The sequence below is a fragment of the Nocardia callitridis genome, from assembly GCF_039543305.1.
GTDB classification, from domain to species: domain Bacteria; phylum Actinomycetota; class Actinomycetes; order Mycobacteriales; family Mycobacteriaceae; genus Nocardia; species Nocardia callitridis.
Window position 1 is genome coordinate 460,525 of the sequence record NZ_BAABJM010000002.1, and the last position, 55,552, is coordinate 516,076.

54 protein-coding genes, 1 pseudogene and 1 riboswitch (2 of these 56 running past the window's edge) are annotated in these 55,552 nt (G+C 66.9%); of the genes and pseudogenes, 29 read left to right on the forward strand and 26 right to left on the reverse strand.

The window, feature by feature from the left end; translation table 11 throughout:
- Positions 1 to 129, forward strand: partial view of a Na+/H+ antiporter gene (locus ABEA50_RS10870; RefSeq protein ID WP_345495141.1) — the end only. It extends 1,779 nt beyond the left edge of the window; 129 of the gene's 1,908 nt are visible here — the last part of the coding sequence; the start codon falls outside the window, past its left edge; it ends in the stop codon at positions 127 to 129.
- Between the two features lie 62 nt (positions 130 to 191).
- Here the strand turns inward: ABEA50_RS10870 and ABEA50_RS10875 are convergent, their stop codons facing one another.
- Entirely contained in the window at positions 192 to 743 is a 552-nt protein-coding gene (locus tag ABEA50_RS10875; RefSeq protein WP_345495142.1) for a TetR/AcrR family transcriptional regulator, read from the reverse strand.
- A 207-nt stretch (positions 744 to 950) separates the two neighbouring features.
- Here ABEA50_RS10875 and ABEA50_RS10880 point away from each other — a divergent pair, with 207 nt between their 5' ends.
- On the forward strand, positions 951 to 1,571 hold the full coding sequence (locus ABEA50_RS10880) for a TetR/AcrR family transcriptional regulator (RefSeq protein WP_345495143.1): 621 nt from the start codon (positions 951 to 953) through the stop codon (positions 1,569 to 1,571).
- 28 nt (positions 1,572 to 1,599) lie between these two features.
- Positions 1,600 to 2,253 (forward strand): enoyl-CoA hydratase-related protein, encoded by a 654-nt coding sequence (locus ABEA50_RS10885; protein WP_345495144.1) that lies wholly within the window; start codon positions 1,600 to 1,602, stop codon positions 2,251 to 2,253.
- A gap of 129 nt (positions 2,254 to 2,382) precedes the next feature.
- Here the strand turns inward: ABEA50_RS10885 and ABEA50_RS10890 are convergent, their stop codons facing one another.
- A complete protein-coding gene (locus ABEA50_RS10890) occupies positions 2,383 to 3,084 on the reverse strand; it encodes a dienelactone hydrolase family protein (RefSeq protein ID WP_345495145.1) in 702 nt (233 codons plus the stop codon).
- A gap of 177 nt (positions 3,085 to 3,261) precedes the next feature.
- On the opposite strand from ABEA50_RS10890, the gene ABEA50_RS10895 reads away from it, so the two are divergent.
- Positions 3,262 to 4,437, forward strand: coding sequence for a lipase family protein (locus ABEA50_RS10895; protein WP_345495146.1), 1,176 nt, complete (start codon positions 3,262 to 3,264; stop codon positions 4,435 to 4,437).
- 238 nt (positions 4,438 to 4,675) lie between these two features.
- Here ABEA50_RS10895 and ABEA50_RS10900 read toward each other — a convergent pair whose 3' ends face one another.
- Positions 4,676 to 5,737: an MBL fold metallo-hydrolase gene (locus tag ABEA50_RS10900; RefSeq protein ID WP_345495147.1), complete on the reverse strand. Its 1,062-nt coding sequence runs from the start codon at positions 5,735 to 5,737 to the stop codon at positions 4,676 to 4,678.
- 212 nt (positions 5,738 to 5,949) lie between these two features.
- Here ABEA50_RS10900 and ABEA50_RS10905 point away from each other — a divergent pair, with 212 nt between their 5' ends.
- Entirely contained in the window at positions 5,950 to 6,714 is a 765-nt protein-coding gene (locus ABEA50_RS10905) for a dienelactone hydrolase family protein (protein WP_345495148.1), read from the forward strand.
- Between the two features lie 329 nt (positions 6,715 to 7,043).
- Here ABEA50_RS10905 and ABEA50_RS10910 read toward each other — a convergent pair whose 3' ends face one another.
- Positions 7,044 to 7,499: a MarR family winged helix-turn-helix transcriptional regulator gene (locus ABEA50_RS10910; RefSeq protein ID WP_345495150.1), complete on the reverse strand. Its 456-nt coding sequence runs from the start codon at positions 7,497 to 7,499 to the stop codon at positions 7,044 to 7,046.
- A gap of 181 nt (positions 7,500 to 7,680) precedes the next feature.
- On the opposite strand from ABEA50_RS10910, the gene ABEA50_RS10915 reads away from it, so the two are divergent.
- On the forward strand, positions 7,681 to 8,895 hold the full coding sequence (locus tag ABEA50_RS10915) for a cytochrome P450 family protein (RefSeq protein WP_345495151.1): 1,215 nt from the start codon (positions 7,681 to 7,683) through the stop codon (positions 8,893 to 8,895).
- 349 nt (positions 8,896 to 9,244) lie between these two features.
- Here the strand turns inward: ABEA50_RS10915 and mshC are convergent, their stop codons facing one another.
- The 5 genes from mshC to ABEA50_RS10940 form a co-directional block, all read right to left on the reverse strand.
- Positions 9,245 to 10,483: a cysteine--1-D-myo-inosityl 2-amino-2-deoxy-alpha-D-glucopyranoside ligase gene (gene mshC, locus ABEA50_RS10920; protein ID WP_345495152.1), complete on the reverse strand. Its 1,239-nt coding sequence runs from the start codon at positions 10,481 to 10,483 to the stop codon at positions 9,245 to 9,247.
- A 349-nt stretch (positions 10,484 to 10,832) separates the two neighbouring features.
- The gene (locus ABEA50_RS10925; protein WP_345495153.1) at positions 10,833 to 11,639 is read right to left on the reverse strand and encodes an SCO1664 family protein; all 807 of its coding nucleotides are present in this window, start codon (positions 11,637 to 11,639) and stop codon (positions 10,833 to 10,835) included.
- 3 nt (positions 11,640 to 11,642) lie between these two features.
- On the reverse strand, positions 11,643 to 12,227 hold the full coding sequence (locus ABEA50_RS10930) for a DUF3090 domain-containing protein (protein WP_345495154.1): 585 nt from the start codon (positions 12,225 to 12,227) through the stop codon (positions 11,643 to 11,645).
- 82 nt (positions 12,228 to 12,309) lie between these two features.
- Positions 12,310 to 13,089: a histidine phosphatase family protein gene (locus tag ABEA50_RS10935; protein WP_345495156.1), complete on the reverse strand. Its 780-nt coding sequence runs from the start codon at positions 13,087 to 13,089 to the stop codon at positions 12,310 to 12,312.
- A 16-nt stretch (positions 13,090 to 13,105) separates the two neighbouring features.
- Entirely contained in the window at positions 13,106 to 13,936 is an 831-nt protein-coding gene (locus tag ABEA50_RS10940) for an undecaprenyl-diphosphate phosphatase (RefSeq protein ID WP_345496517.1), read from the reverse strand.
- Positions 13,937 to 14,787: 851 nt separating this feature from the next.
- On the opposite strand from ABEA50_RS10940, the gene ABEA50_RS10945 reads away from it, so the two are divergent.
- The 4 genes from ABEA50_RS10945 to ABEA50_RS10960 are packed head-to-tail and all read left to right on the forward strand — an operon-like array spanning position 14,788 to position 18,838.
- On the forward strand, positions 14,788 to 15,771 hold the full coding sequence (locus tag ABEA50_RS10945; RefSeq protein ID WP_345496518.1) for an aldo/keto reductase: 984 nt from the start codon (positions 14,788 to 14,790) through the stop codon (positions 15,769 to 15,771).
- A 45-nt stretch (positions 15,772 to 15,816) separates the two neighbouring features.
- The gene (locus ABEA50_RS10950) at positions 15,817 to 16,863 is read left to right on the forward strand and encodes a heme/hemin ABC transporter substrate-binding protein (protein ID WP_345495157.1); all 1,047 of its coding nucleotides are present in this window, start codon (positions 15,817 to 15,819) and stop codon (positions 16,861 to 16,863) included.
- On the forward strand, positions 16,860 to 18,002 hold the full coding sequence (locus tag ABEA50_RS10955; protein ID WP_345495158.1) for a FecCD family ABC transporter permease: 1,143 nt from the start codon (positions 16,860 to 16,862) through the stop codon (positions 18,000 to 18,002). Before ABEA50_RS10950 ends, ABEA50_RS10955 begins: the two co-directional genes overlap by 4 nt.
- Positions 17,999 to 18,838 carry a heme ABC transporter ATP-binding protein gene (locus tag ABEA50_RS10960; RefSeq protein WP_345495159.1) on the forward strand — a complete coding sequence of 280 codons (840 nt, stop codon included), beginning with the start codon at positions 17,999 to 18,001 and terminating at the stop codon, positions 18,836 to 18,838. Before ABEA50_RS10955 ends, ABEA50_RS10960 begins: the two co-directional genes overlap by 4 nt.
- Here ABEA50_RS10960 and ABEA50_RS10965 read toward each other — a convergent pair.
- From ABEA50_RS10965 to ABEA50_RS10980, 4 genes are read right to left on the reverse strand one after another with little or no spacing between them, the layout of a single operon-like run.
- Positions 18,801 to 19,283, reverse strand: a complete 483-nt coding sequence (locus ABEA50_RS10965) for a YrdB family protein (RefSeq protein WP_345495160.1) — start codon at positions 19,281 to 19,283, stop codon at positions 18,801 to 18,803. The genes ABEA50_RS10960 and ABEA50_RS10965 overlap by 38 nt on opposite strands.
- Positions 19,284 to 19,311: 28 nt before the next feature.
- On the reverse strand, positions 19,312 to 21,405 hold the full coding sequence (locus tag ABEA50_RS10970; protein WP_345495161.1) for an MMPL family transporter: 2,094 nt from the start codon (positions 21,403 to 21,405) through the stop codon (positions 19,312 to 19,314).
- Between the two features lie 17 nt (positions 21,406 to 21,422).
- Positions 21,423 to 21,956 carry a hypothetical protein gene (locus ABEA50_RS10975; protein ID WP_345495162.1) on the reverse strand — a complete coding sequence of 178 codons (534 nt, stop codon included), beginning with the start codon at positions 21,954 to 21,956 and terminating at the stop codon, positions 21,423 to 21,425.
- The gene (locus ABEA50_RS10980) at positions 21,957 to 22,355 is read right to left on the reverse strand and encodes a hypothetical protein (protein ID WP_345495163.1); all 399 of its coding nucleotides are present in this window, start codon (positions 22,353 to 22,355) and stop codon (positions 21,957 to 21,959) included.
- A 219-nt stretch (positions 22,356 to 22,574) separates the two neighbouring features.
- Between ABEA50_RS10980 and ABEA50_RS10985 the strand changes: the two genes are divergently transcribed.
- From ABEA50_RS10985 to ABEA50_RS10995, 3 genes are all read left to right on the forward strand, one after another.
- A complete protein-coding gene (locus ABEA50_RS10985) occupies positions 22,575 to 23,600 on the forward strand; it encodes a YncE family protein (protein ID WP_345496519.1) in 1,026 nt (341 codons plus the stop codon).
- A gap of 62 nt (positions 23,601 to 23,662) precedes the next feature.
- Positions 23,663 to 23,905 carry a DUF5703 family protein gene (locus tag ABEA50_RS10990; RefSeq protein ID WP_345496520.1) on the forward strand — a complete coding sequence of 81 codons (243 nt, stop codon included), beginning with the start codon at positions 23,663 to 23,665 and terminating at the stop codon, positions 23,903 to 23,905.
- Positions 23,906 to 23,909: 4 nt separating this feature from the next.
- Entirely contained in the window at positions 23,910 to 24,989 is a 1,080-nt protein-coding gene (locus ABEA50_RS10995; protein ID WP_345496521.1) for a quinone-dependent dihydroorotate dehydrogenase, read from the forward strand.
- Between the two features lie 55 nt (positions 24,990 to 25,044).
- Here ABEA50_RS10995 and ABEA50_RS11000 read toward each other — a convergent pair whose 3' ends face one another.
- The gene (locus tag ABEA50_RS11000; RefSeq protein ID WP_345495164.1) at positions 25,045 to 25,920 is read right to left on the reverse strand and encodes a LysR family transcriptional regulator; all 876 of its coding nucleotides are present in this window, start codon (positions 25,918 to 25,920) and stop codon (positions 25,045 to 25,047) included.
- A gap of 122 nt (positions 25,921 to 26,042) precedes the next feature.
- On the opposite strand from ABEA50_RS11000, the gene ABEA50_RS11005 reads away from it, so the two are divergent.
- The 5 genes and pseudogenes from ABEA50_RS11005 (at position 26,043) to ABEA50_RS11025 (ending at position 31,428) form a co-directional block, all read left to right on the forward strand.
- Positions 26,043 to 27,230, forward strand: a complete 1,188-nt coding sequence (locus tag ABEA50_RS11005; RefSeq protein ID WP_345495165.1) for a CaiB/BaiF CoA transferase family protein — start codon at positions 26,043 to 26,045, stop codon at positions 27,228 to 27,230.
- 34 nt (positions 27,231 to 27,264) lie between these two features.
- Positions 27,265 to 28,449, forward strand: a complete 1,185-nt coding sequence (locus ABEA50_RS11010; protein WP_345495166.1) for an acyl-CoA dehydrogenase family protein — start codon at positions 27,265 to 27,267, stop codon at positions 28,447 to 28,449.
- A 23-nt stretch (positions 28,450 to 28,472) separates the two neighbouring features.
- Positions 28,473 to 29,612: an acyl-CoA dehydrogenase family protein gene (locus ABEA50_RS11015; RefSeq protein WP_345495167.1), complete on the forward strand. Its 1,140-nt coding sequence runs from the start codon at positions 28,473 to 28,475 to the stop codon at positions 29,610 to 29,612.
- A gap of 10 nt (positions 29,613 to 29,622) precedes the next feature.
- A pseudogene (locus ABEA50_RS11020) lies at positions 29,623 to 30,516 on the forward strand (3-hydroxyacyl-CoA dehydrogenase NAD-binding domain-containing protein); the annotation flags it as partial.
- A 12-nt stretch (positions 30,517 to 30,528) separates the two neighbouring features.
- Positions 30,529 to 31,428 (forward strand): hypothetical protein, encoded by a 900-nt coding sequence (locus tag ABEA50_RS11025; protein WP_345495168.1) that lies wholly within the window; start codon positions 30,529 to 30,531, stop codon positions 31,426 to 31,428.
- Positions 31,429 to 31,673: 245 nt separating this feature from the next.
- On the opposite strand, the gene ABEA50_RS11030 is transcribed toward ABEA50_RS11025, so the two are convergent.
- Positions 31,674 to 32,111 (reverse strand): hypothetical protein, encoded by a 438-nt coding sequence (locus ABEA50_RS11030; protein WP_345495169.1) that lies wholly within the window; start codon positions 32,109 to 32,111, stop codon positions 31,674 to 31,676.
- A gap of 573 nt (positions 32,112 to 32,684) precedes the next feature.
- Here ABEA50_RS11030 and ABEA50_RS11035 point away from each other — a divergent pair.
- Together ABEA50_RS11035 and ABEA50_RS11040 are read left to right on the forward strand one after the other, a co-directional pair.
- Positions 32,685 to 34,244: a PfkB family carbohydrate kinase gene (locus tag ABEA50_RS11035; RefSeq protein ID WP_345495170.1), complete on the forward strand. Its 1,560-nt coding sequence runs from the start codon at positions 32,685 to 32,687 to the stop codon at positions 34,242 to 34,244.
- Positions 34,241 to 34,987 carry a GTP cyclohydrolase II gene (locus ABEA50_RS11040; protein WP_345495171.1) on the forward strand — a complete coding sequence of 249 codons (747 nt, stop codon included), beginning with the start codon at positions 34,241 to 34,243 and terminating at the stop codon, positions 34,985 to 34,987. Before ABEA50_RS11035 ends, ABEA50_RS11040 begins: the two co-directional genes overlap by 4 nt.
- A gap of 232 nt (positions 34,988 to 35,219) precedes the next feature.
- On the opposite strand, the gene ABEA50_RS11045 is transcribed toward ABEA50_RS11040, so the two are convergent.
- Complete coding sequence (locus ABEA50_RS11045) at positions 35,220 to 36,107, reverse strand: class I SAM-dependent methyltransferase (RefSeq protein WP_345496522.1); 888 nt, start codon at positions 36,105 to 36,107, stop codon at positions 35,220 to 35,222.
- Positions 36,108 to 36,212: 105 nt separating this feature from the next.
- Between ABEA50_RS11045 and ABEA50_RS11050 the strand changes: the two genes are divergently transcribed.
- Together ABEA50_RS11050 and ABEA50_RS11055 are read left to right on the forward strand one after the other, a co-directional pair.
- Positions 36,213 to 36,596, forward strand: coding sequence for a nuclear transport factor 2 family protein (locus ABEA50_RS11050; protein WP_345495172.1), 384 nt, complete (start codon positions 36,213 to 36,215; stop codon positions 36,594 to 36,596).
- A 2-nt stretch (positions 36,597 to 36,598) separates the two neighbouring features.
- Positions 36,599 to 36,925, forward strand: a complete 327-nt coding sequence (locus ABEA50_RS11055) for a winged helix-turn-helix transcriptional regulator (RefSeq protein WP_345495173.1) — start codon at positions 36,599 to 36,601, stop codon at positions 36,923 to 36,925.
- A 99-nt stretch (positions 36,926 to 37,024) separates the two neighbouring features.
- Here ABEA50_RS11055 and ABEA50_RS11060 read toward each other — a convergent pair whose 3' ends face one another.
- The 9 genes from ABEA50_RS11060 to ABEA50_RS11100 form a co-directional block, all read right to left on the reverse strand.
- The gene (locus ABEA50_RS11060) at positions 37,025 to 37,222 is read right to left on the reverse strand and encodes a DUF397 domain-containing protein (RefSeq protein ID WP_345495174.1); all 198 of its coding nucleotides are present in this window, start codon (positions 37,220 to 37,222) and stop codon (positions 37,025 to 37,027) included.
- Positions 37,223 to 37,414: 192 nt separating this feature from the next.
- Positions 37,415 to 38,338: an NADP-dependent oxidoreductase gene (locus ABEA50_RS11065; protein ID WP_345495175.1), complete on the reverse strand. Its 924-nt coding sequence runs from the start codon at positions 38,336 to 38,338 to the stop codon at positions 37,415 to 37,417.
- A 107-nt stretch (positions 38,339 to 38,445) separates the two neighbouring features.
- The gene (locus ABEA50_RS11070; protein WP_345495176.1) at positions 38,446 to 38,835 is read right to left on the reverse strand and encodes a MerR family transcriptional regulator; all 390 of its coding nucleotides are present in this window, start codon (positions 38,833 to 38,835) and stop codon (positions 38,446 to 38,448) included.
- A gap of 189 nt (positions 38,836 to 39,024) precedes the next feature.
- Positions 39,025 to 39,222: a hypothetical protein gene (locus ABEA50_RS11075; protein ID WP_345495177.1), complete on the reverse strand. Its 198-nt coding sequence runs from the start codon at positions 39,220 to 39,222 to the stop codon at positions 39,025 to 39,027.
- Between the two features lie 460 nt (positions 39,223 to 39,682).
- The gene (locus ABEA50_RS11080; RefSeq protein WP_345495179.1) at positions 39,683 to 41,152 is read right to left on the reverse strand and encodes an HNH endonuclease signature motif containing protein; all 1,470 of its coding nucleotides are present in this window, start codon (positions 41,150 to 41,152) and stop codon (positions 39,683 to 39,685) included.
- 530 nt (positions 41,153 to 41,682) lie between these two features.
- Positions 41,683 to 42,210 (reverse strand): YbhB/YbcL family Raf kinase inhibitor-like protein, encoded by a 528-nt coding sequence (locus tag ABEA50_RS11085; protein ID WP_345495180.1) that lies wholly within the window; start codon positions 42,208 to 42,210, stop codon positions 41,683 to 41,685.
- A 20-nt stretch (positions 42,211 to 42,230) separates the two neighbouring features.
- Positions 42,231 to 43,592, reverse strand: coding sequence for a M20/M25/M40 family metallo-hydrolase (locus ABEA50_RS11090; RefSeq protein ID WP_345495181.1), 1,362 nt, complete (start codon positions 43,590 to 43,592; stop codon positions 42,231 to 42,233).
- A 630-nt stretch (positions 43,593 to 44,222) separates the two neighbouring features.
- On the reverse strand, positions 44,223 to 44,630 hold the full coding sequence (locus ABEA50_RS11095) for a VOC family protein (RefSeq protein ID WP_425577588.1): 408 nt from the start codon (positions 44,628 to 44,630) through the stop codon (positions 44,223 to 44,225).
- Between the two features lie 213 nt (positions 44,631 to 44,843).
- Positions 44,844 to 45,377, reverse strand: coding sequence for a DinB family protein (locus tag ABEA50_RS11100; protein WP_345495183.1), 534 nt, complete (start codon positions 45,375 to 45,377; stop codon positions 44,844 to 44,846).
- 107 nt (positions 45,378 to 45,484) lie between these two features.
- Here ABEA50_RS11100 and ABEA50_RS11105 point away from each other — a divergent pair, with 107 nt between their 5' ends.
- From ABEA50_RS11105 to ABEA50_RS11130, 6 genes are all read left to right on the forward strand, one after another.
- A complete protein-coding gene (locus tag ABEA50_RS11105; protein ID WP_345495184.1) occupies positions 45,485 to 46,438 on the forward strand; it encodes a helix-turn-helix transcriptional regulator in 954 nt (317 codons plus the stop codon).
- A gap of 73 nt (positions 46,439 to 46,511) precedes the next feature.
- Positions 46,512 to 46,689, forward strand: a riboswitch (cobalamin riboswitch).
- Positions 46,690 to 46,700: 11 nt separating this feature from the next.
- A complete protein-coding gene (locus ABEA50_RS11110) occupies positions 46,701 to 48,365 on the forward strand; it encodes an ABC transporter substrate-binding protein (protein WP_345495185.1) in 1,665 nt (554 codons plus the stop codon).
- A gap of 11 nt (positions 48,366 to 48,376) precedes the next feature.
- Positions 48,377 to 49,318, forward strand: coding sequence for an ABC transporter permease (locus tag ABEA50_RS11115; RefSeq protein WP_345495186.1), 942 nt, complete (start codon positions 48,377 to 48,379; stop codon positions 49,316 to 49,318).
- A complete protein-coding gene (locus tag ABEA50_RS11120) occupies positions 49,315 to 50,169 on the forward strand; it encodes an ABC transporter permease (protein WP_345495187.1) in 855 nt (284 codons plus the stop codon). The genes ABEA50_RS11115 and ABEA50_RS11120 overlap by 4 nt, the downstream gene beginning before the upstream one ends.
- On the forward strand, positions 50,166 to 51,536 hold the full coding sequence (locus ABEA50_RS11125; RefSeq protein ID WP_345495188.1) for an ABC transporter ATP-binding protein: 1,371 nt from the start codon (positions 50,166 to 50,168) through the stop codon (positions 51,534 to 51,536). The genes ABEA50_RS11120 and ABEA50_RS11125 overlap by 4 nt, the downstream gene beginning before the upstream one ends.
- A 166-nt stretch (positions 51,537 to 51,702) precedes the next feature.
- Entirely contained in the window at positions 51,703 to 53,061 is a 1,359-nt protein-coding gene (locus ABEA50_RS11130; RefSeq protein WP_345495189.1) for a cryptochrome/photolyase family protein, read from the forward strand.
- 19 nt (positions 53,062 to 53,080) lie between these two features.
- Here the strand turns inward: ABEA50_RS11130 and ABEA50_RS11135 are convergent, their stop codons facing one another.
- The gene (locus tag ABEA50_RS11135) at positions 53,081 to 53,680 is read right to left on the reverse strand and encodes a Uma2 family endonuclease (protein ID WP_425577589.1); all 600 of its coding nucleotides are present in this window, start codon (positions 53,678 to 53,680) and stop codon (positions 53,081 to 53,083) included.
- 390 nt (positions 53,681 to 54,070) lie between these two features.
- Here ABEA50_RS11135 and ABEA50_RS11140 point away from each other — a divergent pair, with 390 nt between their 5' ends.
- On the forward strand, positions 54,071 to 55,552 hold the 5' portion of the coding sequence (locus ABEA50_RS11140) for a hypothetical protein (RefSeq protein WP_345496524.1). It continues 291 nt past the right edge of the window; 1,482 of the gene's 1,773 nt are visible here — the first part of the coding sequence; it begins with the start codon at positions 54,071 to 54,073; its stop codon lies beyond the right edge, outside the window.

A 55,552-nucleotide genomic window follows, 5' to 3' on the forward strand; every position in this document is an offset into this window, starting at 1 on the left:
GGATGCTGCGACTCCTCGCCGGGCAATCACGCGACCGCGCACTTCCGTGCCTCCGGACATCCGGTGATGCGCAGTGTCGAACCCGGCGAGGCCTGGCGCTGGTGCTTCGTCGACGAAGAACTGGGCTGAGCTGAAGTAACGCTGGACTGAGCGAACGCGGGCATGCGTTGCGCCGCAACCCCTCCGGCGATTCAGCGGCGCACGTGCGAGTAGACCAGGCGCGCGAACTCCGTGAGCAGACTGTCCAACGACGTCGCCTCGCCGCCGCCGGCCGCGATCTGTTGGTAGCCCACCAGCATCGCGATTCCCAGCGATGCCACCACCGCGGCGGTGTCGTCGTCGGCGACGATGCCGTCGATCACCTTGTGCACCGTGCGCCTGCGCGACTCGTCGACCCGCTTGAGCGCCAGGTTCACCGACTCGTCGTTGGCCGCCCATGCGCGGATCGCGGCCTCGGCCGAATGATGCAGTCCCAGCGTGAGTTCCGAGATCGCACGCAGATCGTCGTCGGGATTGCCCTGGTTGAACTTCAACGTGCGCAGGATGCGAACCTGCCGGTTCTCCCAATGTTCCAACAGGGCGTCGACGAAACCCTGCCAACTGCCGAAATGGTGGTAGAACGATCCGCTGGTGATGCCGAGGCGACCGCACAGAACCCCGATATTGAGACCTTTGAAGCCTAGTTCGGCGAGCACCTCCAGAGCGGTGTCGAAGTACTGCTCCTTGGTGACCACACGTGACATTCGGCGCGCCGTTCTGTTCGTTTCGGACAAGGTTTCGTTTCGGTCGTTTTCGGGTAGGGATCGATGTTCGAGAGACCGAAGGCTACCGCATCGTGAGATCGGCTCGTCACCGCATCAGGGTGTCGCGCACAGAACTTCGGTTGCCGTTACCTGGGGAAATAGCTAGCGCAGAAGTAACAGAGCAGATGTTCTGTTACTCTCGGTGGCATGCCACGGCCCCGCATCCACGACCCCGACGCCGTGCTCGACGCCGCCGAATCGCTCGCCGTGCGCGCCGGACCGGCCGCGGTCACCATCCGTGCCGTCGCCGCCGCCACCGGCGCCTCCAACGGGGCCATCTACCACACCTTTGGCTCGCGCGGCGAGCTGCTCGCCCGCGCCTGGTTGCGCGGCGCGCACCGGTTTCTGGCCATGCAAACCGAACTGGTCGACCCGCTACTGCGCGAATCCGACGGCCTCGCAGCCGTTCTCGCGGCCGCGACCACCCCCGCCGATTTCGCGCGACAATTTCCGGATTCCGCGCGTTTGCTACTCGCCCTCGACCGCGCCGAATTGTTCACCGAGGTCCCCGAACCCGTGGCCGCCGACCTCGCCGAGACCGACAAGACGTTGCTGGCCGTACTGATCCGGCTCGCGCACTGTCTGTGGGGTCGCCGCGACCGCCACGCCGTCGACACGATCACCCTGTGCGTGGTGGATCTGCCCACCGCGATACTGCTGCGCCGCGATCGCCTCACCCCCGCCGCCGACCCCGATTCCCTTGCCCGAGAACACCTGCGCGCCGCGGTGCGTGCCGTAGTGGCGCTCGGCCCCACACCCGGTTCATGACCCGACCCCGTGATATCCAGGAGCATCCATGCCGACCCTCACCTACCGCGACCGCATCGCCGTCCTCGATCTCGGCGACACCGAGAACCGCTTTTCCCCCGAGGCCCTCGACGAGATCGACCACCACCTCGATACCGCACTCGCCGCCGGCGCACCCGCCCTGCTCACCACCGCCAGCGGCAAGTTCTACTCCAACGGCCTCGACCTGGACTGGTTGAGCGCCAACGGTGATCGCGCGCCGTGGTACGTCGCGCGGGTGCAACAACTGCTCGGTCGCGTACTCACCCTCGCCGTCCCCACCGTAGCCGCACTACCCGGCCACGCCTTCGGGGCGGGCGCGATGCTCGCACTCGCCCACGACTACCGGGTGATGCGCGCCGACCGAGGCTACTTCTGCCTCCCCGAGGTCGACCTCGGGATCCGCTTCACCCCCGGCATGAGCGCACTCATCCAAGCCAAACTCACCCCGAAGACCGCGCTCACGGCGATGACGACGGGCCGCCGCTTCGGTGGCACCGATGCCGAAGCCGTCGGGCTCGTCGACGCCACCGCCGCACACGACGCGGTCGTCGACACCGCCGTGGGTCTGGTCGAACCACTGGGCGCCAAGGACGCCGACACCCTCGCCGACATCAAACAGACGATGTTCGCAGCGCCCTTCGCCGCGCTCACCGCCGCCTGACGACCACCGCGCGCCAACGGCGTTCGTTCCCAGTCGACACTGATCGGTGATCGGTGATCCCGTGCGCGGGATCGCCGAGAAGTCCGGTGCCGCGAACTCGTGGCGCGTACCCCGACGCGGCGGCGCTCATTACGACGCGGCGGCGCTCAGGTGCCGGTCGAAGAAGGTGAAGATACGCTGCCACGCGTCGGCGGCGGCCTCGTCGTTGTGGCCGAGGCCGGTGACACGCAGGATCGGTTCGGCGGGGGTGATATTCGCGAAACCGTGCGTCACCGTGTCGTAGGTCTTGATGTCGTGCTCGACGCCGAATTCGGTGAGCGCCCGCTCCAGCTTGGCCGGTTTGCCGATCAACATCGGGTCGCGACGGGCGAAACTCGCCACCACCGGGCAGGAACCCTCCAGAAAACGCCGGTAGTCGGCGAACAACGTCGGATAGAACGGTGCGGCGGCGTCGAAACCCTTCGGCGCCACCAACAACGCGAAACCACCACCCATGCAGAACCCGATCACCGCGATGCGACGCGTGCAGTCGGGGTCGGCGGCCAGATGGTCGCGGGCGGCGAGGATATCGCGCACCTGCGGTCCCTCCGCACTGAACACCAATGCCCGATACACCGCATTGATGCACGCGACCTTGTTGCGGGCGAACAAGTTCGGTGCGATCGCCAGATAGCCTCGCTCGGCGAGGGTGGTCAGATGCGTGCGCACGTCGGTGCCGAAACCGAACGCATCGTGCAGGACGACGACACCCGGCCATGGACCCGCTCCCGACGGTCGCGCGATCAGTGCCTCCACGCTGCCGTCCGGCGCGGCGAGCTCGATGGTCTCCATACCCCCGAATCTAGGCGCCCGCCCGGTTGAGCGCGCGGCGCGCGCGTGGCGTGTTCACGCAAATGCCGGGTGCCTCGGCGCCGGTCGTCTAACGTTGCGCGCCGGGACCTCGGCATACGGCTTTCTGCCGACCCGCTCGTGATCGTCGAGATTGTTCGAGCGAAAGGGTGTTCGGTGATGCTTCGCCTCCCGCGACGGGTTTCGGTCGTCATGACGGTATGCGCGGTGCTGGTGACCCTGTGCGGTGGGGTCGTCGCCGCGGATCCGGTGCGCGTCGCCGACTTCGACCCCGACCCCACCGGGGACACCTACCTCGACCAACGGTTCGACACCGAGGGGCTGCCGCACGGCACCATCCTGTCCAGCCGACGCGTCGACATTCTGCCGCCGCTCGCGGTGACCTCCTCGTTCGACGCCTGGCAGGTGTGGTTCAGCACGAGCGCCGCCGACGGCTCCCCGATCGCCGCGATCACGACCATCATGAAACCCCATCGGTGGAACGGGCGGGTGGTCAGCAACAACTACGCGATCGACAGCGTCGGCCTGAAATGTAACCCGTCCTACCAGCTCACCCACGAGGTGTCGATCGAAGCACCCGACACCACCCGGCAGTTGCTCTCGCGCGGGTACGCGGTCGTGATGACCGACTACCAGGGCCCGAAAATGGCCTACGCACACGGTCCGACCCAGGCACGCGAAGTCCTCGACGGTCTGCGCGCCGCGTTGGCATTGCCCGACGCGGGACTGGCCGACAGTCCGGTAGCGATGATCGGCTACAGCGGTGGCGCGATCGCCACGGTATGGGCCGCGCAAACCCAGTCCGCGTACGCGCCCGAGTTGAACATCGTCGGTGCCGCCGCCGGCGGCACACCCGCCGATCTGCGACTGCTGCGCGAAACCATGGATGGCAAACCGCCCGCCGCCGGGTTGTATCTGCTTGCCGCACTGGGCATCGCCCGGGTCACTCCCGGCGCGCTCGACCTGCTCAACGAGGCGGGCAAGGTGACCGCGAAGAAGAACAAGAACCTCTGCTTCACCGAAGGCGCCATCGCGGGACTCGCCCCGCTGCCCTTGAAACTGTTCACCTCGAAAGACGTCTACGAGACACCCGTGGTGCAACGGGTCTACCGGGAGACCACCGCGGGCGCCGTCGCACCCACCATGCCGATCTACCTGTGGCACGGGAAGTTCGACGAATGGATTCCCGCCGAAGGAGCTCGCGCGCTGGCACAGTCGTGGCGGGACAAAGGCGCCGACGTCACGCTGGACATGAAACCGTGTGAGCACCTCACCTGCGCGTTCGTTCCCGATGCGCTGGATGCTGTCGACCGGTGGATGAGCAATCCCGATTGAAGCGAAATCGACTCTGCCGCAGGCTGCCTCGTGCGCGGACGCGTCCTCGCCGCACACCTCTGTGGTTCGGTCGGACCCGATGCGGGTGTGCGCAACGACCATCAGCTCGCATGCGACTCGCGAGCAAGGCGATCAACGGCGTGGCGTGCTCGCCGCAGCCGCGGCTTCGGCGGGCGACTGTGCGGACGCTGCACAGCTGCGGCGAATGAAACCGCCGCCGTCAGACGACCGGCGGCGCTCACAGCGGGAACGTCAACCGCTCCGGATGCAGATAGTCGTCGGGATCGTGCATGGTGTGCAACCGCGGCGGCGGATCGGCGGACAGTCGTTCGAACTCGGTGCGCAACGGCCCGTCGTAGGTGGCGGCCGACGCGGTGAGGCCGGGCAACCAATTGTCGTGGTGGCTGGGCACGAACACGCCGGGGGCGATCGCCTCGATATAGCGACGAGGGTCACGCAAACCATTGCTGATCTGGTTGTAGCCCTGCACCGCACCGATCTGCACATCGGTCGGTGGTAACCGGGCCAACAGGTCGAGCACGTGCGGGGCGTGCTCGGTCAACGGACCCGACGAATCATGCCAGACCAGTGCGAAACCCGGTACCCGAAACTGGTAGAGCACGGTGCCACCCTCCGCGTCGAGCAACCGCGCCGCGCTCTGCGCGAACGCCGACGGCGTCGGCGGATGCCGCAGGATCACCCCTGGTTGCGGGCGCGGGAAGAAACGCGGTGAGCCGCCAGGATGTTCAGGGGCGGTGCGCGCGGAATGCAGGTGCCGGATCGCCGTCACCTCGAGCGGGCCCACCGAGAAATCGTGCCGGTCCCCCGGCCGCGCCGTCGCGTCACCGAGACCGACGGTGGCGAAACTCGGATGCCGCACCTGCGCGTGGATCGCCGCACCGTGTTCGGCGGTGCCATACACCACGGCGCCGGTGGCCTCCGCGATCGCGCCCGCGTCCCCGGCATGATCGAAATGGCCGTGCCCGATGAAGATCGCCTCCGGCGCCAAGTCCACCAGGTCCTGTGGCGTCGCTGGCACATACCCCACGCTCGTCAATCGGGGCACCCACGCGTCCAACAAGAACACCGAGCCGCCCATGGCCAGCGCGTACGTCGTGCACCCGACCCAGGACAGGACTACCCGATCCGGATGCGGCACACCGGTTCTCGTGTCGATGGCGCTCGCACCGAAGAATCGTCGCCTGGTCGCGGTCGTCTTCGGGGCGTGGGGCGGTTCCGAGGGGGTCAGCCGGGCGGACATCCGCGCCCGGATCGGGCCGAGTCCGGCGATCGCGCACACGAACACTACGAGATCACGGCGACCACGCCCGCGGCAAGAGGCGTCGCACCCCGCAGCGGCCCTTTCCCGGTCGCCGTCGACGAATCCGCACTCGGCGCAGGGAAACTCGACCGCCTTCCGTTGAAGTGGTAGATCTGGATCGACCCCGAACCGGGCCTGCCCCTCGTCGTGAAGCCGGTTCGCGGTCCTACTCGCGAGGAGACTTTCCGCTTATGACTGTTGCCGTAGAAGGCCGATCAGTAGACATCACCACACCCGACGGCACCACCGACGCCTACGTGGTCCACCCCGACGACGACGCGAAACACCCGGGAGTCCTGTTCTACATGGACGGCTTCGGCCTGCGACCCAGCCTGCTGGCGATGGCCGATCGCCTTGCGGCACACGGCTACACGGTGTTGCTGGCGAATGTGTTCTACCGGCACGGCCGCACACCCGTCGTGGATCTGCCCGCCCACATCGACACCGCGCAACGGCCCGACATCTTCGAACGGGTCCTGCCGATGATCATCGAACTCACCGCCGAACCCGTCATCCGGGACGCGGGCGCCTACCTCGACTGGCTGGCCCAGCACCCCCACACGGCCGAAGGCCCGGTAGGAACCACCGGCTACTGCATGGGCGGTGTGCTCGCCCTGCGCGCGGCCGCCGCCTTCCCGGACCGGATCGCGGCCGTCGCCGGGTTCCACGGCGGTCCCCTCGTCACCGAAGCACCCGACAGCCCGCATCGCTTGGTCGAATCGATGACCGCCGAGCTGTACTACGGCCACGCCGGAGGGGATGTCGAGAAGAGCCCGGAACAGTTCGCACGCTTCGACGAAGCACTCGATGACGCGGACCTGCGCTACACCACCGAGGTCTACGAGGGCGCACAGCACGGTTACACCCAAGCCGACACCGCCGCCTACGACGCCGATGCCGCCGAACGCCACTGGGTTGCGCTGGTCGACCTGTTCGGCCGTACGCTCAACGCCTGAGCGTGCAGGTGTCCGGGCGAAGCTCGCGACGAGGTCGACCCGCTGTCGCAGCCGGTGGGCCTGGTCGCGTGGGCGACGGAGTGCGACAGGCAGTCGCCGCGACATGCCACCCGGCAGACGGTCGGCCACGGCGGCGATTCTTCGTTGCGACGGGCCCCGGTGTTCCGCATGCTGATCGCGTGGTGCTCTCGCAGGTTGAACACCGACCTGCCGTGGTCAGCGCGTAGATGGCCGATTCCAGGGGCTCGGGCCCGCTTTGGCGCGACCATACCCACGGGCCCGGCGGGAGGGCTGCTGGATCGCACACCACGTCGGCGCCGCCACGGTTGTCAGGAGTCGGCGATGCTGAGGAACAGCTCTGCGGTGCGGGCGATGACCGAGCGGTCCTCGGGACTGAGGGCACTCAGCTGTTCGTCGAGCCAGGCGTTGCGCTGATCTCGGACAGCGCAGGCGAATTCGTCGCCTTCCTCGGTGGTCCTGAGGAGTACTTTGCGACCGTCGTCCGGGTCCGGGGTGCGCACGGCGTAACCGGCGGAGGTGAGGCGGTTCACCGTCTGGCTCATCGAAGCGGGAGAGACCCGATCGTGCTCGCTGAGCTCGGTCAGGGTCCGTGGTCCGCATTTGTGCAGGTGAGTGAGTACGGCCAAAGCCGTGTCACCGAGGCCACCTGCGGGGCGCTCGCTGCGGAAACGACGGTAGAGGCGCCCTACCGCGAGGCGTACCTGCGCGCCGAGTTCGTCCGCGCGAGTCTCGGCTGGCTGTTGTTCGGGCGTCCCCGTTTCCATGACTCGTTAATATACCTAATGTTATCCTTCGTATACCTAATGACCCGACATGTCGCCCCGGCTTCACCACCCTCGATCAACTGACTTCCACACCGCCACACCACGACCGGGTTCCCCGCGTACTTCGCGTTGTCCCCACGGTCGCCGCATCAGACGGTTGTCGCCACGCCAGGAGTAGGAAATGACACAGTCAACGACCATCGATCTACTCGGTCCGTTCTTCGACGATCCGGACGAGCTGTACCAACGATTGCGCCGGGAGTCCCCTGTCGTGCGCGTGACCTTGCCGACGGGCCTGAATGCGTGGATGGTGACCCGGTTCGCGGACGTCCGGCCCGCGCTGCGCGACCCACGGCTGGCCAAGAACGCCGCCCACGTCGCCGACATCATTGAGCGGCAACCGATTCCACACGGACAGTATCGATTCGAAGATGTCCTGTCGCCGAGCATGCTCAACTCCGACCCACCGGACCACACCCGGCTACGCAAGCTGGTCACTCGCGCCTTCACGGGACGGGCGATCGCGCAGATGCGGCCCCGCATCGAAGAGATCGCCGACCGGCTTGCCGACACGATGCGGGCCAAGGCAGCCGGTGGGGAGACCGTCGATGTGATCGACGAGTTCGCCTTCCCCTTACCCATGACCGTCATCTGCGAACTTCTCGGCGTCCCCGACGGCGAACGAGACGACTTCCGGGCCTGGTCGAACACCGTGCTCTCGGTCTCCGCGTCGCACGAACGCATCGCCGCCGCGACCGCGATGCACGACTACCTCGCCCGGCTCGTCAGCGACAAGGCCGCGCACCCGGGCGAGGACATCCTCTCGGCGATCGTGCAAGCCGCCGAGGAAGGTGACTCACTGTCCACCGGCGAGGCCATCTCCATGGCTCAGCTGCTGATCGTGGCCGGGCATGAGACGACGGTCAATCTCATCGGCAATGGTGTGCTGGCGCTGCTGCGCCACCCCGACCAGCTCGCCGCGCTGCGCACCGACCCGTCCCTGATCCCCAACGCCGTCGAGGAGTTCCTGCGCGTCGAGGGCCCGGTCAACCTCGCGACGTTGCGTTACACCACCGAGCCGGTGGAGCTGGCGGGGACCACGATCCCGGAAGGGGAGATCGTGCTCCTGTCGCTGATTTCGGCCAACCGCGACCCCGACCGATACCCCGAGCCGACCGAACTGGACGTCCACCGCGACGCCTCCGGTCACGTCGCGTTCGGCTACGGAATACACCACTGCCTCGGTGCGCCGCTGGCCCGACTCGAGGGTGAGATCGCCTTCCGCACGCTCCTGCGACGCTTCCCGGACCTGACTCTCGCCGAAGAACCGGAGCGTCTCGCCTGGCGCCAAAGCACGCTCATCCACGGCGTGACGAGGCTCCCGGTCCACCTCTGAGCACGAGCAGGATCGACGAGTTCCGATCGGCACGACCACGATGTGCCGGGAAGACAAATCGACCCCGACCCCGACCTTGCCGTCACAGAATGCCCCTCGTGGTGGCCACGCTGTGTCCGACAGCGTTGTCCGGTGCCGTTGTTGCGGACTCCGATCTGCTGCGGAAGCCACCAAAGGAATCAGCAGGCCGCCTAGGGATCTGCGCGGGTGTCCGGTTCGGATCGGGTGTCGGTGCGGCTTTCAGCCCGAGGCGGCGATCCGTAGCTCATCGTGAGGCACGGATCGCCGTGCTCGCACACGCACGCGAGAGCCCTCCCCGACGGTCCCGCTGTGTGGGTGTAGCGGTTGCCTACAGGCGCACGCCGAGCAAGGCGGTGACAGCCGCGGCGATCGCGGCGGGAGCGTCGGTGTCCTCGCCGCCGTAGTCGAGCGCCTGGCGGGCCCAATTGTCCACCGCGTCCAAGGCTTTCGGGGTGTCGAGATCGTCGGCCAGATGCTGACGAATGCGGGCGATCGTATCCTCGGCGCTGGGACCCGACGACAACGTGGTGGCGCGCCGCCACAGCTCGAGGCGGGCCTTGGCGTGGTCGAGCACGTCGTCGGTCCACATCCGGTCGCTGCGGTAGTGCCCCGCCAGCAACCCGAGCCGGATCGCCGCGGGGTCGACGCCCGCGCGGCGCAGCGCCGAAACCAGCACCAGATTGCCCTTGGATTTCGACATCTTCTCGCCGTCGAGGCCGATCAAGCCGGCGTGCACATAGTGACGGGCGAAACGACGACCCGCGTTCAGCGCCTCCGCGTGCGCGGCCGAATACTCGTGGTGCGGGTAGATGAGATCGCTGCCGCCGCCCTGGATGTCGAATTCGGCGCCCAAGCGATTCAATGCGATCGCCGAACACTCGATATGCCAACCGGGGCGACCCGCGCCCAGCGGTGACGGCCACGACGGTTCGTCGGGACGCGCCGCCCGCCACACCAAGGCGTCGATGGCGTCGCGCTTACCTGGCCGCTGCGGATCGCCGCCACGCTCGGCGAACAAGCGCTCCATGGTGGCGCGGTCGTAGCCGGATTCGTAGCCGAACTGGTCGGTGGCGTCGGCGCGGAAGTACACGTCCGGGTATTCGGCGTCGTCCACGATGTAGGCCGCGCCCGCCGCCAACAGCTTCTCGACGAACGCGACGACCTCGTCGACGGATTCGATCGCACCCACGTACTCGCGCGGTGGGAGCACGTCGAGTGCGGCCATGTCCGCACGGAACAACGCGATCTCCGAGGCGCCGAGCTCACGCCAGTCGACATTGTCGCGGGCGGCGCGCTCGAACAGCGGATCGTCGACATCGGTGACGTTCTGCACGTAGTGCACGTCCAAGCCCGCGTCGCGCCACACCCGGTTCACCAGGTCGAAGGTGAGGTAGGTGGCGGCGTGACCGAGGTGAGTGGCGTCGTACGGGGTGATACCGCAGACGTACATGCCTGCCGTCGCGCCGGGGGTCACCGGCCGCACCACCCCATCGGCGGTGTCGTAGAGGCGCAACGGCGGGCCTGCTCCGGGGACGGTCGGTAACGCGGGATCGGACCAGGACTGCATGATTCGAGGGTAGAGGTGCGGTCGAGGGCGCTGTGTTCCGCCCCGCCCCAGTACGCGGATCCTCATGCGCTAGTCGTCAGCGCGACCTGCGACGATCCCGCGAACATGGGATGTCAACACTTTTGGTCTCACTGAACCACGTGCGGCGCACACAGCGACCTCGCGCCAGCCGAAGTCGGTGTGGCCACCGTCGTACCGCTCCGGCGAGCACGCGCAGACAGTCACGAACGCGCGTTACCACCGTCGAGGTGGCCGCGAGACACCCGCTCGAAGCTGGATCGGGGTAGCCGAAGCACACCCACCCACACAGCAACCGTGGCTGGCTGGTCTCACCGCACGCGGATCATGCTCAGAACGCGGGCCAGGGAATGGGGCGCATCGTATTCGGCGCGGGCAGCACCGGATCGTCCGACAACCGCTGCGTTCTGGCGGCCAGTGCTTCGATTTCGGCGTCGGTGAGGTGCGCGGCCATGGTGTCACCGAGGTCGGCGCGCAACTCCTTGCCGAGCGTGGTGATGTCGGCCAGCAACGTGTCCTCGATCCGCTCATCGACCCATCCCCACAGCACCGTGCGCAACTTCGGCTCAGTGTGCAAGCAGATGCCGTGATCGACGCCGTATACGCCGCCGTCGGCGGCCTCGAGGATGTGTCCGCCCTTGCGGTCGGCATTGTTGAGCAACACGTCGAGCACCGCCATCCGCCGCAGTCGCGGATCGTCGGCGTGCACCAACGCGACCTCCTCGCCCTCCGGGTCGAGTGCGCGCAACACTTCACGGAACCCGTCGGGTACCGCATCGGGCCGACACAGGTCCACCAGATCCAGGCGCTCGAGGTCGTCGGGGCGGTCGACGCTGTCGATCCAGCGTTGCACCATCCCCGACCCGTAGGGGCCCTCGCGCAACACCGTCTCCGGGATCACCTCCCAGCCCAGCGCGTGCGAGACCAGATACGAAGCCACCTCACGGTCGGCCAGGGTCCCGTCGGGGAAGTCCCACAGTGGACGTTCACCTCGGATCGGTTTGTACACCACCCGCAACGGTTCGACCTCGGCGTCCTGGGCGATCTCACACACCAGGGTCACGTTGCTCGCGGTGGTGATCCGTCCGATCACCGTCAGCTCGCCCTCGCGTAATCGTGTCCCGGTCTCGGCCGCCACGACCTACTCCTCCAGTTCGGCCACGCCGAAGATATCGCCACGCTTGTAGCCGTTGGTGCGCACACACATGTGCCCGCGCGGGGACAACGGCTCCCCGCACAACGGGCACGGCGGCCGACCGGCGGCGATCACCCTGGTGGAACGCAACGCGAACTCGCGCGCCTGGATCGGGGTGAGGAATACGCGCACCGCGTCGGGGCCCTCCTCGGTGTCGTCGAGGACCACCGATTCGTCCACCTCGGTCTCGGTGATGGCCAACAGCTCCACCACCACCGACTCCGCGTCGGCATCCCAACCCAGACCCATCGTGCCGACCCTGAACTCCGCGTCCACCGGGGTGACCAGCGGATCGCTGTCGTTGATGTCGTCGGCCTGCGGCGGCACCTCGGCACCGAAGCGGCGTGCGACCTCGTCCAACAGCAGACCCATCCGGTCGGCGAGCACCTTCACCTGTTGCTTCTCCAACAGCACGCTGACGACTCTTGGGTCCTCGACCGCCTGGAGATAGAACGCGCGATCGCCTGGCTCACCGACTGTCCCGGCGACGAAACGATCGGGGGTGCGAAATACATGGATTGCTCGTGACACATGCACCTCCTGATACGTGACCCTGATCGACTACCCGCAACACAGGGATTCATACAACGTCGTGGGACGTCGGCAAGAAATCTCAGCGCTCCGCACTTCCATTATCCGCACCACCGCCACCACCGATCTCCCCACCGGGGACCGGACCCGAGGTATCGACCACCTCCGACGCCTCAGTGGAGGTCGAAGAACTCGAATTCGCCTGCGCCGGTTGTGGTTCCGCTGTTTTCGGGGTCGCGGCCAAGGCCGAGAGATCCGTGCCGGTGTCATTGAGACGCCACACATAGGGCGCGGTCGGGGTGTAGCGGATGACGCTGATCGACGCGGGTTCGACCACGATGCGTTGAAATCCGTCCAAATGGATACCGAGCGCGTCGGCGAGCACGGACTTGATCACGTCGCCGTGCGTACACGCCACCCACAGGGTGTCGTGGCCATGCTCCTCGGCCAGCGCCCTGTCGTGTTCGCGCAGCGCGTGCACCGCCCGTGCCTGCACCTGCGCCAACCCCTCCCCACCGGGGAAAACCGCGCCGGAAGCGTGCTGTTGCACCACTTTCCAGAGCGGCTCGCTCAACAGTTCCGCGATCGGCCGCCCGGTCCACTCGCCGTAATCGACCTCGATCAGCCGGTCGTCGAAGACCGGTTCCAGGCCGAGCTTGTCCGCCAACGGCGCGATCGTGCGCTGACACCGCAGCAAGGGTGAGTGCACGATGCGTCGGATCGGGAGCCCGAGGAGTCGTTCGGCCACCGCGGTGGCCTGCTGACTGCCTCGATCGGTCAGTTCGACGCCGGTACTGCGACCGGCGAGAGTGCGGGCGGTGTTCGAGGTGGACACACCGTGCCGCAGCAGGATCACCGTCATGCGGCCAGCCTAGCGATCATGTCGCCGACACCACCCCGCCCGCCAGCAAACCCATCACCACGAGGCCGAGCACGATGCGGTAGCCGACGAACCAGTTGAGGGAATGCTTGGACACGAACTGCAACAACCACGCCACCGACGCATAACCGACGACGAAGGCCACGATGGTCGCGACCAGCAGCTGTGGGCCGCTCGCATTGAGACCCTCACCTGCGGGTTCGAAGGCATCCGGCAGGCTGAACAAGCCCGACGCCGTCACCGCGGGGATGGCGAGCAGGAACGAGAATCGCACGGCCGCCGCGCGTTCGAGGCCGACGAACAGTCCGGCGCTGGAGGTGGCGCCCGAGCGCGAGACACCGGGAATCAGCGAAAGACATTGCGCGAAGCCCATGATCAGGCCGTCGCGGGTGGTGAGCTGTTCGATCGGGCGCGCCTTGCGGCCGTAGTACTCGGCGGCGGCGATCACCAGTGCGAACACGATGAGCATGGTGGAGACCAGCCACAGATTGCGTGCGCCGGTACGGATCTGATCTTTGAACGCGAAGCCGAGCACACCGACCGGGATGGTGGCGATGATCACATACCAGCCGATGCGGTAGTCGAGGCCGCGCTTGGCCTTGTCGGCGATGCCGCGAAACCACGCGGCGATGATGCGCACGATGTCTTTGGCGAAATACACCAGGACGGCGGCCTCGGTGCCCAACTGGGTGACCGCGGTGAAGGAGGCACCGGCGTCGTCGCCGAAGAACACCGCCGACACGATGCGCAGGTGCCCTGAGGACGACACGGGCAAGAACTCCGTCAGCCCCTGCACCAGTCCGAGTACCAGGGCTTGTACCCAGGTCATCGCCTCGCCTGTCACGCACACTCCTGTTTGTTCGCTCGTTGTTCCGCTGCCCGAAAGGTCCGTTCCGCGTGGGCAATTGGCTCGTTTTTCGGGTCGCTGCCCGCGGTGGCGCCGCGCGATCCCGCAGCGACAGTACAGCCTTGCCGCGCACACGGCGTGTCGGGCTGTATTCGTTGGGCGGTGCACGGGCGCGCCCGAAGAGTGTTCGCGGACTTTCGGCCTCGGCGCCCGCGAGTGTGCGTGCCGCACAGGAGCAACCTCGGTTTCCGCAACCGTGGTGGTCATCGGAACGCGTGCGGTCGCGAACCCGAGCAACCATCGCCTCGGAGTCGAGCAGACCGCGCGGCGGCGAGCCGCGTCGAATGTCCGATTGCGCCGGTAGCGAATCCGCTTCTTCCCGCTGGGAGGATTGTCGAAGAAGCGATGCGTCCCACCCGGGGTCGCCCCGTGGCGAGATGTGCGATGCGCACAGTGATCGATACTCCGGTGCGTGGTCGAGGCGTGCGATGCGGACGGTGATCGAGACGCGCGACGCAGACAGTGACCGAGACGCGCGGCGTTGCCGCAGGTCGGGTCGCGGCTGCGCACCCGTTCGCCCCTCGTCGATGCGCGCACCCTGCCAGGTTCCGGTGCGCAGCTCGTTCGCGAACAAAGCGCCGTTGTCCGCTGGTACGTCCACCTCGCCGGTGCACGACGTGCACGATGCCCAAGACGCACGGCCCGCAACGCGGATGTGCTGGCGCGCACGGTGGTCGATGGTGGCGACGCGCGCATGGTCGGTGTGCGGGTACCGACGGTCTTGTCACCGCACGCTCTAGGCTGACGCCCGTGACGATTGCGTGGGCACGGTGATGGAACAGCGGACGGTCGGCCGTAGCGGTCTGCGGGTATCGCGGATCGGCCTGGCGACCCACACCTGGGGGGCGCACACGGACACCGACGAGGCGGCGGGGCAACTGGTGGCGTTCGTCGACGCGGGCGGCACCCTCGTCGACTGCTCCCCTGCCTACGCCGGTGGCGCGGCGCAACGGATATTGGCCGACGTGCTCGGTGACATCGTTTCGCGCGACGATCTGGTGCTCAGTGGGTGCGCGGGCATCGCACCGAGGGTGCTGGCGGTGGCCGATCCCGCCACGGGTGCGGCGCTGCCGGAATCGGAGACCCCGCAACTGACGGTGGACGCTTCGCGGCGCGCACTGCTGCGGCAACTGGATCGCACGTTACTGGAGCTGGGCACCGATCATCTCGACGTCTGGAGCGTCGCGGTGTGGGATCACCGGACACCGCTCGACGAGATCGCCGAAACGTTGGAGTCGGTGGTGCGCTCGGGCAAGGTCCGCTACGCGGGCGTGCGCGGCTTCAACGCCTGGCAGTTGGCGAGCCTGGCGGCGCGCACCCCGGTCACGGTCGCGCAGGCACCGTATTCGTTGTTGGCGCGCGGGGCCGAAGCCGATCTGGTTCCCTCGGCGCAGCACCACGGTGTGGGGCTGCTCGCGGCTTCGCCGTTGGCCGGCGGCATCCTCACCGGGAAGTACCGCAACGGTGTGCCCGCGGACTCGCGCGGTGCCGACGAGTCGACCGCCGCGGAGATCGCCGGCACGCTCGACGAACGGGCGAGCATGGTGGTCGAGGCCGTGGTGACCGCGGCCGACGGGCTCGGCACCTCGCCGTTGGCGGTGGCGTTGGCGTGGATTCGCGACCGGCCGGGGGTGTCGAGCCTGATCGTGGGCGCTCGCGATATCGGTCAGCTCACGGGCGTGTTGGCGGCGGAGGCGTTGGAGTTGCCGCGCGCGATCGCCGCGGCATTGGACGATGTGAGCGACCGCACCGAGTGAGGGTGCGCGCATTGTGCACGACCGGCACGTCTTAGGCTTACCTGCATGAGGTGTCTCGACCGTGTCCGATCCGGTACGACCCGTAGCGTGCTCGCCCTTCTCGCACTCACCTTGCTGGTGGGGTCCTCGGCGGCGTGTGGCACGCAGACAGCGGGTTCGGGTGATCCGAATCAGCGTGGTCCGGTGACAGCGACGTTGCGCGATCTGGATCCCGAGCCGATCGGCCCCGCACCGACACCGAACCTGCCCGCGAAGGTGCGCTCGTTCGACGGGACCGACGTCACCGTTACCAGCGCGGACCGCATCATCGCCGTCGACAGGTACGGCACGCTCGCGCAGGTGGTGTGGGCGTTGGGTCTCGGTCCGAAGATCGTGGGGCGCAGCACGTCCGCCGCGTTCCCCGCGGTGGCGCAGGTGCCGAACGTCGCCGGTGGCAACGGTTCGCTGAACGTGGAATCGGTGCTGGATCTGCGCCCCACCGTCTTTCTGACCGACACCACCACGGTGACTCCTGCCCTGCGCCAGCAGTTGGCGGCGGCCGGTGTAACGGTCGTGTACTTCGATCCACAACGCACGATGGACGGCACCGCCCCGCAGATCGAGGCCGTGGCCGCCGCGCTCGGGGTGCCGGATGCGGGAAAGGCATTGGCGCAGCGCACCCGTGACGAGATCGCCGCAGCCACCGCGGCCGTCCCGCAGCAGGACCCGCCGTTGACGATCGGTTTCCTCTACCTGCGCAGCACCGCCATCACCATGTTGGCAGGGCCGGGTTCGGGCGCCGATTCCTTGATCGCCGCCTTGCACGGACGCGATGCGGGCGAGGTCGCGGGTGTGACCGAGCCGTTCACCGCGATCACCAGTGAGGCGATGATCGCCGCCGCCCCGGATGTGCTGGTGGTGATGTCGGACGGTTTGAAGTCGGTGGGTGGCGTCGACGGTTTGTTGAAGGTGCCCGGTGTGGCGCAGACACCCGCGGGACGCAACCGTCGGGTGGTCGACATGTCCGACGCCGTGGTGTTGAGTTTCGGGCCGAACACCGGGCGGGTGATCGAGGCGCTGGACCAGGCGGTGTACGGGCAACGGCCCGCATGACGCGCAAGAACCGGTCGGCCACGCCTGCCGCGCCAGCATCCAGCGAGCCGAAGAAGGACGCCGCACCGCACACCGAGGTCACCGCGAATACGCCGTCCTCGCACGGCCGTTCGCGCACCACCCTGGTGTTCGTGCTCGCCGTGACGGCATTGGTTCTGTTCGCGTTGGTTTCCGCGGCGATCGGCCAGGTGCCGACCACGCCGTTGGAGGTGGCGGGCAGTGTGCTGCACCGGATCGGCTTGGACTGGGGGCCTTTGCCCGCGCATCCCTCGGGCGAGGCCGCGTTGTGGCAGGTGCGCTTTCCTCGGGTGGTGCTGGCCTTGCTGGTGGGTGCCGCGTTGGCGACAGCGGGTGCGTTGTTGCAGGGAGTGTTCGCGAATCCGTTGGCCGAGCCGGGTGTGATCGGTGTGTCGGCGGGTGCCGCGGTGGGTGCGGGCACGGTCATCGTGTTCGGTGGGGCGTTCGTCGCCGCGTGGTCGGTGGCGGGTGCGGCGTTCGTCGCGGGACTGGTGACGACGTTGCTGGTGTATCTGCTCGCCAGGTCCAATGGCCGTACCGAGGTGGTGACGTTGGTGCTCACGGGCGTCGCGATCAACGCGTTCGCCGGGGGGCTGATCGCGTTCTTGTTGTTCGTCGCCTCGCCGTCGGCGCGTGATCAGATCGTGTTCTGGCAGTTGGGTTCGCTCAACGGCGCGGTATGGGATTCGGTGGGTGTGGTCGCGGTGCTCACCGCCGTCGGGATCGCCGCTGCGGTGATCATCGCGCCGCGCCTGGACCTGTTGGCGCTCGGCGAATCCGCGGCCAGGCACCTCGGTGTCGACGTGGAACGGTTGCGCCGCAATGTGATCGTGGTGGTGGCGATCCTGGCGACGGCGGGTGTGGCGTTCACCGGGATCATCCTGTTCGTCGGGTTGATCGTGCCGCACCTGGTCCGGATGCTCGTCGGGCCCGGTCATCGGGTGTTGATTCCGTTGAGCGCGATCGTCGGCGCGGTGGTGCTTTTGGCGGCCGACGTGGGTGCGCGCTCGCTGGTGCACAATGCCGACCTGCCACTGGGCATGCTCACCTCGCTGGTCGGCGGTCCGTTCTTCTTCTGGATGTTGCGCCGTACCAGGGCGCGCGCGGGCGGTTGGGGATGACGGGCGCGCTGCGGGACCTGTTCACCCGCACCCACGCGGTCCCCGCGACACCGGAGCCGGGTGCGGTGACGTTGCGTGCGCGCGGGGTGAGCGTGGACCGGCCGGGGGCGCGCCGTGTGCTCGAGGACGTGGATTTCGCGGTCGAGGCCGGTGCGGTGGTCGCGCTGGTCGGTCCGAACGGTGCGGGCAAGTCCACATTGTTGGCGGCGTTGGCCGGTGAGCTGTCCCTCGATGAAGGTGTCGTCGAGTTGGACGGGCTCCCCTTGTCGCACTGGTCGACGGTCGATATGGCGCGTCGGCGGGCGGTGTTGCCGCAGAGTCATACCGTCGGATTCCCGTTCACCGCGCGGGAAGTGGTGGCGATGGGGCGTTCGCCGTGGCAGCGCACCGTGCTGCGCGAGCACGATGACGAACGGATCGCCTCGGCCATGGCCACGGTGGACGCGACGCATCTCGCGGCACGGGCATTTCCGATGTTGTCGGGTGGTGAGCGGGCGCGGGTGGCGTTGGCGCGCGTGTTGGCGCAGGACACCGGGACGCTGCTGTTGGACGAGCCGACGGCGGCGTTGGATCTCGGCCATCAGGAGGCGGTGTTGCGTGCGGCGACGGCGCGTGCCGCCGACGGTGCGGCCGTGGTGGTGGTGCTGCACGATCTGGGGATCGCGGCGGCCTACGCGGATCGGGTGGCGGTGTTGGCCTCGGGTCGGATCGTCGCCGACGGCCCGCCGAGGCGCGTGTTGACCACGGACTTATTGAGCGAGGTGTACGAGCATCCGGTGGAGGTGCTCGATCATCCCGTCACGGGTGCGCAGTTGATTCTTCCGGTCCGTCGATAACGAGATAGTCTTCGGGCGAAGGGGTTTCGGGTTCGAGGACGTCCACGACGTCGGGAACGTCGGGGTCGTGGACGAGGTCGTTCGCACCGGCGTGGACGATGAGGTCGCCGTGGGACAGATACCGGCCGATCGCGTTGAGCACCCACACCGCGAAGAACACGAATCCGACGACGGGCGTACTGCCGATCCCCCACGCCAGTGCGCCACCACCGAACCACAGCAGTTCCAATCCCACCCGCCAGCCTCCGGTGAGCGGGAATCGCGCCCCGTTGGGGGCGCCGAACTGCGCCCACATGATGACGAACAGTGCGGGCGCGCCGATTCCGGCGGCCAGGCGCACCCAGAGTTCGGCGGGCACGGTCGCGCCCCACACGGCGGTGCCCGCGAGCACCCCGAGTTCGAGCAGGAACATCACCCCCAGATTGATGATCTTGATCGCGTGCATGATCGAGCCCCTCCGCGCTGGGTCGTGCTCAGCGCCAAATCAGTTTCAGTACGGCCGGTGTCAGCAGCATCCTGATGACGGTGGCGTCCAGGATCAGCGCCGCGATCATGCCGTAGGCGATGTATTTCATCAGTACCAGATCGGAGAATCCGAACGCGCCGGTGACCACGATGAGGATCGCTGCGGCGGAGGTGATCACCCCGCCGGTGTGTGCGATGCCGTAGCGGATGGATTCGCGCACATCGGCGCCTTCGCCGCGCGCCTCGGCGACCCGCGACAGCAGGAACACCTCGTAGTCGGTGGACAGCCCGAACACCACGGTGACGATGAGTGCGAGCACCGCGAACATCAGCGGGCCGGGGGTGAAGTCGAAGATCCCCGACCCGTGTCCGTCGACGAAGATCCAGGTCAGGATGCCGAGGGTGGCCACGAGGCTCAGCGCGCTCATTACTACGGCCTTGATCGCGAGCACCACCGAGCGGAACGCCGCGTACATCAGCGCCAGTGCCGCGGCGATGAGAATCGCGACGAGCAGCGGGAGGCGTTCGAGCATGCCGTTGATGCTGTCGCGTTCCAACGCGGGCACACCGGTCACCATGACCCGCACGCCGGGTGGCTGTTCGATGGCCCGTAATTCACGCATGACTCGGTTGTCGTCGTTCTTGTTCTCCAGCCCCGCGCTGAGCACGTTGATGCCGTTCACGGTCGGCGCTACGGGGTCGAAGGGGCCGGTGAGTCCGGGAATCTGGTTGGCGGCGTAGCGAATATCGCCGAGTTGTTGCGAATCCGCCCCCACCACCACGAGTTTCATCGGGTCGGTGCGGAAGGTGGGAAACAGTTCGTCGAAGCGTTCCTGCGCGACGCGGGCGGGACTGTCGTCGGCCAGATATTTCTCGCTGATCCCGCCGAAGGCGATGCCGCGCAACGGTATCGCCAACGCGAGCAGGGCCAGCACAATCGGGATCACGACCCGCCATGGTCGCCGCATGGCCCATTGCGCGAGGCGGGAGAAGAATCCCGCGTCGATCTGTTTCTCGGTGCGGCTGCGGGAGAAGCGTTTCCAGCCGAGGAAGTCGATGCGGTGGCCCGCGATGGCGAGGGCGGCGGGCAGCGCGGTCACCGAGAGCAGCGCGGCCAACAGCACCGAGCTGATGCCGCCGTAGGGCACCGAACGCAGCACGCCGATGGGGAAGATGAACAGCGCGCCGAGGCTGATGGCGATGATCCCGGCAGAGAAGACGACGGTGCGACCGGCGGTGGCGACGGTGCGCGCGGTGGCTTCCTCGACGCTGCGACCCGCGCTGAGTTCTTCGCGGAATCGGGTGACGGTGAACAGTCCGTAATCGATGGCGAGGCCGAGGCTGACCAGGGTCATGACGGCACTGGCGAAGACGTTGACGTCCATGTAATCGGTGAGCAGCCGCATGCTGCCCTGGGTGCCGAGGATCGTCATTCCGCCGATCAGTACGGGCAGCAGTGCGCCGATGACGCCACCGAACACGAAGTACAGCAGGATCGCCACCAGGGGCAGCGCGATCATTTCGGCGCGCTTGATGTCGTGCTGCATGCCGTTGTTGATGCCTTCGACGATCGGCTGCATCCCGGCCAGTTGGACGGTCGTGCCGCCAGGTCCGTCGCCGTCGCCGTCGGCGCCGAGTTCGGACTTGATCGCGAGGTAGTTGTCGACCGTTGCGGTGCCTTCGCCCTGCAAGCCGATGCTGGCGAAGGCGTGCGTGTGGGTGGCGTCGGTGGCCTGCGCGGCGAACGGGCTGTCCCAGTAGCTGTCGATCTTCAGGATGTGTTCGGGGTGTGCGGCCGCGAGGTCGGCGAGCGCGCGGGTAACCGGCCCGCGTACTTCGGGATCGTCGACGGTGGTGCCGTCGGGGGCGGTGTAGAGCAGGACGATGTCGCTGTCGGTGTCGCGACCGAAGGTGCCGTCGGCGAGTTCCGCGGCGGCGACCGATTCGCTGCTTTCGTCGAACCAGCCGTCCTGGGTGAGGTGGTCGGCCAGGTCGCGACCGAACCACCCCGATACGAGGACGAACAGGATGAACCCACCCAGCACCAGGAAACGGTGGCGGTAGACGAAGCTGCCCCAGCGCAGCGAGCCTGCTCTCAACATCGACGAGCCGCTGCGCTTCAGCCGCAGGCCGCGGTGCGGTAGTCGGCCGAGCGCAGGATGCCGCAGAGGTCGGTGCGTGAGATCTTCCAGGTTCCGTCCAGCAGCACGAAATGCACGACGGTGGTGCGCACGGCCGCGCCGGTGCCGTCCTTGTCCAGGCGCATGGTGGCGGTGAGGGTGCCGTCGTGGTTGTCGAAGACCGGGTCGGTCACCCCGTAGACGGCCTGCGGGTTGTCGCGCAGCGCTTTGTACATGTCGGGGATCGCGTCGCTGAAGGCCGCACCGTCCTCGATGAGCGCGGTGCGTTCGGTGTCGGGCAGTTCGGGATCCAGAGCGCGTTTGATCTGCGCGTCGAGGTCGGCGGCGGTGGGCAGCGGCGGGTGCGCGGCACTCGAGGACGCTTGCGCGGAGGCCGACACCGAGGCGTTGGCGGATTCGCGCGCGGCTTGTACCGCCGATTCGTCCGGTTCGGTGCCGCACGCGGCGACGGTGGCGATCATGGCGACGGCGAGGATCGCGGTGCGGGTGAATCGGGTGGCAGTCATCAGCATCTACATACCATCAATCACCGAACTGATCCGGGCGAGCAACGCGCGCACGGTCGTTCGGTCTCGGGGAGCGGAAGGGTCGGTCGGTTCCGCGGTGGCGGCGGGTGCGACGGGTACAGCGGTGGGGACGAGGTCACGGACCATGGCGACAACACTGCGTTCGTCGTCGAGGTCGACGTCGGTGACCTTCGCGTCGGCGCGCGCGGTGACGTCCTCGGGGGCGGGCACATCGGTGTCGAGGTCGCGCCGGTAGATCTCGAGGGTCATGGTCGCCTTGACGGTGCGGAACGCATACGGTCTGCCGTCGTCGGTGCTGCCGAAGCCGTGCGCGTAGGCGCCGACGGTGAGGTAGTCGATGACGAATTCGTTAGGGGCATATCCCGACGAATGGTCGGCTTCCAACCGGATCTCCCTGTATCGGATGCTGTTCGTGTCTCAACCGTAACCCTGAGTTACGACAAGCCGGGTAGCGCATGGCCCGTCGTGTCCGGAGAAAGCTCGGCGCGTGTGTCCTCGGTGGGTGCCTGACCCCCGGTCGGCACTGGCGTCCGCGCGACATGGTCAGATGGTGAGGTTGCATGGTCGTCGTCGGTTTCTTGTCGGTAGAAGGAGTTCGCAGTGATGCGCCCTCGTGGCTCGGTCTCCTCGATACTGGTCGGGATGGTCTCGGTGGCGTTGCTCGCGGGAAGCGCGGGTTGCTCCGAGAGCACCACCGCCGACGATGTACCCACCCGTTCCCCCGCGACCGCGGCGGTCTCCCCCGCGACGAGCGCTTCCCCCGCCGGGCAGGTGCTGGCATCCGGACCGGTCGCCGCGTTGGTGAGCGACCCGAAGACTGGAGTCCTCGGCACCCTCGACGGCGCCACCGTGTCGTTGCTCGATCCGTCCGCGCCGGGTTCGCCCGCGCGGACCGTCACGTTGCCGGGACCGGCCGCCGACCTGAGCGTCGGTGTGCCGGGCGAATTCCTCGCCGCCACCGCGCACGGTGTGGCGCGCATCGACGTCGCCGCGGCGACCGTCCGGGAGATCCCGGTCGAAGGTGAGCCGCGCTCGGTCCTCGCGCGCCAGGACGGCTCGCTGGTGGTCGGCACCGCCGACGGCACGCTGCGTGAGCTCTCGGCCGACGGCGCGGTGGTCACCCGCACGGTGCGGGGCCTCGTCTCGGCGGATGCGCTCGCCATGGTCGGCGACAAGGTGACGGCCCTGGACCGACCACAGACCTCGATCACCGAACTCGATCCCGGTGAAGATCGCCTCGGCCTGGCATTACGCGCGGGCGACGGCGCCACCAAGATGCTCGCGGACACCAGGGGGCGAGTCGTGGTCACCGACAGCGAGGGCGGGCAGTTGCTGGTCTACGGTGTCGGACCGCTCGTCCTGCATCAGCGTTTCCCGGTAAGATCATCGCCTTACGCACTTGCCTACGATCAGCGCTCGGATCTGATCTGGGTGACGTGCACGCAGAGCAACGAAGTCGTCGGATTCGATCTGTCGACCGGTATACCGAAGGAGCAGGGGCGGTATCCCACCGTTCGCCAACCGAATTCGGTGACCGTCGATCAGCGGACCGGCGACCTGTTCGTGGGGTCCGCGACCGGCGACGGTGTGCAGCGGATCGGCGCGGACGATCGGAAGAGAGGGCACTGATGGCTGCTGCACCGAGCCCGGCCGACGATCCGGCGTCTTCGCCGAGTCGGCGGCGGCGAATCGTGGGTTCCTCGTCGCGCCGGTCCCTTCCCGAGGGCTGGGAAACCACCGGCGACGACTACGAATACGTCCCGTTGCGATTGCCGCCGGATATGACGAGGGTCAGCGCTTCGATGCGCCTGACGATCCAGGCCGAGTTCGGCGGATGGGAGCTGTCGCGCGTGCGCGCCTACACCGATGGCAGCCGAAGGGTGTTGCTGCGACGTCGGAAGACCGCACTACCCCAGCCTGAACCCGGTGTGTGATCGGATGTACGCGCTCCTGCTCCGGTTGATGTTCCTGCTCCCGCCCGAACGCATCCATCATCTCGCCTTTCTCGCGATGCGCTGGGCGACGCTGTTCCCACCGACGCGCACGCTGCTATCGCGGCTCTTGGTCGTCGACGATCCGATCCTGCGCAATACCGCGTTCGGGGTGGATTTTCCCGGCCCGCTCGGTCTGGCCGCCGGATTCGACAAGAATGCCGACGGGGTGGACTCGTGGGCGCCGCTCGGGTTCGGTTTCGCCGAGATCGGCACCGTCACCGCGCACGCGCAGCCGGGCAATCCCGCGCCGAGGTTGTTTCGATTGTCGGCCGATCGCGCATTGGTGAACCGCATGGGGTTCAACAATGCTGGTGCGGCCGCGGCGGCGCAGCGTCTGCACGGTCGGCGCGGTGGCGTCCCGATCGGGGCGAACATCGGGAAAACGAAGGTCGTCGAACCCGCCGACGCCGCCGCCGATTACGCGACCAGCGCGTCGTTGTTGGGGCCGCTGTCGGATTTCGTCGTCGTCAATGTCAGTTCGCCGAATACACCGGGTCTGCGCGATCTCCAGGCGGTGGAATCGCTGCGGCCGTTGTTGCGGGCGGTGCTCGACAGCGTGCGGGTGCCGGTATTGGTGAAGATCGCCCCCGATCTTTCCGACGAGGACGTCGACGCCGTCGCCGATCTGGCGGTCGAGTTGGGGTTGGCGGGAATCGTCGCCACCAACACCACCGTGCGGCGCGACGGACTGCGCACCCCGGCCGACGAGGTCGCCGCGATGGGAGCGGGGGGTTTGTCCGGGCCACCGGTGGCCGAGCGGTCGCTCGAGGTGCTGCGGCGGTTGTATCGCCGGGTCGGCGATCGGCTGGTGCTCGTCTCGGTCGGTGGCATCGAAACCGCCGACCAGGCTTATGCGCGCATTCTCGCGGGCGCCACGCTGCTCCAGGGTTATACCGGGTTCATCTACGGCGGCCCGTTTTGGATGCGCGGCATCCATCACGGGATCGCCCGCCGCCTGCGCGCCGACGGCTACCGCAGCCTCGGCGACGCCATCGGCGCCGAACACGACACCGCGCCGGCCTGACGACAAACACCACGGGCCGATTGCCCGCGGGTTCGGCGACGGAGCCTGTGCGAGCTCAGTCCTCGCGTGCGTCGGTGAGGTTCTGTGCCACCGGTTCGAGCCAGCGATCGGCCTTCTTGCGCAGGAGATACGTCGTCAGGGCCAGCTCCAAATCGGTGAGGGGCAGCGCCGATATCTCGGTGGGGTCCAGTTGCCGCACGGCTTCGGCGCCGAGCGGACTCAACACGAAGCACCGGTTCGTCCGTAGCAGCATCAGCATTCCGGATATGTCCGAGAAGCGAAGACCGGCGCTCACGTCGACACCGTAGTCGGCCAGTCGACGGACGTTGGCGTCGGTGCCGAGGTCCCAATGCTCAGGGCCGCGGGCGTAGCGCATGCCGCGCAGATCCGCCGCGCGCAGCTGCGTCCCGGCCGAAAATACGCGCGCGTCCACCAGCACCCCCATCGGCTCACGGTCGAGCACGGTGACCGACACCTCAGGGTGCACCGAATCCACGTGCGAGACCGCGAGATCAACTGATCGATTCAGCAATTCCGCTTCCATGTCCAGCGAGGGAATCTGCCGGATCTGGAAGTCGTATCGGTCGGCGACGGCGGACATGTTGTGCGACAGATCTTTTCGATGAGCCGGGTTGAGCACGTCGGGAATCGCGAGTCGGACCGTCTCACGGCGGTCGCGGGAGCGGATGACATGGGGGATCGCGTCGAACTCCGTGACCACGGTCGTCGCGATCGGCAACAGGGCCTCGCCCGCGGAGGTCAGTGTGGTGTGGTGGGTGGACCGGTCGAACAACGGTGTGCCGAGCTCGGCTTCCATGGCCTTGATGCGCTGACTCAGTGGCGGCACCGACATGTGCAGTGTCTGCGCGGCCCTGGTGAAGTTGAGCTCGCGAGCTACGGCCAGGAAGTAGCGCAGATGTCTGATCTCCACGCCCCCAACCTACCTTCCGGTGTTATCGGTTTGGTCATGCCACCGCGAGACAAACGGTCATTCCGTTAGCTGACCTAACTACCTACCGTGGAGTTCAGAACGAACATCGGCGAAAGGGCATCATGCAGTTCGAAACCTCGGAAGGCCAGGCCGCGGGGCCGCTCGACGGAATCAAGGTTGTGGACATCTCGACCGTCGTCATGGGCCCGTATGCCACGCAAATCCTCGGTGACTTCGGTGCGGACGTCATCCGCGTCGAACCGCCCTACGACACCGCGCGATTCTCTCCCGCGGGCGTCGGCGTCCACCCCGGCATGGGACCGCTGTACATGCAGGTCAACCGCAACAAGCGCAGTGTCGCGCTGAACCTGAAGGACGCCGAGGGCAAAGCCGCCGTCCTGCGCTTGCTCGCCGATGCCGACGTGCTCGTGACCAACATGCGATCGGGCGCGCTCGAGCGGCTCGGCCTGGACTACGAGCACATTCGGGAACAATTCCCGCACCTCATCTACGCCCACGCGCAGGGCTTCCACCGATCCTCCAGCCAGAGCGCGAGACCCGCCTACGACGAGGTGATCCAGGCGGTGACCGGACTGGTCGACATGCAGCGCAGGGCCAGCGGCTCACTGCAGTTCATGCCGACCTTCATCGCCGACAAGACCGCGGCGCTGTATCTGGTCAATGGCCTGCTCGCCGCGCTGTTCCATCGTGAGCGGACCGGTATGGGACAGGAGGTTTCGATCGCCATGGCCGACACCATGATCGCGGTGAACATGGTCGAGCACCTGTCGGGTGATGTCTTCGTCCCCGCCGCGGGCGATGTCGGCAACCCGCTGAGCCTCTCGGATACACACGCCGCCATACGCACCAGCGACGGCAAAGCGATCGCCGCCGTCCCCTACACCTACCGAGACATCCGGGCACTACTGATCGGCTGCGGATTGGACGAGGACGCCGCGAATCCGGTGTGGGACGAGGAAGTCATGGACCGCACCGTTTTCTACAAGGGCATCGAGAAAGTCCTCGCACACTCCGACACCCGGTCGGCTGCCGAATGGGAGCAGTATCTGCTCGCCAACGACATGCCCTACGGCGTTGTCGTCGATATCGCGGACCTTCCGGATTCGGACTACGTCCGCGAAATGAACCTGATCACCGAATCGGAGCATCCCACCGAAGGCACCATCCGCGTCGTCGCGAACCCCGTGCACTTCTCCCAGACCCCCGTGACCTATCGGCGCCACGCGGAAACTCCGGGCCAGAGCACGGCGGAAGTGCTCACCCGTAGCCCCGTCGAGGCCGGAGTCTGACTCCCCCACCCAGATGTACAGCCAGGAGAAAAACATGAACCTCGAATACGACGACGCCGACCTGGCGTTCCGCGACGAGTTGCGCAAAGTCTTCTACGAAGACATCGATGCGGGTATCCGCGAACGCTATTCGCTCGGCGAGACCACCAAGGACGATATCGTCACCACCCAACGCACCCTCAACGCGCACGGGCTCGCGGTACCGCACTGGCCGGTGCGCTGGGGCGGACGCGAATGGACGCCCACGCAATCGCACATCTATGCCGCCGAGTTGCAGCGGGCTTCGGTGCCGCAGCCACTGGCATTCAATGTGAGCATGGTCGGGCCGATCATCGCGGAATTCGGCACCGAGGAGCAGAAGCAGAAATTCCTGCCAGCCACGGCGAACCTGGATATTTGGTGGTCACAAGGTTTTTCGGAGCCGGAAGCCGGATCCGACCTCGCGGGACTGAAGACGACCGCGATCCGCGACGGCGACCACTATGTGGTCAATGGTCAGAAGACCTGGACCACCCTCGGCCAGTTCGGCGAGTGGATGTTCCTGCTCGCACGCACCGATCCGGCCGCCGAGCGCAAACAACGCGGAATCTCCTTCCTCGTGCTCGATATGAAGACCCCTGGCATCGAGCGTCGGCCGATCAAACTGATCGACGGCGGGTCGGAAGTCAACGAATTCTTCTTCGACAACGTCCGGGTACCGGTGCAGAACCTGATCGGCGCGGAGAACGAGGGCTGGAACTACGCCAAGTACCTGCTCGGCAACGAGCGCAACAGCATCGCCCAGGTGGGTACCAGCCAGCGCGTATTCGCCGACCTGGTCGCACGCGCGGAGAAGATCGCCCTGCCCGACGGATCCCTGTCGCAGGACAGTGCGTTCCGTGCGCGAATGCACGCGGTGAAACTGCGGCTACTCGCGCTGGACGCGACGCAACTGCGCGTCACCGGTGCCTCCGAGAATGGCAAGGCGAGCCCCGTCTCCTCGCTCCTGAAGCTGGAAGGTACTCGCCTGCTACAGGAGCTGTCGGCACTGCGTCTGGCGTCCTACGGGTCGGATGCGATCTTGGCGGGCGGGGTCAACGGCGCGGGCGCCGAACTGAGCGCCGATCTCGCCGCCACCGTCGCCGCCGAGCAGTACCTGAATATGCGCAAACTGTCGATCTTCGGTGGTTCCAACGAGATTCAGCGCGGCGTCATCGCGAAAACCATCTTGGGACTGTGAAGCACAGGTAAGGAATAACAACCATGAATCTCGAACCGAACAACGAACAGCGACTGCTCGCGCAGAGCGTCGAATCCGTGCTCGCCCACCACTACGTTCCCGGATTCCGGGCCGAGGCCGTCGAATCCGAACTCGGCTGGAGCGCACAGACTTTCCAAGCACTGGCAGAGCTCGGCGTCACCGGATTGACCATCGCTGAAGCCGACGGTGGGGTCGGCGCCGGTGCGGCCGAAGTGTACGTGGTGCTCGAGCAGCTCGGCCGCAAAGCGGCGGCCGAACCGCTGCTCGACGGCGTATTCCTGCCCGCATGGCTGCTCTGCGCCCTCGGCGGGGCTCGGCTTTCACCGAGCGCACTCGCCGAAGGGGAGCACACCTTCGCCCTCGCCCATGCGGAGCCCGGCCGCGACTGGGATCTCGCGCCCACCACTACCGCCAGCACACAGGGCGAATCGGCGGCGGTGTCCGGCGTGAAATCACCGGTGGCCCACGCGGATCACGCACAGCACTACCTCGTGACCGCCGTCGACGAACACGGCGAGTTCGCGCTCTACGCCGTCGACGCCGCCGCCGCGGGTATCGCGCGCGTCGACGGTCGTACCACCGATTGGACCCACGCCTCGCAGCTCACCTTCACCGACGCCCCCGCGACATTGCTCGCGACCGGCGCCGAGGCGCGGCAGGCCTTCGCGGTATCGATCGCCAAGGCGCGCATCGCCATCGCCGCCGAAGCGGTCGGAGTGATGGAGTCGGGGTTGGCGCAGGTGGTCGAATATCTGCGCTCCCGCAAGCAGTTCGGCGTCACGCTGTCGATGTTCCAGGCCCTGGTGCATCGCGCCGCGGATCTGTACGCCGAGATCGAACTGGCGCGCTCGACCGCACTGTGGGCGACCGCGAAGGTGGCGGAATTCGACGGCGGCGCTCAGGTCGACCTGAGCGCGATCGCCGACGACGCCTTCGTTTTCGTGGCGGGGGTCGCGCGTGGCGCCGCGGAGGAGATCATCCAGCTGCACGGCGGCATCGGCATGACCTACGAATCGGACGTCAGTCACCTCGCCGCGCGGCTGACCGCGATCACCCAGTCCTTCGGGGGGATCGCCGCCGCGCAGCGCCGGGCCGTCACCGCGCCGAGCGCACTGTCCACACCCGAAGCCACGGCAGCCTGACGGCGGTCGTTCGAAGATCCAAGGAGGAATGTCGATGTCTACCGTTGCGATCATCGGTGCCGGAGTAATCGGACTGTCGTGGGCGCAGCTGTTCCACGATCACGGTTGGCACGTGACCATCTGCGATCCGCGCCCCGACCTCGCCGAGGTCGCTCGCGAGGCGCTCGGCGAGCGCACCGTCCTGCTCACCGCCGATCCCGCCGACGCCGTCGCCGACGCGGACTTCGTCCAGGAAAACGGTCCGGAGCGAGTGGAATTCAAGCGCGAGATGTTCGCGACGCTCGCGGCGGCGGCACCGGCCACCGCGATTCTCGCCTCCTCTTCGTCGTCGCTGCTGCCCAGCGATATCGCCGAGGACAACCCCGCCGCCGCCAGGATCCTGGTGGGTCACCCGTTCAATCCGCCCGCCCTGATGCCGCTGGTCGAGCTGGTTCCCGGCCGCGACACCGCCGAGGCCACGCTCGATGCCGCCTTCGCGGTGTACGAGTCGCTGGACCGCACGCCGGTGCGGTTGCGCGCCGAGATCCGTGGCTTCGTCGGCAACCGCTTGCAGAAGGCACTCAACAACGAGGCCTACTACCTGGTGCAACAGGGCATCATCGACCCGGAGGGGCTCGACACGGTGGTGAAGAATTCGCTCGGCCTGCGCTGGGCGACGGTCGGACCGTTCGAGGGCGGCCATCTCGGCGGCGGTCCGGCCGGGATCCGTCATCTCGCCACCCATGTCGGGGCGCAGATGAATTTCGCGCCGGGCGTACCGGATCCCGAGCGGATGGAAGCCGTGATCTCGGCGGTCGAACAGGAATACGGCACCGGCGCAGCACAATACCGATCGCGCGCACAGCGGCGCGACGACCTCACGCGCGAGATCCTCGCTGTGCGCGCCGAGAACGCACCTGCCTAGGAGGTTCGACAGATGGCCGAAACACAGTTGCTCGTCCTGCATCCTGGACGCAAACAGATCATCGCCATGTCCACCGACGGCGCGGATATCCGCGTATTCCTCGACGGCACCGACCAGGTGCCCGACGGCATCGCCGTCGACCAGGCGCGCGGTCACCTCTACTGGACGAATATGGGTGTGCCCGACCGTCCCGGTGGCGACGGGTACTACACCCGCAACGGGTCCCTGGAACGCGTCGATCTGGACGGCACCGGACGCCGCACCATTCTGCCCTCGGGCGCGTTCACCACCGGTAAACAGCTCACCGCCGATTTCGCCACGGGAAGTCTGTACTGGTGCGACAGGGAAGGTATGCGGGTACTGCGGGCCGACCTCGACGGGTCCCGACTGGAACCGCTGGTCGTCACCGCGACGGGCGACTGCGCCGCGCAGGTGATCGAGAACCACTGCGTCGGGATCGCGGTCGATCCGGTTGCGCGGCAGCTGTATTGGACACAGAAGGGTGCGCCGAAGGCAGGTCGGGGCAGGATCCTTCGCGCAGGACTCGACATTCCGGTCGGCCAGTCCGCCACCGACCGCAAGGACATCGAAATCCTGTGGGCAGACCTGCCCGAACCGATCGACCTGGAGTTGGCACCCGACGCATCCACACTGACCTGGACCGATCGCGGCGCGGAACCCGAGGGAAACACACTCAATCGCGGTCGCATCCATCCCGGCTCCACGACACCGGAAATCCTCGCCACCGGATTCCGTGAAACCATCGGGCTCACCACCGTGGACCAGCGAACCTACTACGTCACCGACTTGCACGGGGGCGTGTACGCCGTAGATTCCGCGACGAGCGAAAAGCGTCTGCTCGCTGATCTCGGTCCCGGCGCGACAGGAATCGCGCTGGCCGAACTCGGTTGATCAACTCGAACCTCGGAATCCAGGTCCACGAGGATTCAGCCACCGTGTGCCACGCCCGGTGCTTCCAGACCCCTGTCCACACCCTCAACCACGAACGTCGCCCCGTCGCGGTCGCCGTCCTGTCGCTGACCGAGCCCGGACACGATAGGCCCGGCAGTCGCGACGCCAGCACTCGCGCACGGCGTCGGCTGCCAAGGGCGGCCCACGCCATGTTCACAGGCTTTCCGCGATTACCGCACGAACGCCTACGAGTCCGATAAAGCCACTCGGGTCGCTCGCGGCGGCTCTAGCGGCAGGTCGATGACGTGGTGCTTGCTGTGGCCGGTGTGTGGGCTGCGCGGCCCACACGGGTTCGGACCGGGCGGCGTCGGGCCGTCGGGAAGATCTGAGCTCAGCCTTTCGGCCATGCTCTTGGCCAACCGGATCAGTGCCTGATCGCGCAGCATGCCCAGTTGGTCGGCACGGATATCGAGCTGGGCCTGGACCATCCGGTCGTGCACACCGTCGGGGTCGCTGAACAGTTCGTCGAGTTCCATACCGGCCAGCGCCTGTGCCCTGGTCAGGCGGCGGTCGGACAGCCAGCTCAGCCGCCACGTGTCAGGGGCGGCCCCTTCGAGGTCACGGTAGGCCGTTTCGGGGGTGATATCGCTGGTCATCGTCCATTCGGTCGTGTAAACAGTCATCGCTGCCTCCAGATTCGCGCGGACCTGGTGGGGTCCGCGGATGCGGCACGGGGTGCGTGTGCCGCGGGTAGAACTCGGGGCGCTGGGTCGAGGAGCGACCCGCGCTCGTCGGCGGATGCGGCGGGGGCGCCAGGTGGTGAATGGTGTTGTGGCGCAACCATGTCGGCGGTCGAGCCGAGGTGCGGCCCCGCGCGAGTCACCGCTTCGGTGGATTCACTGGTCTTCCGCCGTGCTCGCTCGGCGCGTGGGCTGTCGCCGAGAACGGTGGTCGGCCGGTAGCGGGGTGCGCACGGCGGCGGCTATGCGGCCGACGACCTCGGTTCGAGGTCGGTATCCGGTCCGAGTGCGCGCCGTGTCCTGCGCCGTCGGAGTTGCCGTCTGAGGGTAGTCATTGTCATCACCAGGCCCTCCCAGTCCGTGGTGTGGCGGGGTTCGCCAACCCCAGTCTGGCTTTTGCCGCCTGCTGCGGTCAAATGCCGTCATGCCTAGGTAATTGCCCGATTGGCGTTAGGCTAAACCCGGCCCATGGGCTTGAATGAGACAAAACGACCGAGTTCGAGGGGATGACACGTCATGGTGGCGCAAGACGCGGGAGTGCTCGCCGTGCGGAACATCCTCACGCGCTTGAGCAAGCGTTCGGGCCTGAGTCCCGACCGGCTGCACAATACCGAGATCGACGTCTCCCCTCTGCTAGACCTGCTGGCCGTGCGCCAGTACGCGCACCGGGCAGGCATCGGCCGCGTCGAGGCCGTGATCGCCCTGGTCCGCGACCTCACCCGCCAGTTGGAGCCTACCGATCGCCTGATCGCCGACGCCGAACTGTGCCTCGGTCTGCTGCGCGAAACCGCGCCCGCGGGAATAGATCTCGATCACCTCTATGCCAGCGACCTCGGCGAGCGCCGCGAATACCTCAGCACGCAATGGCGCAGGCTGCACGAAACCCTTGGCGTGCAGAACATTCCACCCGCCCCCAGCGTGCGGTCGCTGCGCGCCAATCCCGAGCGTCGCGCGTTCACCGCACTCGCCGAACGCCTCGCCACCGGGTCGGTATTCGACGGTGCCTCCACCTACTCGGTGCTACCGACGCAACCGATTGTCGCGCACGAGGATTCGCCACAACCCCAACCGGCAACGATCACCGTCGTCGGCGACGCCGTCATCGACCACATGTACCTGGTCGACCGCATTCCCGGACCCGGCGGCACCGCGCGCGGCACGTTCGACGATCACCCCGGTGGTAAGGGACTGGCCCGTGCGGTCGCCGCGGCCAGGCTCGGGCTGCGGGTACGGCTGATCTGCGCGGTCGGCGACGACGACGCGGGCAGGCGCATCCTCGACTACCTGCGCTCGGAAGGGGTCGACACCGAGTTCGTGAAGGTCGTGCCCTTCGCGCCGACCCCGGTCACCTCGGTGACGATCGCGGGCACCGGCGAATCGAGCACCATCGGCTGCAAGGACGACAGGGTGCGCCTGAGCGCCCAGGATCTGCGCAGTCCCCATATCAAGGCCGCGCTCACCTCCTCCGACGCTGTGCTGCTCACCTTCGAGCAGCCGCTCGCGGTGCTCGAACACATCCTCGGCTGGTTGCGTCATCACGACTCGCCGCCGCTGCTGGTGATCCATCCGGCGCCTTCGGTGTCACGTCCCCAACAGCTGTATCAATACCTCAGCGCCGCAGACTATCTCGTGGGTTCGGTACGGGAACTCGAAGCCGTGGCAATGGCCGCCGGTGTCGTCCCCGACGCCGCGCTGACCCCCAGCGGGCACGGCGGGGGCACCGCGACCTCGACCGTCATCGAGTCCGGCGCCAAGGCCGCCGGGATGCTGCGCGCGCTCGGCGTCCCCTCGGTGTGCGCGATCCAGGATTTCACCTGCACCGTGTGGTCGGATCGGGTCGAGGCGACACTGGATCCCTTCCCCACCGCACTGCGTGATTCACTCGGTGCCCACGCGGCATTTTCGGCGGCGCTGGTATATCGTCTCCTCTCGACGCGCCGCCCAGCAGACCAGCAGGATTACCTGTGGGCGACTGCCGCGATGGTGGCGACGCAATCAATCGGGAATGTTCCCGGTGCGATGCCGCTGGCCACTGAGATAGACCGGATCGCCACACTCGCCACGGAGGAGCATTGACCACAGTTGTGTCCGACCTCGTCGACACCGATCATCGGTTCGGCCGCAAGGGACATGATCTGCGAGTTCGCGTGCGGGAGTTGAACTCCGACGGTGAGCGAGGGCATTTGCTCGTCTTCGGCGCGGTCACCGACGGGTGCCTGGTGCGGGTTCATTCCCGATGCCTGTACGGCGAGGCGCTCGGCTCCGACGACTGTGACTGTGGTCCGGAACTGGAGAAATCGCTCGACCTCATCCAGCGTGCTGGCGCCGGGGTGCTGATCTATCTCGAACAGGAGGGTCGCGGCGCCGGATTGATCGCGAAAGCACGCGGCTACCGCGAGAGCGAACTGTCGGGCACCGACACCTTCACCAGCTACGAGGCCCTCGGCTACCCGGTCGACGCCCGCACGTACTCCGCGTCCGCCCGCAGCCTGGTCGAGCTGGGACTTCGATCCGTCCAGCTGCTCACCAACAACCCCGCCAAAGTCCAGGCGCTCGAGCAGGCGGGACTGACGGTCACCGTGGTCCCCCTGAGCACCCGCGCCCTCAGCGATCGCGCCCGCGACTACCTCGAAGCCAAACGGCGGCACCGCAAACACTGGATCCCCACCGACGAGGTGCCGTGGGCACCGGACGACACCGTGCCCGGCTGCGCCGAGCCGGACCAGCCGACTCCGGATCTCGGTGCGGAAACCGTTGCGCCGCAACCTGCTTCGTCGGTGCTTGCGCACGCGGCCGGACGCGACCCCGGCGACGGGTGAGCGAATACATGTGACGGAAGGATAGCCAGCTCAGGGGCTTTCCTCCTGCTCGACGCGGTGGAATTCGCCGAAGTGTCAGGTCAGCGGGCGCGGAAACTGAAATGGGCGAGATCTTCACCGGCGGTTGCGCTCTGCGTGCGGGATCACCTTGCCTATGGCGGTGAGCGCCATACGGGACCAGCGCGTCTTGCGGCAGTGCGGGCTGCCGAGGCGGTGCGTGAGTGCGATGTCCTCAGCGGCTCGCCCGCAGTATGCGGACGGGGCGCAATGCCTGTGGTGGTTCGCCTGCGAACTCGGTCGAGCCATCGAGGTACCCGGTGATGACGTCGGCAGCGGCGTGGTCTTCGATGTCGGTGAAGCCGAGCGCGCGCAGCCGTGCGGCGATGTCATCGGGGGTGAAGTAGCTGAACCAGGGTTCGCCGACCGCTGTCGCCCGATTCGCACGCGCCTGTAGCCGCGCACGATCCTCGTCGGTGTCCGCCGCCCGCAGGTAGTCGAAGATCACCTCGGCCGACTCGGATTGGCGGGCAATGTATTCCAGGGTGGCGCGGACGGCGTCCTGGGTCAGATAGAAGACGACACCCAGCCACACGAATACGGCCGACTCGGCCCGGTTGAAGCCTGCGATCGCCAATTGTGTTGCCAGTGTGTCGGTTTCGAAGTCCACCGGAACGAAAGTCAATCGCTCGGGCTGGTCGATTCCGGATGCGTTGAGGCGCTGACGTTTCCACGCCTGGGTAGCCGGATGGTCGACCTCGAAGACCCGCAGCCGCGGATGCGGGTCGCGGTAGGCGAAGGTGTCCAGACCGGCACCGAGGATGACGACCTGTCGCAAGCCCGCGGCGACGGCTTCGGCCACCCGGTCCTCGGCGAAGCGGGCACGGGCGGCGAAAAACAGGCGGCGCGGTCGATCGCCGACACCCAGCCGCAGGATTTCCGAGTCGCCGCTGCCCGCGTGATCCTGGTCGGGTAGGCCGAATTCGGTCAGCTCGTCCGCGGTGACACCCAGCAGGCGCGCCGCCAGCGGATCGGTGAGAATCCTCGGCTGGTCGGCGATTTGATGATAGGCACGGGCGTAGGCGGTCACGAGCGCGGTCCGGCTTGGTCCCTCGTTGTCCATGCTCGTGAAGGTACTCACGAACCCGACTCGATGGCCAGCATGGTGAACCTCCACGCCCGTGCGACGGGGCTGGCGGCGACCTCCGCATGCCTCTAAAATAGAGGCATGACCGACAGCCTGATCCTGCGGGCGTGGCAATCGAAAGACGCCGCACAACTGCCCGACCTGCTCGCCGAGGACGCGACCTTTTCGAGTCCGGTCGCCGACTACCACGGCCGGGCCCGCGCGGCACACCTGCTGGCCACCATCGCCACGGTGCTCGACTCGGTGCACCAGACCCGACAGTGGAGCGATGGGCAGCAGAGAATGTTCGCCTTTACCGCACGATTCGGCGACCAGGAACTGCAAGGGGTGCTGCGGGAAGAACTCGCCGAGACCGGCAGTCTTACCCACGTGACACTGTTCCTCCGGCCGTATCGGGCCTTGCGTGCGGCCATCGCGGAAATGACACGGCGGCTGGAGGATTCACCTCCGCCACCGGCGGCGTGATCATGGCCGCCGAAACCCCACGCCCGGTGCGCGGGTCGACCACCGGGCGCCCGATCATGGCCCTGTTCGATCTACTCGGACGACGCTGGGTGCTGCGAGTGCTCTGGGAACTGGACCGCGCCCCCGACCCGCTCACTTTCCGCGAACTACGCACCGCGTGCGGCGACATCTCCTCTAGCGTGCTGACCCGTCGGCTGTCCGAACTCACCGAAGCCCGCCTCATCGAACACGAGAAGGGTTACCGATTGGCTCCCGCCGGTCATACGCTCGTCGAGCGACTCACACCGCTCGCACAGTGGGCGCAGGACTGGCGAGCCGACACGGGATAAGACTCCCCGGTGGATACCACTCCCACTGAGAACACGCAGCGGACCAACGCAGCGCCCTCTCGCACACAGCAGGTTTCGGGCAACTCAGGTTTCGGGCAACTATGGGCGGTTGAGTTCGCCGCCGCATGATCCGCCGAGGAAGGCGTCCCACTCGCCGGCGGTGAACACGAGCGCGGGACCGGTCTTGGAGTCACGGACGCCGACGTGTCCGCCGTCGAGGTGGGCGACTTCGAGGTGGGCGACTTCGACGCACTGGCCGCCTGAATCACTGTTCGGACGCTGCGCCAGTTCCTCCACAGGGCTTCGGTAAGGTTCCGAGATCAGTTGGGCGGCACCACTGTTACCCGAGCACTGGCCGCCTGAATCACTGTTCGGACGCTGCGCCAGTTCCTCCACAGGGCTCGGTGAGGTCCCGAGATCAGTTGGGCGGCACCACTGTTACCCGATCTGCGGGCGCCCGCAGATCGGCGTCGGTCGGCCGGGCACTTCTCATGTCACCTTGATGACGACCTTGCCCGAGCTGTGACCGTCCTCGACGGTGGCGAGGGCGGTAGGGGCGTCGGAGAGCGGGTGGACCGCGGTGATGACGGGCGTGAGGACTCCGTCGAGGGCCAGTTGGGCGGCCCGCTCCAGGTTCTCGCGGTCGAGGCGACGCTCGACGACACGTCCACCCAGATCGGGCACCGACATGTCACCGACGGCGATGACGTTCCGAGGATCCCGGACCAGCGCAGCGACCGTCCGTAGTGAGGCGCCGCCGACCAGGTCGACGATCCCGTCGAAGCCGTCCGGAACCAGCTCGCGTGCCGCGGCGACGACATCCTCGGCGGCGTAGTCGATGAACCGCACCCCGATGGCCTCGGCGTGCTCGCGTTTGGCGGTGCTCCCGGTGCCGATCACCCGCAGCTCGCGTCCGATGGCCAATCGGGCCACGGCGAGGCCGACCCCGCCACCGACCCCGTTCACCAGGACCGTGGCACCAGCAGGAAGGTCGAGCTGGTCGAGCGCATCCACCGCGGTCGTCCCGGCCACCGGCAGTGTTGCCGCCACGGTCGCGGACAGGCCCACCGGGATACGCGCGGTGTTCGGTGCGGACAGCACCGTCGTCTCGGCGTAAGTGCCGCCACCGGTGAAGGCGAAGCCGAAGACCGCGTCACCGACCTCGAGGCCGTCGACGTCCTCGCCCAGGGCGAGAACGGTTCCGGCCGCCTCCATGCCCAGCACACGAGGAAACGGCCGCCCGCCGTCGAGTCCGGGGACCAGACCCGAACGCAGCATGTGGTCGAGGGGATTCACGCCCGCGACCTCGACCCGAATCAGCACTTCACCGCGTCCGGGGGTCGGATCGGAACGATCGAAGAACTCCTGCACCTCGGGTCCGCCATACCTGCCGAAACCCCACGCCTGACCCATCTTCTGCCGCCTCTCGGATGACCGATCCCGGTGGTTCCGGGCTCTGTAGCCATCCTCACCCCTCACATCGGTGTCAGGGGCAACCTACTGAGGTGCAGGTCACAGCATCAGGCCGACCGCGCCACCTGGTCCATGGACAGCTCCGCCCGATGCCGACTGTTGGCCCCGATCAGCACGTCGAGCGCAGCCCTGGTCTCGATCAGGTGCGCGATATCGGCATCGATTCGGTCGCGCTCGCGCGTCATCGCCGTGAACGTCTCCTCGGCGACATCGAGGTCATCCGGGATATCCACACACGGCAGCACCGTGGCGATCACCCGGCTGGACATGCCCGCGTCGAACAGTTGTCGGATGAGCGATACGCGCTGGACCTGGGCGTCGGAATAGTGACGCTGCCCGGTGTCGGAGCGTGAGCTGGCGAGCAGGCCCTGCTCTTCGTAGTACCGCAGTGAGCGCGGGCTCACGCCCGTGCGCTTGGACAGTTCGCCGATCCGCATATTGAAAGATTACGCCCGCGCGCGCCGGGTTCGGATCGCCAGGCGACAGTAGCGACACGGGCTCGGATCGTGTGGTGGCGATCCCGGACTGTCGTGGTGAGCACGGGTTCCAACTACGTTCGTCCAGTAGGCTTTTCGCCGTCGGCCTCGCGTTCGACGTGTTCAGTCGGTGCCCGAGCTGGCGTGTAGTCAGGACTGAGCAAAGGGCTTGGCCAACAGTTGCCGTGTTGCCACTGCCAGTCGCTCGGCGTCCGTGGGGTCGAGGGTGGCGAGCGTGAGCGGCAGACTCTTTCCACGAGCGATCGCCGTCAATGGGGCGTCGGGTGGGCTGTCGATGAACTCGTGGATCGGGCCGACGGATCGTTCGGCGGTGTGCGCCCCGAGCATATCGCTGGCGGGTTTCCTGATCAGCGTCGCCGAAACATTGCGAGCGGTCTGTGCCGGTGTGGTTCGTGTGCCGGTGTGGTTCGTGTGTCGATGTGGTTCGTGTCGATGTGGTCGGCCGGGAAGATCAGGGCGGCCGTCCCCCTGCACTGGATACCGGGCTCGACAAAGAGCGCGACGTGGGCTAGCGGTGTAATTCCCACCGGCTCAAACAGTTTCGTGGCCTGGCGACCCGATACGCCACCCACATTTCCTACCTCCAGGCTGACGTTCAAGTCGTCAATCGACTACTCAGGAGTTATGTGCGGCGGCGTGAATCGGTCAGCCGCCGTTGTGCCGCGCTGACGTCTCGGATATTCATCCTCGCAGCGATCCTATTGTGGCTGCGAGGATTTAACGGACAGAACCACGTTGCGGGCGCGCGGTATCGCCCCACGAGACGTGGGTGTCAGCCGCGCCGATTTCATGCTGCGGGCGGCGGGTGGTGTTCGTGTAGCCATTCTTGATACCGGCTTTCGCGGTGACGATGGATATTGGCGAGTGCGGCGGCGAGGAGTTCTCTGGCGTGGTGGCGGTGATTGACCATGGGGGTGGCGGTCGGGTCGATGTGTGGGGGTGCGATCCACCCTGTGCGGCCAGCGAACTCGGAATCTTGGCCCATCACCACGGTTTTCCAACCGCCTTCACCCTCGTGAATCAGCGCGTGGCAGGCGTCGCAGGCGAGGGTTTCGTTGGTGATGTCGGTGCGACCGCCTTTGGCGTACTCATGCACGTGGTGGGTGGCGCACAGGCTGGCGGGTGCGTCGCAGCCGGGACGCGAGCAGCCGCGCACGGAGGCGATCAACGCCAGCCGCTGATCGTGCGTCGCCAGGCGCTTGGCTCGTCCGAGATGCAGTGCCGCACCACCGTGATCGAACACCAGCAAATACGGCTGGGAGACTTGGGCGAGTTCGAGTGCTTCGCTGATCGGGACGGTGCCGCCGGTGGCGGTGGTGGCGACACCCGAAGCGGTCTCGACGTCGTGCACGCTCATCGTCAAGATGGTCGACACCGGGACACCCCGGTGGGAACCCCATTCAGCACCAAGGGTATTCGGTCGCAGAATCGCGAGGAAGGCGTCGTGGGTGCGTTGCGCGGCGCTGCGTCGATCCCTGCGCGCGGCGGCACTCAGTTCGTCACGCCCGATACGCGCACCGGACACAGGACTGTCGGGGTCGTCCGGGTTGCACATTCCGGGTCGAGCGAATTTCGCGATCAAGGGCTCGAGCAGTGCCCGCAGCGTGGGTGTGATCTCGCCGCTGATCGGTGACATGCCGTCGGGGCGTTGACGACCGATGCTGATACCACGTCTCCGTTGGCGGTCGTAATCGTCGGTCAACCGTCCGTCGGGGTCCAGGTGCGCCAGGATCGCACGACCGACCTCCGGGATGTCATCGGGTGATCCGGTGCGCGCGAAGTCGGCGAGAATTTCCTCCGCTGCCCGCACCTCGTCATGCGGTGTGAGCCGCGGAATACGCTTCATCACCGCGGCGATCCCACGTGCGTGGTCGGTCGAGATCTCACCCGCCCCCAATGCCGCCGCAGTGCATGCCAATTCAGGCTCGCGAGTACTGCCATCGACGGCGTGCCAACTCCCCAACGATCGCGCCGCCGCCACCCGCGCACCCGCGTCGATATGTGACAGTCGCAGGGTCTGCACCAACAGCTTCTTCAGCGTCCCCACGCCCACCTGGTCGGGAATCCCCCGATCGGACGCCTCGACCATCGTCGCGACGCTCACCGAGGTGAGTATCCGTGTCGCGGACTCGATGTCACGCAACAACTCCAGGGTCTGCGAATCCGACAAGTCTGTGTGACCACGGTCCCGCAGCCGGGTGACAGCATGCAACAACTCAGCGCCTACACGGCTCGATGTGCTGAATTGTTCCCCCATGCCCACATATTATCCACTGCTATAACGACACGCCAGGGCCGATTTTATTGAAAAACGCCGTGTCTCAGATGTTCTCGATCGGATCAATTTTGCCCGAACAAGATTTCGCTGTGATAGAGCTGTGATTGGCGCCAGCTGCTGTCGCTCGAGCGCGGCGCTCAGCCCGGAGCGGCCATTGCGCGGGTTCCCTGGTGTGCGTACGAAACCGCCCCGGACTCAGGGCAGTGCTGCTCATGACTATGGCGGCGGCGCCCAGCCCCGGAGCAACCGTTGAGCGGTATCCCTGGTGCGGGATACATACGGAAACCACCCCGGACGCTATGAGCCGCCAGGGCGGCCGTTCACATCGCTCCTTTGTACTGGGGAAACGTGTTGGTTCGTCACGCAAGCGGGGTGACTCGGCGTCGAGGCGAAAATACCCCCGGATGGACTGTCGTTCGGTCCATTCGGGGGTACTCGTTCGGTGTTGATCGCGCCGGGATACGAAAAGGCTTATGCCCCTGGAGTTTACGTACCGGAGATTTTCGCGGTTACTTCTGCTCGTAGGTGCCGATCAGCGTCGCGCGGCCGATGGCGTGGGAGAACAGGTTGAAACCGAGGAATGCGGGGGTTGCGCTGGCGTCGATGCCGAGGCTCGGCACGTCGACCGCGTGCACCACGACGTAGTAATGGTGCGGGCCGTGGCCGGGGGGCGGGCCCGCGCCGACGAAACCGGGGAAACCGGCGTCGTTGCGTAGGGTGACGGCACCGGAGGGCAGTGTGCCGCCGTCGCTACCGGCACCGGAGGCCAGCTCGGTGGTCGAGACCGGGATGTCGGCGACGACCCAGTGCCAGAAACCCGACGCCGTGGGTGCGTCCGGGTCGTAGACGGTGACCGCGAAACTCTGTGTGCCCTCGGGGAATCCGGACCACGACAGTTGCGGCGAGACGTCCTTGCCGCCCGCGCCGAGCTTTCCGCTGACCTGATCGTTGTGCAGCGGCTGCCCGTCGGTGACATCGGTGGAGGTGAGCGTGAACGACGGCAACTGCGGCAGTGCGGAGTAGGGGTTGAAGGTCATGAGGTCCTTTCTCGGTCGATTCAGCTGTGCAACAGGAAGTGTTCCAGCACCTCGGTGCCGAATTCGAGGGCATCGACCGGGACTCGCTCGTCGACACCGTGGAACAGTGCCGAGAAGTCCAGGTCCGGCGGCAGCCGCAGCGGCGCGAAGCCGAAGCAGCGAATACCCAAGCGGGCGAACGCCTTCGCGTCCGTGCCACCCGAAAGCATGTAGGGCACCGTTCTACCCTGTGGGTCGTGGGCGAGGATGGCGTCGTTCATCGCGTCGACCAGGTGGCCGTCGAAGGTCGTCTCATAGGAATCCAACGCGGTGATCCATTCGCGTTCCACGTCGGGGCCGATCAACTCGTCGACCTCCCGTTCGAACTGCGCGCGGCGGCCGGGCACCACCCGGCAGTCGACCACCGCTTCCGCGGTCTGCGGGATGACGTTGGCCTTGTATCCGGCTTGCAGCATCGTCGGATTCGCGGTGTCGCGCAAGGTCGCACCGATGATCCGGGAGATCGTGCCGAGCTTGGCGAGTTGGCCTTCGATGTCGGGGCTGTCGGGGTCGAAGGTCAGTCCGGTTTCCTCGGCGACGGCGGTGAGGAATTCGTTCACCGAATCCGAAAGCACCAGGGGGAAAGTGTGTTTGCCCAGCCGCGCGACCGCGTCGGCGAGGATGGTGACGGCGTTGTCCTCGTGCAGGAACGAACCGTGTCCCGCCCTGGCCTTGGCGCGCAACCGCATCCAGCCGAGGCCCTTCTCGGCGGTCTCCACCAGATACAGCCTGCTTTCGGTGCCGTCGGGGCGGTCGACCGTCAAGGAAAACCCGCCGACCTCACCCACCGCCTCGGTGATCCCCTCGAAAAGGTCGGGACGGTGGTCGGCCAACCACTGTGAACCCCACTTGCCGCCGTTCTCCTCGTCGGCGAGGAACGCGAACACCAGGTCACGCGGTGGCACCGTGCCTTCGCGCTTGAACTGGCGTGCCACCGCCAGCGTCATTCCGACCATGTCCTTCATGTCGATCGCGCCGCGACCCCACACGTAGCCGTCCTGCACGGCACCGGAGAACGGGTGCACGCTCCAGTCGGCGGCCTCGGCGGGCACTACGTCCAGGTGGCCGTGCATCATCAACGCGCCCCGGCTGGAATCGGCACCTTTGAGCCTGGCGAAGACGTTCGCGCGTCCCGGCTGCCCGGATTCCACGTATTCGGTTTCGTAGCCGACTTCCTGCAATTGCTCGATCACCCATCGCGCACACTCCTGCTCACCTTTGGTGGTGGTCAGGTCGCCGGTGTTGGAGGTGTCGAAGCGGATCAGCTTGCTGACCAACTCCACGACTTCGCCCACGGCGCGTACGTTCTGTTTCGGATCTGATGCTTCACCAGTTGCGGACACGTCCCCTTTCCTACCACCCTGCACGGCAGCCGCCCGCCGACGGCGCCCCCACCGGGCGGGTGCGCGAGCGAGAACACCACGGTCCGGGGTTGGCCTCACGTTGATCGCAATCGCCCGGCCCGGTCTCGTTCCTGTGTCGGGATAGGAAAACGCGTCCTGCTCACGCACTGACGCCAAGTACCCGACTCGAAAGTGCGTACTTGTGGCAACACTGGCTTCCCAGCAGGGTCGAAGCAGACCGGGTCGGGATCGCGAGATTTCTTTCGATGACCGAAATGACATGGCGGAGAACAACACTCGACTGCCATTTCTCGGACCAGGTACGATGGAGCAGGCTACGGCCGCCACCGTGCTCCACCGACGATTCGCGGTCACCGTCCGGAATCGCACACCGGGCAAGGACATCGATCTCCGCGCCGCAGGGGCCGGGAGCGCGTCGAGCGCCTCATTGGATCTTGTCGCGCCGATCAAGACCACTACGGCACCGCCAGATCGCTCGCCGACGGGAACGCCGAACTCGGCGTCGAGCGCACCGTCGAGGATATCCTCGGGCGCCGCGAGTACGTCGGTGCTTCGAGGCGGCCCGGCCCGTGCTACGCCGGGGACGGGGTCCGGCGCAGCACCGAGTCGTCAGGTCAGGTCAGGATAGCCCTCGTAGCGGGCGGTGAGCGCTTCTAGATGGTGACCTGCCGGGTCGTCGAAATACACGCCTCGCCCGCCATGGTTGGTGTTGATCTCACCCGGCCCCATCAGCTGCGGACCGGCCCAGTACGGGATACCTCGCGCACGGACTTGTTCCATGATGTGGTCGAACGTGTCGTCGTTGACCAGGAATGCCAGATGCTGGCCGGGGAAATCGATCGGCGGCACGGCGAAATCGAGCACCCGCCCGTCGGTCAAATACACCGCGACGAAGTGTCCCGCTTCCAGCGGTTCGGGCAGGCCGAAGATCTCGGCGAAGAATCGTGCGGACTCATGTTTGTCGCGCGCGGCGATGATGGTGTGGTCGAAACGTACATCCACCTGTGGATGTGGCATAGGAAACTCCTTCCTCCATGGGGTTTTTGATCTGATTTCACTCATGGAGGGGGCGGGCCTCGGGCCCGCCCGACGATCAAGGAGCAGCCGGGAACCCGTCTCGCTCACGGCTGATAGCCGACCCGGCAGTCACGCGGGCGACATTAGCACCTTGTCTCGGGGAGCTCGACCCACGACCACCACCGGCGCCGCCGGTAGGCAAGCCGGCTGCGCTCAGCCCATGCTCTTCTGACCGTCGATCGCCTCGCGAATGATGTCGGCGTGGCCCGCGTGCTGGGCGGTTTCGGCAATGATGTGGATGAGCACGCGGCGGGTCGACCTGCTCGTTTCTTGGAACCACGGTGCCTTCGGCAGTGGCCACCGGCTGTTCAGATCGATAGTCGCGACGAGGGCATTGGTCTCGGCCGCCACCTCGTCGTAGGCCGCGACGACCTCTGCGAGCGTTTCACCGGGCAGCAGCTTGAACTCGTCGACCCGCTTCTGGAAATCCGCTTCGGTCATGTCATCGAAGTCCTTCATGCCCGAATTGTCACCACGGATGATGCCGACCCAGTTGCGTTCGACCTCGGTGACGTGCTTGATCAGGCCAGCCACACACAACTCGCTGACGGTGGTGCGCGCCGCGGACTGCTCGTCGGTGAGGTTCTGGGCAGTGTGCCGCAGGAAGAAGCGTGCCTGGTTCAACTCGGCGAGCAGGTCGTCACGTTCGGTCGAGGTGGTCGGGTCGACGGGCGTTGTCGAGGTCATGGTCAGCCTTTCGAACTGGGGATTCAATGGTCGGTTCGTGCGTCGATGGCTACGCTATGACCTATTGCGGTCACTTTCTGTCCGCAATAGCGGGAAGACTGGAAAATATGGCGAACACCAGCGTCAGGACACTGCGACTGCTGTCCTTGCTACAGACACACAAGTACTGGCCGGGCATCGAACTGGCCGATCGGCTAGAGGTTTCGGGGCGAACCCTGCGGCGCGATGTCGAGCGGTTGCGCGAACTCGGATACCCGGTGCAGGCGCATCGGGGTGTCGACGGCGGCTACCAGCTCACGCCGGGTGCCGCGCTGCCGCCCTTGATGATCGACGACGAGGAAGCGGTAGCGCTGGTCGTCGGCATGCAGGCGGCCGTGCACGGGACCGTTGAGGGGCTCGCGGAACCCTCGGTTCGGGTGCTGGCCAAGGTGATTCAGGTGCTGCCCCCGCGCCTGCGTCAACGCGTCGACGCCTTGCGCACGATGACCGTGCCCGCGGCGTGGAGCGCACCGGACGGCCGGGGTACGGATCCGGTCGCGCTCACCACCGTCGCCACCGCGTGCCGCGACAATGAGCGTCTTCGATTCGATTACACCGCCGTGGGCGGTCGGCGAACGCAGCGCCACACCGAGCCGCATCGCCTTGTCGCACTGGGTCGCCGGTGGTATCTCGTCGCCTACGACCTCGACCGGCACGGCTGGCGCAGTTTCCGGTTGGACCGGCTCGTCGACCCGTCGGGCGACGGTTCTCGGTTCCGTCCGCGCGAACTTCCCGCCGCCGATGCCGCCGAATTCGTCCGTGCCGGAATGGATCAGGCGCGCCGGCCCCACCGGATCGAGGTGGTGGTCCGTGCGCCCGCGCAGTATGTGCGCGAGCGCATCGGCCGCTGGTGCACCGTGGAGACCATCGATCTGCGCCACTGCCGAGTCCTGATGAGCGCCGACTCCATGGAATGGCCGATCATGGGCCTCGGCACGTTGAACGCGGAATTCGACGTGATCGAGCCGGAGGCACTGCGCGACGAGCTCCGGGCCTGGGGCGCCCGCTTCGCCCGCGTCTGAACGACGTCGCGTGCTCGAACGGGCCCGGCGGCGATCGTTCCGGCATGGCATGCGCGCCTCGGGCAGCAAACCGACGAGACGGCTGATGCTAAGTTCCTTGCGCAGGGAACACCGGTGCGAATCCGGGGCTGTCCCGCAACTGTGACCGAGTAGCAAACCTTCATCCGATGGCCACGACCTGCCTGGGTTGGAAGGCCGAAGGCGAGTGTTGATCCGGGAGCCAGGACACCTGCTCCGCAGTTCAGGATCGAATTTCACGAGGATGAAGATGCGAGTGTTCACTCGCCGCGCTCGGCGTCACGCCGTGCGGCTACCCGACCATGCCCGCGATGTCCTACCGCGTCGGCGTTCCACCCGTGCCGTCATCTCGGCCGCACTGCTCGCTGTCGCGATGGTGTTGCCCGCCTGCGGGGCCGGTGATACCCCGACAGACGCGGCGGCCGCCGCGCACCGATTACGCGAGTCCGGTGACGGCACGCTGACGATCTACAACTCCTACAAGATCGCCGGGCTCGACCCGATCGGCACCGGAACGAACTGGCTGTTCGACTGGGGCGTGGCGGAGAATCTGTTGCAGGTCGCCGAGGACGGCACGGTCCAACCCTGGCTGGCCCGCGACGTCTCCCGCGACGGCGACACCCGCTGGGTGGTGACCTTGCGCGACGGTGTCACCTTCCAAAACGGCGCGCCCGTCGACGCTCCCGCTGTCGCCGCCGCGCTCACCAGGCAGATCGCACGGTCCTCGGCGGCACAGGTGTATTTGGATCCCGCCACCACCGCGACCGTCGAAGGCGGAAAGGTCGTGCTGACCACGCCGCGACCCAACGCCATGGTGCCCGCGGCGCTGGCAGCTCGCGACAACTCCTTGCAGATCTACGATGTCGCGGCGATGGCGGCCGCGGGCGGTGATTCGGCGAAGATCGTCGGCGCCGGTGCTTACTCGGGGCCCTACGAGATCACCGAATGGTCGCCCGACAATCTGGTTTTGGCTCCCTATCCGCGGCATTGGGAGGGCCCACCGCCGCTGCGGGGCGTCACCGTGCGGGTGGTCCCCGACGAGCAGGCGCGCCTGGCCGGCGTGCGCAGCGGCGAGGCCGATATGGCGTTCTATCCGTCGACCTCGGCGCAGCTCGAACTCCAGGGTGACTCCGACACGCACGTGTTGTCGTCGCCGGAGGCGTTGCAGTCGCTGTTGGTGGAGATGAACGCCAAGGCGGGGATTTTCACGGATGTCGCGGTGCGCAAGGCCTTCGCCGCCGCCATCGACTACGAGGCCGTCGCCGCCGATGTCGGCAACGGCCAATTCGAGGCGGCCACCGGGCTCTATCCGCAGAACATGCCGTTCGCCGTTGCCGATCAGGTGCACGACCTCGATGCGGCCCAACGGCTGCTCGACGATGCGGGTTGGCGGACCGGACCCGACGGAATCCGGCAGAAGGACGGACGGAAACTGGTGGTGCGCTTCGTTACCCAGGCGCAGGGCCCGGAGACCAATGATGTGGCGATCGCGATTCAGGATCAGGTCGCCAAGGCCGGATTCGCGTTGCGCATCGACAATGCCGAGGACTCCGCCGAGGTGAAGAAGGACCCGACGGCGTGGGAATCGTCGGTGGCGCTCAGTGGTTCGCTCTCGGGCACCGCCGATCCCGTCCAGCCGTACCTGGTGCGGTGGACCACCGGTGGTTCGTCCAATGCGCAAGGTGTCGCGAATGCCGAGATCGATGACATCGGCCGACAACTGCGTGGTGAATTCGATCCAGGGCGCCGCGATCAGCTACTGGAGCGCGCGCAGCGAATTCTGGTGGCCGAGCAGGCCTATGTTGTCGCGGGCACCTTCAAATACTTCACGGTGGTGACCGGGCCGGAGTGGGCCGATTACACCGTGTCGAACGTGCGACGCCACATCACCAGCCGCACCGGCGCCTGACGGCGGCACCGATGCGTGTTCTCACCCTGGCACGGCACAGGGTGTTCGAGGCCCTTGTCACCCTGTTCGGCGCCAGCGTGCTCATCTGGGCGTTGATGCCGCTGGCTCCCGGTGATCCGGCGCGGATGATTCTTGTCGCCCAAGGCATTCCCGAGCCGACTCCGGCGCAGATCAGTGCGCTGCGGCAGCGTTTGCACCTCGATCACGGGTTGATCGAGCGGTACGCGCACTGGTTGTGGGGTGTGCTGCGCGGCGACTTCGGCCTGTCGTTCGCCTCTGGTCGCCCGGTCGCCGACGAGCTCGGCGCGCGCCTGCCCGCCTCGCTGACCCTCGCGGCGGTTTCGTTGGTACTCGCCGTGGTCGTCGCGGTGGCATTGGGTGTCGCCGCCGCACAGTTTCCCGGTCGCTGGCCCGATCACGGAACGCGCGGGCTGGCATTGGTTTTCGCGTCGGTGCCCGGGTTCGTGGTGGCGCTGCTGTTGATTCAGGTGGTGGTCGTCGGCCTCGGTGTCGGCAAGGCCGCGCTGGACGGCACATGGCAGCAGGTGTGGCTGCCCGCGGTCTGTGTCGCGGTCGGTCTGTCCGATACGTGGTCGCGATTGCTGCGCGCCGACCTGCTCGCCTTCATGGAAACACCTGCCGCACAGACCCTTCGGGCGCGCGGTGCGACCAGGTGGCGCATCCTGTGGCGACACGGGCTCGTCAACAGCGCGGTCCCTTCGTTGCACGCGCTCGCGGTCGGGGTCGCGGTGCTCATCGGCGGCGCCACGGTCGTCGAGACCGTGTTCACGTGGCCGGGCCTCGGCGCGTATGTGGTGGAGTCGGTGAAGAATCGGGATCTGCCGGTGATCCAAGCGTTCACGGTTTTCGCGGCGTTGTGTTACGTGGTCACGAGTGTGGCGGCGGACGTGCTGTCGTCGGTGATCGACCGCAGGATCAGGGTGGGCACATGACCGCGTTGCGAACCGGCGCGATATCCGTGCGTGCCGAATGGGTGCGGCTGCCGGGGACCGTGCGCGCCGCCACGGTGGTACTCGGGATACTCGTGCTGCTGGCGGTCTTCGGGCCCGTGCTGGCCGGGTACGCACCGAATACCCCGCACTACGCGGACAAATTGTCGGCACCGAGCGCCGAATACTGGCTCGGCACCGACCAATACGGCCGCGACCAATTCGCCAGGCTGATGTACGGGCTGCGGTTGTCGATGCTGTCGGCGTTGCTGGTTTTGCTGGGGTCGGCGACGATCAGCCTGGTCGCCGGTCTGGGCTGCGGCATCTACGGCGGTCTCTTCGATCGGATCCTCACCAGGATGATCGATATCGTCCTGGCCGTTCCCTCGCTGGTGCTCGCTTTGGCCGTAGTCGGAGCATTCGGGCCGGGGTATGTGAATCTGCTGGTGGCATTGGTGTTCTCGGGATGGGCCGCGGATGCGCGGATCGCGCGGGCGCTGACACTCGAAGCGCGCACCCGCCCCTCCGTGGTGGCGGCCGTGGTCGCCGGCGTGCGCCGACCGGCCATCGGATTTCGCCACCTGCTGCCCGCGGTGCTGCGACCGTTCCTGGTGGTCACGACCCTGCGGCTCGGGGGCATCGTGGTGGCACTCGCGGGACTGTCGTTCCTCGGGCTCGGTGTGCAGATGCCGGAGGCCGAACTCGGCGCCATGCTCGGTGACGCGCGCCGATTCCTCACCGCCGCACCGTGGTTGCTGATCGCGCCGTCGGTCGCGATTCTGACATTGGCCGCGGCCGCCAACCTGCTCGCCGAAGGGATGCGTGGCCGTGGACCGGAGGTGATCCAGCGATGAGCGAGCCGATCATCGATATCCGGGGCCTCACGGTGTCTTACGCGTCGGTCACGGTGTTGCATGCCGTCGACCTGAGCGTTCACCGTGGCGAGACGGTCGCCATCGTCGGCCCCAGCGGCAGCGGTAAAACCACCCTGCTGCGCGCCGTACTCGGCATCCTGGACCCGCCAGCCGAGGTTACGGGCACGATCCGAATCGAAGGCTCCGACCTGGTTTCACGCTCCGAGCGTGACTTCCGCGCACTGCGCGGCACTCTGCTCGGCTATGTCGGTCAAGACCCGTTCACGAGCATGGACCCGCTCATGACGGTCGGCACGAATATCGCGCAGGGCTGGCGGATCAAGCATGAGCGGGTCCCACACGGCCGCATCGTCGACGACCTCACCGCCTTCGACATCAGCCGTCCCGCCGAACGCGTCCGGCAACGTCCCTTCACCTGGTCCGGCGGCATGCTGCAACGCGCCTCGGTGACGACCGCGCGCGCCCTGCGACCGCCGGTGATCCTGGCCGACGAACCGACGCACGCGCTCGACGAACCGAACGCGCACCGGGTGCTCGCGGCGCTCACCGAGGGCGCGGCGGCACTGTTGATCGTCAGCCATGATCGGGAACTGGTCGATCGGTACGCCGACCGGGTATATCGCGTCGAAGGCGGCACGCTGATCGAGGCACCGCCGACACGGTCGGCACCCACCGCGCCGCCCGCACCGCGCGAACGAAAAGCGTTGCCCGCGAAGCCGATACTCACTGCGAAAGGCGTGGTCAAGCGGTATCCCACCGGCGCGGGCCTGCCCCCGACGACGCTGGAGGTGCGACGCGGCGAGATCGTGGCGATCACCGGAGCTTCGGGGGCGGGTAAGAGCACGCTGCTGCGCTTGCTCGCCGGAATCGAATCGCCCGACGCCGGTTCCTTGTCCTGGGACGGTCGGGGCGGGCCACCCCCACCCGGCGCCGTGGGCATCGTGTTCCAGGACGCTCTCGGCAGTCTCGCGCCGCACCGCCCGATCTACCGCAGTGTCACCGAACCTCTTGTCCCCCGCTTGCGTGACCGGATGTCGCGCACCGATGCGCTCGCACTCGCCCGCACCGCACTCCACCGTGTGGGACTCGGCGATCTCGACCCCACCCGTCGTCCCGCTCAGCTGTCCGGCGGGCAGGCGCAACGGGTGGCGATCGCCCGCGCACTGGTTGGTGACGTGCGCCTACTGCTGGCCGATGAGCCAACCGCCGCCCTCGATGCGGCCAGCGCCGCCCAGGTGCTCGAGCTCTTGTCTGCGCTCGCCGACGACGGCACCGCCGTCGTGCTTGTGTCACACGCTCGCAGGACCGTGGAACAGATCGCCGACACCGTGGTCGAAATCCCATGACTCAACGAATCATCCGGTGCCCGCCGCATTGATCAATCGGCGGCCCAAGCGTTTTCCACCGTGATCTTGGGCGCCGTCGGCCAGCGTCCGCGTCCATCGATGGCGCATCGGTTAGCGTCGCCCGCGAGGCAAGCGCACAGGTAACGGACGAAAGGCTCGGTGGCGTATGGCGGTGGCGTTGGCGTTGTTCACTCGTGACCTGCGTGTGCGTGACAACCCGGTGCTGGTGGCCGCCAGCCGAGCGGAGGAGGTGCTCCCGGTATTCGTGGTGGACGACGCCATCCGTTCGACCGCGTACCTGAGCGCGAACAAGGCGGCGTTCCTGATTGCCGCGCTGGCCGACCTGGACGAGGGACTGCGGCGCGCGGGCGGCGAACTGGTGCTGCGCGGCGGCGACACCGTGGACGAAGTGTGTCGGCTGGTGCGCCGGTACTCGGTCGAGCAGGTGCATATCGCCGAGGATGTGAGCGCCTTCAGCCATCGTCGCGAGGAGCGGCTGCGTACTCGGCTGGCCGAGTTGGGGTGTGGTCTCGAAGTACACGCGGGCAGTGTCACCGTGGTCGCGCCGGGCCGAATCACGCCGAGCGGCGGTAACGACCATTTCGCCGTCTTCACCCCGTACCACCGCCGCTGGGCGCGGGTTCGCGCGCGTGCGCCGCTGGCCGTGCCGCGCGGTCTTCGACTTCCCCGCGGTGTCGCTGGCGAAAAGGTGCCGTCCGCTTCGGATCTCGCGCCCGGCGCCGTGTCGCCGCAGCTGGCGCCGGGCGGTGAATCGGCGGCACGCCGCACGGCACGAACCTGGTTCACCGACGGTATCGAGGCCTACGCCGACCTGCACGACGACCTTGCCGCCGACGCCACCTCCCACCTGTCGCCCTACCTGCATTTCGGTTGTGTGTCGGCCACCGAGCTGGTGCACCGTTCGGATCTGTCGACAACCGGTGGCGCGGCCTTCGTGCGGCAGCTGGCCTGGCGCGACTTCCATCACCAAATGCTGGCGGTGCGTCCGGCGATCACCCACCGTGATTACCGACCGCGCCACGACAGGTGGGCCGACGACGAGGCGTTGCTGTCGGCTTGGCGCGAGGGCCGCACCGGATACCCGATCGTCGATGCGGGAATGCGGCAACTGGCCGCGCAAGGGTGGATGCACAACCGCGCCAGGTTGATCACCGCCAGTTTCCTGACCAAGACCCTCTACCTGGATTGGCGCCACGGCGCGAAACATTTCCTCGACCTACTCGCCGACGGCGACATGGCCAACAACCAACTCAACTGGCAGTGGGTCGCGGGTACCGGCGCCGACACCAGACCCAACCGGGTCCTCAACCCGATCAGGCAAGCGCGACGTTACGACCCCGACGGCGATTACGTGCGCCGCTGGGTCCCCGAACTCGCTCACCTGCACGGCCTCGATCTCCACGAACCATGGCGGCTACCCTCGGACGCGGCGGGCTATCCGGCCCGAATCGTCGACCACGAACAATCCGCACGTCGGTTCGTCGCGTACCGACGGGGCGAATAGACGAGTTCACGTGGCGGGACTACGGCTGTTCCAGTACCTCGAACGGGATGGTGGCCTCGACCGGTTCATCGAGCAACAGGACACGCCGGTGCACGGTATCCGCGCGGTAGCGGCGACCCGACCAGTCGAGGCGGTATTCCTCGATCTCCTCGATGCGTTCTTCCTTCTGATCCATCCGCACGATCAAATACCGGGGAATGCCCGCCGTAGCGTATTGAATTCGCTTGTCGTTGATGTCGACGTCGATCGTCGAATCCGAGGTGACCTCGACGACAAGCAGGATGTGCTCACGCACGGAGTTGACGTCGTAGGGTTCGCAGTCTCGAATCCAGATGTCGGGGTAGCGGATGTTCAATCGCCGGTCCCCGGCAGCGGAGTCCGCGTCTTGGAACCGTGCTGCCACTTCGGAATCCACCACCATGCACGGCCCGCCGTCATGTCGAGCTGCCCCGAGCAGTCCCGCTAAACGTCGGACTACGCGACTGTGCATCGGCTTTTGAGCCATGAGTCGGACGACGCGACCATCGACGATCTCGAGGTCACCGAGTTCGGCTGTGGCACCCTCGGCGAATTCCTCGGCTGTTACACGCAGTGCACGCTGCTCGTCGTGGGCGCTCACGCCAGACATCATCGCAGCCCAGGTCGAACTTCACCATCGACCGCTGCGGGCTTGGCACGTCGTTGCCGGCCGGGCGCGTGCCGTGTGGTTGCTCGGTCGTCTCCCGCCGGGCTTGGTGAACGCGGGCCATTGTGCCGCCGATGTGTCGAATCTTGCCGCCGCACATGCCGTCTGAACTGCTGGTTTGTGACGGTATATCGCCAGCAGGGCACCTTTTTGGAGAATTGTCCGGTATCGACGATCTGCACGTTTCTCCACTGCTGATTTGTGCTACTTTCCGTAACACTTACCAACCGTAATGGAGGTCCAGTGCTCGACGGTGTGCACACAGAGTGGTCGGCCGCGCCGGGTGGCGAGGGTGGCGGAGCCGCGTTGGACCAGGTGGCCGCCATGTCCGGGGCCGCGGGTCTGGTCGCGCTCGGGTTGCTGTGGGTGGGGTATCTGCATCGCACCCGGCGCATCACGTGGTTGCAGCGGGTCGCGGATCGGGTGGGTGAGGTGTTCAACCGGCCGGGGTGGGTCGCCCTGCCGCTCGCGCTGTTCATCGCCACGATCCTCACCGCGCTGCTCGGCTTCATCTGGGATGTCAGCCTGCACGCGGGCAACGGTCGTGATCCCGGGCCGCTGGCGAATCCGGCGCACTACTTCATTCTCGTAGGACTGTTCTTCCTGTTCACCGCGGGGATGACGGCGATAGTCCTGCCGCTCGACGAAAAGCCCGGCGTCGCGTCCGTGCGCATCACCCGCACCTGGTACGCGCCCGTCGGCGGAATCCTGCTCGCCGGTGCCGGTCTCTACGCGCTGATCGGCTTTCCGCTCGATGACATCTGGCACCGCATCTTCGGTCAAGACGTCACCCTGTGGGGGCCGACGCACCTGATGCTCATCGGCGGCGCGGGCTTCTCGCTGGTCGGCGTGCTGCTGCTGGAATTCGAGGGCAGGAACAACCGCCCCGACCCCGACCGTCCCGGCGGCCGCCTGATGTGGCTGGTGCGGATCTTCGCTTTCGGTGGGTTGCTGATCGGATTGTCGGTATTCCAGGTGGAATTCGACTTCGGCGTGGAACAGTTCCGTCTGGTCTTGCAGCCGATGCTGATCGCGGCCGCCGCCGCGGTGGCCTTGGTCGCCGCACGCGCGACCCTCGGTCCGTTCAGTGCGTTGGTGGCCGTGGTCTTCGCCGCCGTCATCCGCACGGTGGTGGCGTGGCTGGTCGGCGGGCCCATTATCGACGCGCCACGTAATGTCTTCCCGCTCTACCTCGGTGCCGCCGTGGTGGTGGAACTGCTCGCTCTGCTGCCCCTGGCTCGCCGCCGCCCCGTCTGGTGGGGTGCGCTCAGCGGATTCGGTATCGCCACCGTGGGTTTGTGGCTGGAATCGCTGTGGATCAGTGCGATGTTCGTCGACCCGTGGCCGAGCGCGATGTGGCCGGAATTGCTGGCGATGGCCGTGCCCATCGGCATCGCGGGCGGTGTGATCGGCGCCTTGCTGGCCTTGGTGCTGCGCGGCGAGCCGTTGCCCAGTCCGCCCGTGCGGCGTGCGTTGGTGATCGCCGCCGTGCTGATCGCCGGAGCGACCACGGCCAACGGTCTGCACATCGACGTTCCCGAGCATGCCGAAGCCGCGGTCCAACTGCGCGACAGCACGACGTCGCCGAACGGCCGAATGGTGTTGGCCGAGATCCACATCACGCCTACCGATCTGCTGAGTTCCGATCCCGAGTGGGTGCAGATCCTGTCCTGGCAGGGCGGGATCGGCGGCAACAGCCCCGGTCGCGGCCTGGTCGTCGACCAGCTCCGGCAGGTGGCCTACGGCCACTATGCGTCGACGAAACCGATACCGGCATACGGAAGTTGGAAATCCGTGCTGCGCATC

Excerpts from the sequence above, each read along its gene's own strand:
- ABEA50_RS10875 (WP_345495142.1), bottom strand. The coding sequence starts at position 743 with ATGTCACGTGTGGTCACCAAGGAGCAGTACTTCGACACCGCTCTGGAG.
- ABEA50_RS10880 (WP_345495143.1), top strand. The coding sequence starts at position 951 with ATGCCACGGCCCCGCATCCACGACCCCGACGCCGTGCTCGACGCCGCC.
- ABEA50_RS10885 (WP_345495144.1), top strand. The coding sequence starts at position 1,600 with ATGCCGACCCTCACCTACCGCGACCGCATCGCCGTCCTCGATCTCGGC.
- ABEA50_RS10890 (WP_345495145.1), bottom strand. The coding sequence starts at position 3,084 with ATGGAGACCATCGAGCTCGCCGCGCCGGACGGCAGCGTGGAGGCACTG.
- ABEA50_RS10895 (WP_345495146.1), top strand. The coding sequence starts at position 3,262 with ATGCTTCGCCTCCCGCGACGGGTTTCGGTCGTCATGACGGTATGCGCG.
- ABEA50_RS10905 (WP_345495148.1), top strand. The coding sequence starts at position 5,950 with ATGACTGTTGCCGTAGAAGGCCGATCAGTAGACATCACCACACCCGAC.
- ABEA50_RS10910 (WP_345495150.1), bottom strand. The coding sequence starts at position 7,499 with ATGGAAACGGGGACGCCCGAACAACAGCCAGCCGAGACTCGCGCGGAC.
- ABEA50_RS10915 (WP_345495151.1), top strand. The coding sequence starts at position 7,681 with ATGACACAGTCAACGACCATCGATCTACTCGGTCCGTTCTTCGACGAT.
- mshC (WP_345495152.1), bottom strand. The coding sequence starts at position 10,483 with ATGCAGTCCTGGTCCGATCCCGCGTTACCGACCGTCCCCGGAGCAGGC.
- ABEA50_RS10935 (WP_345495156.1), bottom strand. The coding sequence starts at position 13,089 with ATGACGGTGATCCTGCTGCGGCACGGTGTGTCCACCTCGAACACCGCC.
- ABEA50_RS10940 (WP_345496517.1), bottom strand. The coding sequence starts at position 13,936 with ATGACCTGGGTACAAGCCCTGGTACTCGGACTGGTGCAGGGGCTGACG.
- ABEA50_RS10945 (WP_345496518.1), top strand. The coding sequence starts at position 14,788 with ATGGAACAGCGGACGGTCGGCCGTAGCGGTCTGCGGGTATCGCGGATC.
- ABEA50_RS10950 (WP_345495157.1), top strand. The coding sequence starts at position 15,817 with ATGAGGTGTCTCGACCGTGTCCGATCCGGTACGACCCGTAGCGTGCTC.
- ABEA50_RS10955 (WP_345495158.1), top strand. The coding sequence starts at position 16,860 with ATGACGCGCAAGAACCGGTCGGCCACGCCTGCCGCGCCAGCATCCAGC.
- ABEA50_RS10960 (WP_345495159.1), top strand. The coding sequence starts at position 17,999 with ATGACGGGCGCGCTGCGGGACCTGTTCACCCGCACCCACGCGGTCCCC.
- ABEA50_RS10965 (WP_345495160.1), bottom strand. The coding sequence starts at position 19,283 with ATGCACGCGATCAAGATCATCAATCTGGGGGTGATGTTCCTGCTCGAA.
- ABEA50_RS10970 (WP_345495161.1), bottom strand. The coding sequence starts at position 21,405 with ATGTTGAGAGCAGGCTCGCTGCGCTGGGGCAGCTTCGTCTACCGCCAC.
- ABEA50_RS10975 (WP_345495162.1), bottom strand. The coding sequence starts at position 21,956 with ATGCTGATGACTGCCACCCGATTCACCCGCACCGCGATCCTCGCCGTC.
- ABEA50_RS10985 (WP_345496519.1), top strand. The coding sequence starts at position 22,575 with ATGCGCCCTCGTGGCTCGGTCTCCTCGATACTGGTCGGGATGGTCTCG.
- ABEA50_RS10995 (WP_345496521.1), top strand. The coding sequence starts at position 23,910 with ATGTACGCGCTCCTGCTCCGGTTGATGTTCCTGCTCCCGCCCGAACGC.
- ABEA50_RS11005 (WP_345495165.1), top strand. The coding sequence starts at position 26,043 with ATGCAGTTCGAAACCTCGGAAGGCCAGGCCGCGGGGCCGCTCGACGGA.
- ABEA50_RS11010 (WP_345495166.1), top strand. The coding sequence starts at position 27,265 with ATGAACCTCGAATACGACGACGCCGACCTGGCGTTCCGCGACGAGTTG.
- ABEA50_RS11015 (WP_345495167.1), top strand. The coding sequence starts at position 28,473 with ATGAATCTCGAACCGAACAACGAACAGCGACTGCTCGCGCAGAGCGTC.
- ABEA50_RS11025 (WP_345495168.1), top strand. The coding sequence starts at position 30,529 with ATGGCCGAAACACAGTTGCTCGTCCTGCATCCTGGACGCAAACAGATC.
- ABEA50_RS11030 (WP_345495169.1), bottom strand. The coding sequence starts at position 32,111 with ATGACTGTTTACACGACCGAATGGACGATGACCAGCGATATCACCCCC.
- ABEA50_RS11035 (WP_345495170.1), top strand. The coding sequence starts at position 32,685 with ATGGTGGCGCAAGACGCGGGAGTGCTCGCCGTGCGGAACATCCTCACG.
- ABEA50_RS11045 (WP_345496522.1), bottom strand. The coding sequence starts at position 36,107 with ATGGACAACGAGGGACCAAGCCGGACCGCGCTCGTGACCGCCTACGCC.
- ABEA50_RS11050 (WP_345495172.1), top strand. The coding sequence starts at position 36,213 with ATGACCGACAGCCTGATCCTGCGGGCGTGGCAATCGAAAGACGCCGCA.
- ABEA50_RS11055 (WP_345495173.1), top strand. The coding sequence starts at position 36,599 with ATGGCCGCCGAAACCCCACGCCCGGTGCGCGGGTCGACCACCGGGCGC.
- ABEA50_RS11065 (WP_345495175.1), bottom strand. The coding sequence starts at position 38,338 with ATGGGTCAGGCGTGGGGTTTCGGCAGGTATGGCGGACCCGAGGTGCAG.
- ABEA50_RS11070 (WP_345495176.1), bottom strand. The coding sequence starts at position 38,835 with ATGCGGATCGGCGAACTGTCCAAGCGCACGGGCGTGAGCCCGCGCTCA.
- ABEA50_RS11075 (WP_345495177.1), bottom strand. The coding sequence starts at position 39,222 with ATGCTCGGGGCGCACACCGCCGAACGATCCGTCGGCCCGATCCACGAG.
- ABEA50_RS11080 (WP_345495179.1), bottom strand. The coding sequence starts at position 41,152 with ATGGGGGAACAATTCAGCACATCGAGCCGTGTAGGCGCTGAGTTGTTG.
- ABEA50_RS11085 (WP_345495180.1), bottom strand. The coding sequence starts at position 42,210 with ATGACCTTCAACCCCTACTCCGCACTGCCGCAGTTGCCGTCGTTCACG.
- ABEA50_RS11095 (WP_425577588.1), bottom strand. The coding sequence starts at position 44,630 with ATGCCACATCCACAGGTGGATGTACGTTTCGACCACACCATCATCGCC.
- ABEA50_RS11100 (WP_345495183.1), bottom strand. The coding sequence starts at position 45,377 with ATGACCTCGACAACGCCCGTCGACCCGACCACCTCGACCGAACGTGAC.
- ABEA50_RS11105 (WP_345495184.1), top strand. The coding sequence starts at position 45,485 with ATGGCGAACACCAGCGTCAGGACACTGCGACTGCTGTCCTTGCTACAG.
- ABEA50_RS11110 (WP_345495185.1), top strand. The coding sequence starts at position 46,701 with ATGAAGATGCGAGTGTTCACTCGCCGCGCTCGGCGTCACGCCGTGCGG.
- ABEA50_RS11115 (WP_345495186.1), top strand. The coding sequence starts at position 48,377 with ATGCGTGTTCTCACCCTGGCACGGCACAGGGTGTTCGAGGCCCTTGTC.
- ABEA50_RS11120 (WP_345495187.1), top strand. The coding sequence starts at position 49,315 with ATGACCGCGTTGCGAACCGGCGCGATATCCGTGCGTGCCGAATGGGTG.
- ABEA50_RS11125 (WP_345495188.1), top strand. The coding sequence starts at position 50,166 with ATGAGCGAGCCGATCATCGATATCCGGGGCCTCACGGTGTCTTACGCG.
- ABEA50_RS11130 (WP_345495189.1), top strand. The coding sequence starts at position 51,703 with ATGGCGGTGGCGTTGGCGTTGTTCACTCGTGACCTGCGTGTGCGTGAC.